The organism is Putridiphycobacter roseus, from assembly GCF_003234935.1.
Lineage (GTDB): Bacteria > Bacteroidota > Bacteroidia > Flavobacteriales_D > Crocinitomicaceae > Putridiphycobacter > Putridiphycobacter roseus.
In genome coordinates this window covers 1-57,671 of record NZ_QKSB01000005.1, presented here as the reverse complement: position 1 = coordinate 57,671, position 57,671 = coordinate 1, and the positions used below count along the sequence as shown (strand labels likewise).

General features: G+C 34.1%; 48 protein-coding genes and 5 tRNA genes (1 of these 53 running past the window's edge). 46 read left to right on the top strand and 7 right to left on the bottom strand.

The window, feature by feature from the left end:
- Both DNU06_RS09450 and DNU06_RS09445 read right to left on the bottom strand, forming a co-directional pair.
- A protein-coding gene (locus DNU06_RS09450; protein WP_146239200.1) for a hypothetical protein crosses the window boundary here: on the bottom strand, window positions 1-322 show its 5' portion. Its footprint begins 533 nt before the window's first position; only the first 322 of its 855 coding nucleotides appear in the window; it begins with the start codon at window positions 320-322; its stop codon lies beyond the left edge, outside the window.
- A gap of 476 nt (window positions 323-798) precedes the next feature.
- Window positions 799-1,857 (bottom strand): TonB family protein, encoded by a 1,059-nt coding sequence (locus tag DNU06_RS09445; protein ID WP_111063025.1) that lies wholly within the window; start codon window positions 1,855-1,857, stop codon window positions 799-801.
- A 102-nt stretch (window positions 1,858-1,959) separates the two neighbouring features.
- On the opposite strand from DNU06_RS09445, the gene DNU06_RS09440 reads away from it, so the two are divergent.
- The 3 genes from DNU06_RS09440 (at window position 1,960) to DNU06_RS09430 (ending at window position 4,391) form a co-directional block, all read left to right on the top strand.
- Window positions 1,960-2,355: a hypothetical protein gene (locus DNU06_RS09440; RefSeq protein ID WP_111063023.1), complete on the top strand. Its 396-nt coding sequence runs from the start codon at window positions 1,960-1,962 to the stop codon at window positions 2,353-2,355.
- 18 nt (window positions 2,356-2,373) lie between these two features.
- Complete coding sequence (locus tag DNU06_RS09435; protein WP_111063021.1) at window positions 2,374-2,961, top strand: penicillin-binding protein activator LpoB; 588 nt, start codon at window positions 2,374-2,376, stop codon at window positions 2,959-2,961.
- Window positions 2,962-3,029: 68 nt separating this feature from the next.
- The gene (locus DNU06_RS09430) at window positions 3,030-4,391 is read left to right on the top strand and encodes a COG3014 family protein (RefSeq protein WP_111063019.1); all 1,362 of its coding nucleotides are present in this window, start codon (window positions 3,030-3,032) and stop codon (window positions 4,389-4,391) included.
- A gap of 17 nt (window positions 4,392-4,408) precedes the next feature.
- Here the strand turns inward: DNU06_RS09430 and DNU06_RS09425 are convergent, their stop codons facing one another.
- A complete protein-coding gene (locus DNU06_RS09425) occupies window positions 4,409-4,753 on the bottom strand; it encodes a hypothetical protein (RefSeq protein ID WP_146239199.1) in 345 nt (114 codons plus the stop codon).
- A gap of 122 nt (window positions 4,754-4,875) precedes the next feature.
- On the opposite strand from DNU06_RS09425, the gene DNU06_RS09420 reads away from it, so the two are divergent.
- Window positions 4,876-5,337 (top strand): GNAT family N-acetyltransferase, encoded by a 462-nt coding sequence (locus DNU06_RS09420; RefSeq protein WP_111063015.1) that lies wholly within the window; start codon window positions 4,876-4,878, stop codon window positions 5,335-5,337.
- On the opposite strand, the gene DNU06_RS09415 is transcribed toward DNU06_RS09420, so the two are convergent.
- The 3 genes from DNU06_RS09415 to DNU06_RS09405 form a co-directional block, all read right to left on the bottom strand.
- Window positions 5,334-6,302 carry a polyprenyl synthetase family protein gene (locus DNU06_RS09415; protein WP_111063013.1) on the bottom strand — a complete coding sequence of 323 codons (969 nt, stop codon included), beginning with the start codon at window positions 6,300-6,302 and terminating at the stop codon, window positions 5,334-5,336. The genes DNU06_RS09420 and DNU06_RS09415 overlap by 4 nt on opposite strands.
- Entirely contained in the window at window positions 6,295-8,952 is a 2,658-nt protein-coding gene (locus DNU06_RS18035; RefSeq protein WP_111063011.1) for an efflux RND transporter permease subunit, read from the bottom strand. Before DNU06_RS18035 ends, DNU06_RS09415 begins: the two co-directional genes overlap by 8 nt.
- Window positions 8,953-9,045: 93 nt before the next feature.
- Complete coding sequence (locus DNU06_RS09405) at window positions 9,046-9,894, bottom strand: M23 family metallopeptidase (RefSeq protein WP_111063010.1); 849 nt, start codon at window positions 9,892-9,894, stop codon at window positions 9,046-9,048.
- Between the two features lie 173 nt (window positions 9,895-10,067).
- On the opposite strand from DNU06_RS09405, the gene DNU06_RS09400 reads away from it, so the two are divergent.
- The 41 genes from DNU06_RS09400 to DNU06_RS09200 all read left to right on the top strand — a co-directional run bounded on the left by DNU06_RS09400 (window position 10,068) and on the right by DNU06_RS09200 (window position 55,727).
- Window positions 10,068-12,467: a choice-of-anchor L domain-containing protein gene (locus DNU06_RS09400; protein ID WP_158526865.1), complete on the top strand. Its 2,400-nt coding sequence runs from the start codon at window positions 10,068-10,070 to the stop codon at window positions 12,465-12,467.
- Between the two features lie 29 nt (window positions 12,468-12,496).
- Window positions 12,497-15,016: a serine hydrolase domain-containing protein gene (locus tag DNU06_RS09395; RefSeq protein ID WP_158526864.1), complete on the top strand. Its 2,520-nt coding sequence runs from the start codon at window positions 12,497-12,499 to the stop codon at window positions 15,014-15,016.
- Window positions 15,017-15,136: 120 nt separating this feature from the next.
- The gene (locus tag DNU06_RS09390; protein ID WP_111063004.1) at window positions 15,137-18,217 is read left to right on the top strand and encodes a tetratricopeptide repeat protein; all 3,081 of its coding nucleotides are present in this window, start codon (window positions 15,137-15,139) and stop codon (window positions 18,215-18,217) included.
- The gene (locus DNU06_RS09385) at window positions 18,210-19,925 is read left to right on the top strand and encodes a TonB-dependent receptor (RefSeq protein ID WP_146239198.1); all 1,716 of its coding nucleotides are present in this window, start codon (window positions 18,210-18,212) and stop codon (window positions 19,923-19,925) included. The genes DNU06_RS09390 and DNU06_RS09385 overlap by 8 nt, the downstream gene beginning before the upstream one ends.
- 39 nt (window positions 19,926-19,964) lie before the next feature.
- Window positions 19,965-20,798: a hypothetical protein gene (locus DNU06_RS09380; RefSeq protein ID WP_146239197.1), complete on the top strand. Its 834-nt coding sequence runs from the start codon at window positions 19,965-19,967 to the stop codon at window positions 20,796-20,798.
- A 76-nt stretch (window positions 20,799-20,874) separates the two neighbouring features.
- A complete protein-coding gene (locus DNU06_RS09375; protein WP_111062998.1) occupies window positions 20,875-21,651 on the top strand; it encodes a PASTA domain-containing protein in 777 nt (258 codons plus the stop codon).
- A gap of 4 nt (window positions 21,652-21,655) precedes the next feature.
- Window positions 21,656-23,851 (top strand): T9SS type A sorting domain-containing protein, encoded by a 2,196-nt coding sequence (locus tag DNU06_RS09370; protein WP_111062996.1) that lies wholly within the window; start codon window positions 21,656-21,658, stop codon window positions 23,849-23,851.
- The gene (locus tag DNU06_RS09365) at window positions 23,852-24,886 is read left to right on the top strand and encodes an RluA family pseudouridine synthase (protein WP_111062995.1); all 1,035 of its coding nucleotides are present in this window, start codon (window positions 23,852-23,854) and stop codon (window positions 24,884-24,886) included. It abuts the gene before it with no gap.
- Window positions 24,887-24,990: 104 nt separating this feature from the next.
- Window positions 24,991-27,069 (top strand): OmpA family protein, encoded by a 2,079-nt coding sequence (locus DNU06_RS09360; RefSeq protein WP_111062994.1) that lies wholly within the window; start codon window positions 24,991-24,993, stop codon window positions 27,067-27,069.
- A gap of 72 nt (window positions 27,070-27,141) precedes the next feature.
- On the top strand, window positions 27,142-28,314 hold the full coding sequence (locus DNU06_RS09355; protein WP_111062993.1) for an AIR synthase related protein: 1,173 nt from the start codon (window positions 27,142-27,144) through the stop codon (window positions 28,312-28,314).
- 5 nt (window positions 28,315-28,319) lie between these two features.
- Window positions 28,320-29,399, top strand: coding sequence for a peptide chain release factor 1 (gene prfA, locus DNU06_RS09350; protein ID WP_111062992.1), 1,080 nt, complete (start codon window positions 28,320-28,322; stop codon window positions 29,397-29,399).
- Window positions 29,400-29,434: 35 nt separating this feature from the next.
- The gene (gene pyrF, locus DNU06_RS09345; protein WP_111062991.1) at window positions 29,435-30,256 is read left to right on the top strand and encodes an orotidine-5'-phosphate decarboxylase; all 822 of its coding nucleotides are present in this window, start codon (window positions 29,435-29,437) and stop codon (window positions 30,254-30,256) included.
- Complete coding sequence (locus DNU06_RS09340; RefSeq protein ID WP_111062990.1) at window positions 30,256-30,696, top strand: hypothetical protein; 441 nt, start codon at window positions 30,256-30,258, stop codon at window positions 30,694-30,696. The genes pyrF and DNU06_RS09340 overlap by 1 nt, the downstream gene beginning before the upstream one ends.
- A 30-nt stretch (window positions 30,697-30,726) precedes the next feature.
- Window positions 30,727-31,986 (top strand): DUF2851 family protein, encoded by a 1,260-nt coding sequence (locus DNU06_RS09335; RefSeq protein WP_111062989.1) that lies wholly within the window; start codon window positions 30,727-30,729, stop codon window positions 31,984-31,986.
- Window positions 31,987-32,098: 112 nt separating this feature from the next.
- On the top strand, window positions 32,099-32,335 hold the full coding sequence (locus tag DNU06_RS18200) for a PspC domain-containing protein (protein WP_379659572.1): 237 nt from the start codon (window positions 32,099-32,101) through the stop codon (window positions 32,333-32,335).
- 41 nt (window positions 32,336-32,376) lie between these two features.
- Window positions 32,377-33,357, top strand: coding sequence for a potassium channel family protein (locus DNU06_RS09325; RefSeq protein WP_233502999.1), 981 nt, complete (start codon window positions 32,377-32,379; stop codon window positions 33,355-33,357).
- The gene (locus tag DNU06_RS09320; RefSeq protein ID WP_111062987.1) at window positions 33,354-34,241 is read left to right on the top strand and encodes an SDR family oxidoreductase; all 888 of its coding nucleotides are present in this window, start codon (window positions 33,354-33,356) and stop codon (window positions 34,239-34,241) included. The genes DNU06_RS09325 and DNU06_RS09320 overlap by 4 nt, the downstream gene beginning before the upstream one ends.
- Window positions 34,242-34,296: 55 nt before the next feature.
- On the top strand, window positions 34,297-36,243 hold the full coding sequence (locus tag DNU06_RS09315) for an alanine/glycine:cation symporter family protein (RefSeq protein WP_233502998.1): 1,947 nt from the start codon (window positions 34,297-34,299) through the stop codon (window positions 36,241-36,243).
- 6 nt (window positions 36,244-36,249) lie between these two features.
- Complete coding sequence (locus DNU06_RS09310) at window positions 36,250-37,110, top strand: helix-hairpin-helix domain-containing protein (protein WP_146239196.1); 861 nt, start codon at window positions 36,250-36,252, stop codon at window positions 37,108-37,110.
- Window positions 37,111-37,644 carry an adenine phosphoribosyltransferase gene (locus tag DNU06_RS09305; protein WP_111062985.1) on the top strand — a complete coding sequence of 178 codons (534 nt, stop codon included), beginning with the start codon at window positions 37,111-37,113 and terminating at the stop codon, window positions 37,642-37,644.
- 9 nt (window positions 37,645-37,653) lie between these two features.
- A complete protein-coding gene (locus DNU06_RS09300; protein ID WP_111062984.1) occupies window positions 37,654-38,793 on the top strand; it encodes an acyl-CoA dehydrogenase family protein in 1,140 nt (379 codons plus the stop codon).
- A gap of 67 nt (window positions 38,794-38,860) precedes the next feature.
- Complete coding sequence (gene rpsU, locus DNU06_RS09295) at window positions 38,861-39,052, top strand: 30S ribosomal protein S21 (RefSeq protein ID WP_111062983.1); 192 nt, start codon at window positions 38,861-38,863, stop codon at window positions 39,050-39,052.
- A gap of 61 nt (window positions 39,053-39,113) precedes the next feature.
- Window positions 39,114-39,983, top strand: a complete 870-nt coding sequence (locus tag DNU06_RS09290) for a tyrosine-type recombinase/integrase (RefSeq protein WP_111062982.1) — start codon at window positions 39,114-39,116, stop codon at window positions 39,981-39,983.
- Window positions 39,984-39,995: 12 nt separating this feature from the next.
- Complete coding sequence (hpf, locus tag DNU06_RS09285) at window positions 39,996-40,292, top strand: ribosome hibernation-promoting factor, HPF/YfiA family (RefSeq protein WP_111062981.1); 297 nt, start codon at window positions 39,996-39,998, stop codon at window positions 40,290-40,292.
- A 58-nt stretch (window positions 40,293-40,350) separates the two neighbouring features.
- The gene (locus DNU06_RS09280) at window positions 40,351-40,920 is read left to right on the top strand and encodes a chalcone isomerase family protein (RefSeq protein WP_111062980.1); all 570 of its coding nucleotides are present in this window, start codon (window positions 40,351-40,353) and stop codon (window positions 40,918-40,920) included.
- A 134-nt stretch (window positions 40,921-41,054) separates the two neighbouring features.
- Window positions 41,055-41,128 (top strand) — tRNA-Thr (locus DNU06_RS09275).
- Between the two features lie 15 nt (window positions 41,129-41,143).
- A tRNA-Tyr gene (locus DNU06_RS09270) sits at window positions 41,144-41,226 on the top strand.
- A 53-nt stretch (window positions 41,227-41,279) separates the two neighbouring features.
- A tRNA-Gly gene (locus DNU06_RS09265) sits at window positions 41,280-41,352 on the top strand.
- 60 nt (window positions 41,353-41,412) lie between these two features.
- Window positions 41,413-41,484 (top strand) — tRNA-Thr (locus tag DNU06_RS09260).
- 76 nt (window positions 41,485-41,560) lie between these two features.
- Window positions 41,561-42,748 carry an elongation factor Tu gene (gene tuf / locus DNU06_RS09255; RefSeq protein WP_111062979.1) on the top strand — a complete coding sequence of 396 codons (1,188 nt, stop codon included), beginning with the start codon at window positions 41,561-41,563 and terminating at the stop codon, window positions 42,746-42,748.
- A 67-nt stretch (window positions 42,749-42,815) separates the two neighbouring features.
- Window positions 42,816-42,886, top strand: a tRNA-Trp gene (locus DNU06_RS09250).
- 82 nt (window positions 42,887-42,968) lie between these two features.
- Window positions 42,969-43,196 (top strand): preprotein translocase subunit SecE, encoded by a 228-nt coding sequence (secE, locus tag DNU06_RS09245; protein WP_111063294.1) that lies wholly within the window; start codon window positions 42,969-42,971, stop codon window positions 43,194-43,196.
- A 6-nt stretch (window positions 43,197-43,202) separates the two neighbouring features.
- Window positions 43,203-43,751 (top strand): transcription termination/antitermination protein NusG, encoded by a 549-nt coding sequence (nusG, locus tag DNU06_RS09240; protein WP_111062978.1) that lies wholly within the window; start codon window positions 43,203-43,205, stop codon window positions 43,749-43,751.
- Window positions 43,752-43,837: 86 nt separating this feature from the next.
- Window positions 43,838-44,284, top strand: a complete 447-nt coding sequence (gene rplK / locus DNU06_RS09235; RefSeq protein ID WP_111062977.1) for a 50S ribosomal protein L11 — start codon at window positions 43,838-43,840, stop codon at window positions 44,282-44,284.
- 8 nt (window positions 44,285-44,292) lie between these two features.
- Window positions 44,293-44,994: a 50S ribosomal protein L1 gene (gene rplA / locus DNU06_RS09230; protein WP_111062976.1), complete on the top strand. Its 702-nt coding sequence runs from the start codon at window positions 44,293-44,295 to the stop codon at window positions 44,992-44,994.
- 10 nt (window positions 44,995-45,004) lie between these two features.
- Window positions 45,005-45,526, top strand: coding sequence for a 50S ribosomal protein L10 (rplJ, locus tag DNU06_RS09225; RefSeq protein WP_111062975.1), 522 nt, complete (start codon window positions 45,005-45,007; stop codon window positions 45,524-45,526).
- A 37-nt stretch (window positions 45,527-45,563) separates the two neighbouring features.
- The gene (gene rplL / locus DNU06_RS09220; protein ID WP_111062974.1) at window positions 45,564-45,938 is read left to right on the top strand and encodes a 50S ribosomal protein L7/L12; all 375 of its coding nucleotides are present in this window, start codon (window positions 45,564-45,566) and stop codon (window positions 45,936-45,938) included.
- A gap of 172 nt (window positions 45,939-46,110) precedes the next feature.
- Window positions 46,111-49,923, top strand: coding sequence for a DNA-directed RNA polymerase subunit beta (gene rpoB, locus DNU06_RS09215; protein WP_111062973.1), 3,813 nt, complete (start codon window positions 46,111-46,113; stop codon window positions 49,921-49,923).
- 31 nt (window positions 49,924-49,954) lie between these two features.
- On the top strand, window positions 49,955-54,250 hold the full coding sequence (gene rpoC, locus DNU06_RS09210) for a DNA-directed RNA polymerase subunit beta' (protein ID WP_111062972.1): 4,296 nt from the start codon (window positions 49,955-49,957) through the stop codon (window positions 54,248-54,250).
- 56 nt (window positions 54,251-54,306) lie between these two features.
- A complete protein-coding gene (locus tag DNU06_RS09205) occupies window positions 54,307-54,621 on the top strand; it encodes a DUF3467 domain-containing protein (protein WP_111062971.1) in 315 nt (104 codons plus the stop codon).
- Between the two features lie 317 nt (window positions 54,622-54,938).
- Entirely contained in the window at window positions 54,939-55,727 is a 789-nt protein-coding gene (locus tag DNU06_RS09200; protein ID WP_111062970.1) for a T9SS type A sorting domain-containing protein, read from the top strand.
- A 110-nt stretch (window positions 55,728-55,837) separates the two neighbouring features.
- Here the strand turns inward: DNU06_RS09200 and DNU06_RS09195 are convergent, their stop codons facing one another.
- The gene (locus DNU06_RS09195; protein ID WP_111062969.1) at window positions 55,838-56,263 is read right to left on the bottom strand and encodes a GNAT family N-acetyltransferase; all 426 of its coding nucleotides are present in this window, start codon (window positions 56,261-56,263) and stop codon (window positions 55,838-55,840) included.
- Window positions 56,264-56,425: 162 nt separating this feature from the next.
- Here DNU06_RS09195 and DNU06_RS09190 point away from each other — a divergent pair, with 162 nt between their 5' ends.
- Window positions 56,426-57,220: a T9SS type A sorting domain-containing protein gene (locus DNU06_RS09190; RefSeq protein WP_111062968.1), complete on the top strand. Its 795-nt coding sequence runs from the start codon at window positions 56,426-56,428 to the stop codon at window positions 57,218-57,220.
- Window positions 57,221-57,671: the final 451 nt, after the last annotated feature.

Sequence of the window (57,671 nt, the reverse complement as noted above, 5' to 3'; positions counted from 1 at the left end):
GCGACCACATCATAAAAATTTCATTGTTGTCACTATAAGTAAGCAAACTAATTAATGTAGCACGGGTAAAGGTATAACCAGTAATACTGTTGCCATTATATTTAAACTGTAGAGAGTCGCCATTTTTAACATAATCATTGATTAGGATTTTTGCTTGCGGGTAAGTAATTCCCGAACCAGCTTGATAGGAGCGCTCCGCTTCTTTTTCATGAGAATGAACTTCATTTTCATAATGTGGTCGTAAATTTTCAGCTGCTTTTACAAAATTATAAGCAATAAATGCGGCAATTATAAATGCCATCCAATTAAGATTTTTCATCATTCATCATTTTAAAGCGTAAATACATTTGGTTTAAAGATGGTTAACATAAATTAGACGATAATCAAAGGCTTTTCCCGTTTACCTTATTTTTATCTTATTTACTTATCCAATATCTCTACACCTATTTTATTTGTTTAGGGTAAAATATAAACTATCAAAAACACATTTGGCTTGTTTGTGGTTAACCAAACAAGCCAAAGTGGAATTTTTGAGAATAGATTAAACTTTTCATCAGTTTTGTTGAAATGTTATCGTAGAAATGAATAAATACAAACAATTAACTACTAAATAATTAAAACAACAATATTTTATTATTCTCTTCAGCTAATGTATAAATTCTTATGGTTTATGTTGTTTGAAGAATAGATTTACAGGGTTTTTACTTTTGTAAATACAGGGTTTTTCCTGTATTTATTTTTAGCTATATATCCGTATTTATGCTATAGAGTAGATTTGTTCTTTTCTGAAGGATGTGTTTAGTGATCCAATCGAAACCTTATGGCTAGTGTATATTTTGCATGGACTGTTTTGCCTTCGTGTTTTGCAGGAATCCAATTGGGCATTTCCCTTACCACACGTATTGCTTCTTGATTTAATAGCGGTGTAATTCCTTTAATGATATGTACATCTGCTAAACTGCCGTCTTTTAAGACTATAAATTGAACATAAACAGTACCTTCTTTTTTGGTGGAGGGATAATTTAAATTATTCTCAATATATGTTTTATAAGCTGGGGGCCCACCTGTAAAAATGGGCATTTGGTCTGGATTAGAAACGGTTTGCCACTTAACTGTTGGTGCTTTTGCTCCGTAGTAATAAGTGCTAGTGACTGCTTTTACTGCTGTAATTTCAGGTTGTTTTTGTTGGGGTAGATTTAATTTTATCTTTTCAACCCATAACCCATACTGTTTTGCGGAAGGGTGTAGACCGTCTTTAGCTACTAAGTCCGGTTGTACTAATCCATTTTGCGAAATGGGTGTAATGTCTATGAATAAAATGCCTTCGGATAAGCAAATAGATTTGCAAGTAGCATTGTATGCTGCTAAGCGTTTGGAGATGTTTTCTAAATTTGATTTGCCAAATGGGGTATAGCCATAGTCGGGAATACTTACCACAAATACGCCCGCTTTGCCTTTTTCAGAATGGGAAATGGCACGGTTTAAACAAGCTTTAAATTTACTTTCAAATTGGCTTGGGTCCTCTTGCTGGTATTCATTATTTACCCCTATTAATAAAGAAACAATATCGTATTTTTTTCCTTCAATCTCATTGGTTGCTTTTAATAATTCGTCTGTTCTCCATCCTGTTTTAGCAATAATAGTCGGTGCACTGATGGTCCATCCAGTTTGGTTTAACTGTTCTGCTAATTGTATCGGCCAGCGTTCATTTTTGGCTACAGACTCTCCAATAGTATAAGAGTCACCTAGTGCTAAATAGGTCAAGGGGGTTGTAGAATTTGCGTTAAAGAAATTAAAGCTAAGTGCTAAAGTGATGATTATAAGTAATGAAGTTTGTTTTTTGAAGGAGAAACACATCTTACTAAGGTATTAAAAAAATTATGTACTTGAAATACGCCATATGAATTTAAATTATTAATTTGGCATGTAATTTGATTTATCTACAGCAAAACAAAAAAGATGAAAAATTTAGGGTTCCTTTTATTGAGTGTAATGGTTGGTACCTTCGCTCAAGCACAAACACAAGATCCGGATCAAAATCCGAATTACGCACAAGCTGCTGCAAAATATGATACTAATAAAGAAAATTTACTAGTAAACCAAGGTTTAACCATTCAGAATACTTACGAAGCTTTTGATTGGTCAACATATAAGGCAGATAAAAAACAAGCTAGAATTGATAACCGCCATGCAGTGAGACTAGCTAGAGCAAACACGCCTAATTATTATGGTCGACCATATTATAGAAATGGTAGAAATTACTACAATAATTATGGTTACCAAAGTAATTTCTATGCACCGTCCCTTGGTGGTGTTCTACTAGGAGTTGGGTTAGACCATTTATTATTCCATTAATCATATAAAACGAAAGAAATGAAAAAAATAGTATATAGTATCGCCTTTTTGGGAACGCTTGCATTTGGTTTTCAAAGTTGTGGACACAAAGTGTCACGGGTAGATGTAAATGAACAAATTGATATCAGCGGTAAATGGAATGATGTTGATTCTAGAATGACTGCGGAAGCCATGGTAGAACAAGTACTTGGAGAGGTTTGGTTGTCTAATTTTGTAAAAGAAAAAGGAGAAAAGCCAGTAGTGATTGTTGGTTTTGTGAAAAATAATAGTCACGAGCATATTGAAGCGGAGACGTTTGTAAAGGATATTGAAAAATCTTTTATAAAATCACAAAGGGTACGTTTAGTACAAGGTGGAGATAAACGAGAAGAGTTAAGAGCTGAAAAAGCAGATCAACAAACAAATGCTTCTGTTTCTACCATGAAGAAATGGGGATTAGAAGTAGGCGCTGATTTTATCTTACAAGGTTCTATTAATTCTATAGTGGATGCTTATAAAAGAGACAAGGTGGTCTATTATCAGGTAGATTTAGAATTAACTAATATCCAAACCAATGAAATAGTTTGGATTGGGGATAAGAAGATAAAGAAAACAGTTAGAAACTAAAAAATAATAAATTAAAAATTTGGAAACCGATCCGTTTATTTTCGGGTCGGTTTTTTTAGATTAATATAATGGGTAAAGTAGCTAAATATCATTTTATTATACTGACATTGCTTAGTTTTAGCATCCTTGGTTGTGGTACTTATTATACCAAATCCAAAGATACAGAAAAAGCGCTATTGGCAAATGATTATGAAAAAGCTAGAGAAGAAATTGAGTCCAGTAATTTTTTAGGTAAAAAAAGGAACGCTTTACTCTATTATTTGGAATTGGGTAGGGTCAACCATTTAGATGGAAAATACAAAGAAAGCACAGAGAATTTTAAGTATGTGGATTTTTTAATGGATCAATATAATAGTGTAGCCGACTTTGCTGTAGGTATGGCTTTAAACCCTGCCATGCAGCCTTACCGTACAGAGCCACATGAGCAAATTATTGCGCATTATTATAATGCACTCAATTACCTTTATTTAAATAATACGGAAGAGGCTGTGGTGGAGGCACGCAAAATTAACCTGCGTGAGCAAGCTATGTTTGTTGCAGCAAAGGAAAAAGAAAACAAGTACAGTCAAGACCCATTTGGATTGATGATGATGGGAATGATTTATGAATCGGATTACGATTTTAACAACGCTTTAATTGCTTACAGAAATGCGTATGAAACCTACCAGAATTCAGAAATTTCTAGTCTGGGAGTAATGCCTAATACACTTCCAGGAGATATTATTAGAACTGCAAAATTGGCAGGAATTAACCATGGCTTAAAGTTGCGCGTAGAAATGGATGAAAATGCGACTAAAGGTGAAGGTGGTGAACTGATCTTGTTTTGGGAAAATGGACTTGCACCTGTGAAAATGGAAAAGAACTTCTTTTTTACTTTGGTTAAGGACAATAAAACTGGGACTTATTTATTTACGGATGCGCAAAACATTATTCAAATTCCAATTGATTATAATTTTGACGAAAACTCTAATAATTTTAGTGCTTCAGATATAGGTATTATCCGATTGGCTTATGCCTATTATGTGGATAGAATGCCAACTGCTAAACAAGCTTTCTTAAAGGTGAATAATCAAAGTTTTGGGTTTCAATTGGCTGAGCCGATTAGTCAAATTGCTTTTCAAATTGAAAGGGATAATTACTTTAAAGAATTAGGGAAGAGGTTGTTGCGTTTGGCTATCAAGAAGCTAGCAGAAATTAAAATTTCAAAAGAAAATGAATACTTAGGTTTGGCAGTCGGTATAGCAAATGCATCAACTGAAAAAGCGGATACCAGAAATTGGCAATCTATCCCCAATGAAATTCAATTCGCTAGAATACCTTTAAATAAAGGAGAGAATAAAGTAGCTTTTAAAACCAATGATGGTCGAATTCTTGAATTTACGGTCCAAGGTAATGGTGGTATGATTTTTAAGAATGTGGTTACGCCTTAGGGATGCCTAAACGGGTATTATTGTTTCTTACAGGCATATTTTTGACTACTTCCTCCTCCATTTCCACCACTGCTGGTTTTGATAAATAAACTATCATTTTCAAATCGAATGGTGATGCCACAGGCTGTACAACCACTGAAATTTTCTAAAGTTTGACCTGCTTCAATTTCTGTTACGTTGAAGGTGGGGTAGTTGAATATTTGCAGCATTTTTTTTACCCGTTTTACTTTAATATCTCTGCTGTAAATACTATCTTTTTCGTAATAATCCATTGGGCCACCAGATTCCCAATAATGTGCTTGTACCTTGCAGCTATATTGGCCACTGAATTTTTTAGCCTTTATTTTTTGACAACTGTTCAATATGATAAGTGAAAAGGTTATTGTGAGTTTAAAGACTTGTTTATAATAGTAAAGGTGCATAGGATACCAAACGCAGTCAAATAAAAATGAGTTGGGAATTAAAAAATAATTATTTTTAGGGTATGAAAGAATCAAATGCCATTATTCGCACTGCAACACCAAATGATATGCAAAGTGTACATGCACTTATTACCGAATTAGCGGTATACGAAAACGCAGCAGATCAAATGACCAATTCGGTAGCCCAATTAATTGAAGATGGCTTTGGTGTCAAAAAACTATTTGATTGTATTGTCGCTGAATTGGGTGGTGAAGTAGTAGGGTTCGCTTTATTTTACACTAGCTATTCTACTTGGAAAGGCGCTTGTTTGTATTTGGAGGACTTTTTAGTGACTGAAAAGTGGAGAGGCAAAGGTATAGGTAAATTATTGTTTGATGAGGTTTACCAAATAGCTAAAAAAAGAAAAGTAGGTCGTTTTGAATGGCAGGTTTTAGACTGGAATGAGCCAGCGATTAATTTTTATAAAAAATACCATGCGAATTTAGATCCAGAATGGCTGAACGGAAAAATAATATTTGATTAATGCTCACGTTGCATTAAAAATTCACTCAAGGCAAATAGTGGTGCTTTTTGATTTTTAGGAACTTTAATTTCACTCAAATTTTGAAGTGCAATTTCATAATACTCGTTCATCTTTTCTGTCGTCTTTGCAGGGATGTCTAGTTGGGCATAAATGGCTTTAACTGCTGTAATTTTTTCGCTGCCCTTTAAATTTGTTAAACTGTTTTGTAATACTGTTTTTGTGGAAGCATCCGCGTCTTCAAAAGCTTTTAATAAGAGAAAAGTTTTTTTATTTGCCAGAATGTCACCGCCAACTTGCTTACCAAATTTATTCTGGTCTGCATAAACGTCTAATAAATCATCTTGTAGCTGAAATGCAATACCCAGGTTAAGACCAAATTCATACAAGGCTTTTCTATTCGTTGTATTGGTTCCAGCTATGATGGCGCCCATTTCTAGACTACAGCCTAATAAAACAGCCGTTTTATAACTGATCATTTTTATGTATTGGTCAATGGTAACCGCTGTTGCGGATTCATAATCCATATCCCATTGTTGTCCCTCGCAAACTTGCTTTGCCGTCGTATTAAATAACTGCAATAAAGATTTTAATACCTGTCCATCATATGTCGCCAAATGTTCATAAGCTTTTACCATCAATACATCTCCTGAAAGAATGGCAATGTTTTGATCCCATTTAGAATGTACCGTTGCTTTACCTCTTCTTAAAGGTGCGTCATCCATAATGTCGTCGTGAATCAAAGAGAAATTGTGGAATAATTCGACCGCCAATGCTGCATGCTTTGCCGCATTTAAATCTTTGTCAAACAATTCACAGCCCATTAAAGCTAGTATTGGACGCATTCTTTTTCCACCTAGGGCTAAAAAGTAAGTGAGTGGAGCGTATAAATTTTGCGGCGCTTTAGGAAAGTTAATTTGAGCAATTTCACTGCCGATTATATTTTGATAGCGGCTTAAATCAATCATCTTTATCTGTTTGATGTTTGATATCTTCTTCTTCGTACTTCTTTAAGCCTTCTTCAATTTCAATTCGTTCTAACTCTATATCTCCCTCTTCATCAAATAATTCAAATAAAGGTTCTCGCAAGGCTTTATTAGTCATCTTTTTTTGCATAAACAATAGTAATGAAGGTAGAATAAGTAGGTTTGCCAACATAGCGACCAGTAAGGTTAAAGAGACTAAGATACCCAATGCTTTGGTTCCTCCGAATTGTGAAAATATAAACACGCCAAATCCGAAGAATAATACAATGGATGTATAAATCATACTGATGCCAGTTTCTCTAAGAGCGACTAAAATACATCTTCTTAAATCATGCTCGTAATGTTTTAATTCTTGTCGGAATTTGGCTAAAAAGTGAATGGTGTCATCTACAGATATTCCAAATGCAATACTGAATACTAATAGTGTAGAGGGTTTAATTGGAATACCGAAATATCCCATGATACCAGCAGTAGTCAATAATGGGATGAAGTTTGGAATTAAGGAAATAACTACCATTCGCCATGACTGGAATAATATGGACATTAAAATGGCGATTAGTACAATGGCAATAGCTAAAGAAGTAAATAAGTTTTTCACTAAGTATTGTGTCCCATTTGAAGCAATGACTGCTGTTCCTGAAAATACTAAATCCCAATATTCTAAATCAAAAGCAGCTTTTAAATTTGTATTAAATTCCGCTTTGTCATGGTAGCTGTAAATTAAATTTTCATCCATGATCATTTCGTCTTTTAATGCTGCATTATCTTGGGCTGTGATTTCCACTAAATTCAAATAAACTTCTGGATAATCAAAATACAAATCAGCTAAAGCCGCATCCTTTTCTGCCCCCGATAAAGTGAGGATATTTGCGTAAGCATTATCATAAATTTCTTTTTTAGGATTGATGATAGGTATTAATTCCGGACCTAAAGTGTCGATTAACTCCTGGATTTCATAGGACCCTAAATCTTCAACCTGTAAAGTAATATGGGTGTAAATTTTTGAGGAATCAATAAATGGATTATTCCCTGCTCCTTCGGCATTTTCTAGGTAAGGAACAAATCTGTTCATTTTACTAAGGGTTGGAATACTGTAACGCGCTGGATTATTCTCGGAATATGCCATGTTAATGATCTTGACACCATCTGCGACAGACAAAGATTTAGAAAAAACGCCATGTTCTTTTAATACCGTTTGTACTTTTTCTAAAGCTTTTAAACGATAGAGATATGCGTTTTTCTTTTTTGTGTCAATTAGTATTTCAAAAGGAATGGCACCACCAAATTTATCTTGTAGGTATTGAACATCTCTTGTGATGGGATCATGTTGTGGTAAATCGCCAGTAATGTTACCTGTAGCCTTTATTTTAAGGGCTCCAATGATGGCTAAAATAACCACAACTCCGGCAACAGAAAACACCCATTTTCTTTTGTATAAGGTGACGAATTCCAATTTTTCAATCGCAATGTGTAACCATTGTTTTTCTAAATGTTCTAAATGTTTTGGTTTTGGAATAGCAGAATAACTTAATACAATCGGCAAAATGGTAATGGATAATACGAATACCATAATGATATTTAAGGCAGCGATAAAGCCAAATTCAAATAAACGTTCCGAGTTTGTGAAAATAAAGGTTGCAAAACCCATTGCTGTCGTTAAATTGGTTAATAAGGTAGCATTTCCAATTTTTTGAATGACACGCGAAAGTGCTTTTACTTTATTACCATGGTCTTTAATTTCTTGGTGAAATTTATTGATTAAAAAGATGGAGTTAGGAATACTAATTACAATCATCAATGGTGGAATTAACACCATTAATATAGATAATTTAAAATCGAAAAACCCGATACTTCCTAAAGACCATATTACCCCAACAAATACCACTATGTTACAGATTAGAACAATTTTTAACGACCTAAAAAATACGTAAAGTAATAAGGAGGTGATTAAAATGGTTAAGCCAATAAATAAACCTAATTCCCCTTTTAGTTTTTCTCCTACTGAAACCCGGATATGTGGCATGCCCGATATGTGAATTTCACCCAATAACGGTTCAAATTCTTTTGCCTTTTTTTCAATGTCTAAAAGCACAACTGCTTTCTTCATGTCGTTCATGATGTTTTCATTGATAAAAACCATCATTAATGATGCGTTAGTTTCGTTATTGTAAATGAAACCGTCGTAAAAAGGATTTAATTTGATTATTTTTTCTAAGCTATCTAATTGGGTTTGACTTTGCGGTTTATACTTGATGATTTTATCAAATTCAAATTTTTTGTCCGTTGTATTTTTATGAATTTGGTATAGATGTGCTTCTGAAAAAACAGAATCTACGGCTTCAAAACTTTTGACTACTTCTCCTAATTCATACCAAGCATTAAATTTTTCTAAATCATATAAGTCTTTATTGTCTATTGCGAAAATTAGTAAAGATTCATTTTGACCGAAAAGTGATTTTAATTTAATATAATTTTTTTTTGCGGGAGAATCTTTTGGTAACATAGTGCCATACTTGTTATCCATTTTTACGTTATTAACCATGTAATAACCAAACACTACCGTGATGCCTAGTAAGATACTTAGAATAAGAATTCTATTTCTTAATATAATTTGAGAGACTTTAATCCACATTACGTATTGATATCTTTTTAAAGTTTGAGCGTTCAAAAATAATCAAACCAAAGGAGAATCGTTTGGTTTTTGCGATAAATACTTTAATTTGAATTAAAATGAAATAAATTCTTGGGGGTTGAGTGCAATGCCGTTTTGCCATAACTCAAAGTGTAAATGTGGGCCATCCGTTAACTCACCAGAGTTTCCAACAATCGCTATAGGGTCTCCAGCTTCCACATAATCCCCTTCATTTTTTAAAACTGCGGCGCAGTGTTTATAGCTAGAAACTAAGTTGTTTTGGTGTTGAAGAATGAGCACATAACCTGTTTTACTAGTCCAGCCTGAAAATAATACTAGACCTTCTAAAACTGCTTTGATAGGTTCATCCGCTGCGGTAACAATGTCTACACCGTAATGTTTGGTTTGTGCATTCATTGACTTAGAAATTTTGCCATGTACTGGAGCAATAAAAAAATCAGTTTGAATTTCTATTTTTTCAACCGTAGTGGAAATGCTTTCATTTTCTATTTTGTCTCGCAATAAGGAGTCGGCAGCGCTGTTTTCAAAATCAATCGAAACAATGCCTTCCAAGGTATCTATTTGTTTAAAAATATTCGAATCCACCAAATTTTCCCCAGTAAATACATTTTTTAAATTGTCGGTGTATTTTATATTCGTCCTCAATTTTTTTTCTACCGCTGCCAATGCTTTGGTATTCTCTTCTAGCTTTTCATTCAATTCATAAATGGATACATCATTAAAAATGAATTTTTTTAATGGCGTATATAGGATAAGGAAATATACCGATATGCCGACTATTAACGTGTACAACATAACCAGGGATAAGATGTTGAAAAATGATAACTTGGCGCTCCATTTTACATTAAACGTATCGGCATGCGTATAAGACAGTTTGTACTTCTCTCTCCAACTAGCGAGTATATCCTTAATTTTTTTCATTCTTGAAACGCAAATTTAAGGAATATTAATTGTCTAAAGGGCTTATTGCCATCAAAATTATTGCACCGAATAATCAGTAATTCCCACCATTCAAGTTTATTTAACATTTGCCAGACAACTACCATTAAATAAATACGTATTTTTAAGGTGTGCACATGTGCACACATCATAATATGTTAAATAAATTAATCCATACTTTCATCCTTGGTGTTGCATTTTTTGCAATGCCAAGTGTATGGAGTCAACTGACTACAACTACGGGGTTAACACCAGTTCAGTTGGTGCAAAATGTGTTGGTGGGTAATGGTGTAACAGTAACTAATGTAAGTTATACTGGAGACCTTAAAGCAATCGGTTCTTTTAATGGAACGGGTTCTAATTTAGGATTAGCTTCAGGTATCGTAATGACTACTGGAACAGTACTCCCTAATACTGGTCTTCTGGGTGGACAACAAGGTCCACATGGTCCAAATACAAATGGTAGTGCGGGGGTAGATAATAATACGGCTGGTAATACCCAACTGACCAATATTGCTGGACAAACTACTTTTAACGCCTCAATTTTAGAGTTTGATTTTGTACCGAATTCGGATTCCATTAAATTTAAATATGTTTTTGGCTCAGAAGAATATCCTGAGTTTGTAAATGCTGGTTTTAATGATGTATTCGCTTTTTTTATATCTGGTCCCGGTTTTGGTGGAAATTATAATATGGCAACTATTCCTGGGACTGCTGGAACTCCTGTGACCATTGATAATGTAAATGCTAATTCAAATTCTTCCTATTTTGTCGATAATGGAGATGGTACTAGTGCACCTCAAAACAATTCTAGTTATTACATACAATATGATGGTTTTACTGTGGTGATTGAAGCGAAAGCGAAAGTACAATGCGGGGAAACATACCACTTAAAAATGGCCATTGCTGATGTCGGTGATGGTGCGTATGATTCTGGGATATTTTTAGAAGCAAATTCCTTAAAAAGTATACTCCCAGTAGAGATTAGTTCTACTTTATCTAAAAATATTTTTAACAATAACACCAGTATGGCAGAGAGTTGTGAATCAGCAACCATTAGCATCACACGAGACGCCAGTCAAGCTAGCCAAACTTTATCTATCCCGCTAAGTACTGGTGGTACCGCAATAGAAGGGGTAGATTATTCCTCGGTACCTACGAGTATAAATTTTAACCCAGGACAAACTGTGGTGACTTTTAATTTAGATGTTTTTCAAGATAACTTGTTAGAAGGTGATGAGACCTTGAAATTGATTCTCGACCAACCGGACCCTTGTGGAAATAGTAATTTAATTACGCTTAACTTATTGATAAAAGAAATTGCCCCAATAACGGTAAGTTTAAATGATGAATCAATTCTTTGTCCTGGTGATGCAATTACGCTTGCACCAACTGTTACAGGTGGGGCGCAACCTTATTTTTTTAATTGGGACAATGGCCAAGTGTCTCAAAGTATCTCGGATAATCCACTTCAGACTACAAATTATATTTTAACATTGACGGATGATTGTAATGCCGATACGGTAACCAAAAGTGTTCAAGTTTTTGTACCTACTTATGCGCCATTGCAAGTCAGCACTTTCGGTGATACTGCCGTATTATGTCCAAGAACCCCCGTAACCTTATTGTCTTTTACAGAAGGTGGAGCCGGTTCTAACAATTATGTCTGGTCTGCCAATAATCAAAATATAGGAATAGAGGAACAAAAACTTGTTGCGCCTTTTGAAACTATTAATTATCAAATAAAAGTAACCGATATTTGTAATAATACAGATAGCGCTATTTTGGAGTTAAAAGTATTGACCACTGTGCTGAAAATTGTACCAGGAGAAGACCAAGTAATTTGTAAAGGAGAAGAAGTTGAAATTGAAGTTGCTGCTTTTGGTGGGTTGGGAGATTTCACCTATTATTGGCCACATTCAGGAGAAACAACCAATAAGGTGATGGTGAATCCGCTGCAATCAAAAAAATATTACGTGCGCGTGGCAGATGGTTGCGGTACTTACGAAATTACAGGGACGATTGAAGTAGGTATTTCTAATCCAAATGCGAGTTTTAATGTCTTAAGTACTGAGCCTATGGAAGGTCTGCCAACTTATTTTAAAAACAATTCTACCGGCGCGGTGAGCTATTTTTGGGATTTAGGAAATGGGGAAACTTCATTCGAGTATGCGCCAAATGCAACTTATAGTCCTTGGGGTAATTATCAAGTTGTACTTGTTGCTGCCTCAGAAGCGGGATGTCTAGACACTTTTGCGAGACAAATTTATATTAAACCTGAATTTTATTTTTACGCCCCCAATGTATTTACTCCCGACAATGATCGCTTTAATAAAGTCTATAAAGTGAGTTTAATTGGGTCTACAGCATTCCATTTTGTACTGTATAATCGCTGGGGAGAAATAGTATTCGAAAGTTTTGATCCTGATTTTTCATGGGATGGTAGGTATGCCGGAGAATTGGTGAAGGACGATACGTATGTTTATCGTTGTTTTATTACTGATTTGGAAGGGAAAAAAACTATTCATGACGGCTTTGTTACTGTGTTGAAATAATAAGTATATTCGTTTTTGCTATGCGAGAAATGGGTAAATTTCATTGTTTTATATTTTGCTTCTGTTTATTTGTTTCTTGTCGTCAGGAAACGGGACCATTAAAAAATAATCTCTCTGTAGATTCCACAACACAAAATTTAGATACTTTATCGGATAAATATATTATCGCACAACAGTTTGTGGTGAAATGTGATACAGTAAGTTTGCGTAATTTGGACAACCTGAAAAAACAATTAATACGGTTGCAGCCCGGGGGCGTCTATTTTGAAAATTGGCCAATTGATGCCATTCAAAACTTGGCAACTTTTATGGATACCACCTTTAAAATAAAACCCTTTTTAATGGGGGATTATTTTAAACTAACCGATCTGTCAGTTTATCCCATTTGGGCAGCTAATAAATCCTTTCAAGACAAACAGTTCTGGACCGGTTTTCAGGAGTCTGGTTTAAATTGGTTGGGAATGGAGGAAGGTCTTTTTAATGATAAAATTACGACTACATATTTTAAAAAACTCTATGCGGATTCCATTGTAAATACGGTGGTTAAAATTAAAATGAAGCCATTAGGGGAGGAGGCGCTAAAGAAAAAGTTAGTCCTGATCCAACATACCCATCATACCTTGCTTTTGGATGCTTATTATTTGGATAGCTTGCCTTATCAACAGATCCGTGATGATTTTGATTTTGAAGGCCTTTTTATTGTAAATAGTGAGCGTAACCCCATACACCATATTAAAACAGGAGCCGATATGGTAGTGATTCAAGATTTGAACGCCTTTATGGTAGGTGATTTAAAGCTGCGGGCACATACTAAATCAACTGTATCAAAAATATTGGCAATTAAAAATAGGTTTAAAAGTAGTGGAAACTTCGGTGGAATGCCCGCAAGAATGAAAGCTAATCGGTACCATATTCAAATTAAATCAACGGTCTTAATTGCAAATGAAAATAGGTTATTACCTATGAAGAAATTGTATTTTGTAGATTATCAACGCTTATTGCAAACAAAAAAACCTATAGGCATTAAAAAAGGAGTTTGCTTGTTACCTTTTACATTACAAGATAGTGTGTTGGATGTACTATGTGTACATCCGTCTGCAAATGCAATGGTATTTGTATTTTCAAACCCAAAACAATGGAACAAACTAAAAGGTGCGCCAAATTTATGCTATACGCCTTGGGGGCATTCTAAACTTTTAAATGCGCAATTGTTGGGCGGATTGCCTATTGACGGTCATTTTTTTAATGGTAAAAAGTTTTATAAAGGAAAAACACTCCCTAAATCTAAATTAGCTTATGTTCCCAGTGAATATGCTTTTGTCGACCCAAAGGAGTTAAAACGAATTTCAGGAATGGTGAATGAAGCTATGAATGGCAGAGCTTTTCCTGGTTGCCAAGTTTTGGCTGTAAGAAATGGTGTGGTGGTTTACCAACGCAATTTTGGCAATTCAACTTATTCAAATGGATTAAAAGTTAGTAATTTACATGTGTACGATTTAGCTTCTCTGACCAAAGTGCTTTCCACAACCTTAGTAGGAATGAAGTTATGGGAGGATGGTTATTATAAAATGGAAGATAAAATTGGAGATTACTTACCAGATAGCTTAAGTGCATATTTACCCAATGGAAGTAGCATAAAAGAGATTACTTTTCAGGAGTTATTTATTCATCAATCGGGACTGCCGGCAGGTTTTCCAGTCTTGCCATATATGAAAAAGGCAGCGGATAAAGAAACAAGGTTTTACAATGGATTTTGTGATTATCCTTATTCAGGTTATGGTACGCAGGTGGCGAATAATTTATACATGGATGAAAGCTACCAGGATTCCATGTGGCTTAAGATGAATACGCTTTGGTTAGACCCTAAAAGAGAGTATAAATATTCGGATGTAAATATGAACTTATTGTATTTTCTATTTAAACGCATTATTGATACACATGCCGCCTTAAAACCAAAGAAATTGTATCGCAATAGAAATACATATGAGGAATATGTGCACCAAACTTTTTATGCGCCATTAGAAATGACTAAAACAGGTTTTAAGCCTTTAAATTATACTGTTTTAAGCAAGATTGTTCCTACAGAGAATGAAAGTTATTGGCGAAAACAATTGTTGCAAGGCTTTGTGCACGATCCAAACGCTGCGCTTTATGGTGGTGTCGCAGGGAATGCAGGACTGTTTTCTAACGTAAAAGATCTTGCCATTCTTTTAGAAATGTGGCAGAATGGTGGGGTGTACAACGGGAAGCGGTATTTAAAGTCGGAAACCATAAGTATGTTTAGTAAGTCGCAAACAGGAACACACCGTGGACTTGGTTTTAATAAAAGGACCTTTGATAATGCTGCTTATGGAATGGCAGATGCTGCTCATTCTTCAACTTATGGTCATACTGGCTTTACGGGGACTTGTTTTTGGGTCGACCCCTCCGAGAAATTAAGCTTTATCTTTTTGTCTAATCGCGTACATCCAAAAATTAGTAATAAAATATATCAGTATAAAGTCCGAAAAAGAATTCATGAAGTTTTTTACGAAGCACTTTTGAATTAATTTTTAGATAAGGTGTACCAAAGTAAACATCAAAGCGTTTATAACTTTAAATTTATAGTCTAATTTTGATGAGCTATGCATGTAAATTTGTATGCTTATACCTAGAGGATATTACTTTTTATGCAAAAATTATTAATCACCATATCTTTTGTCTTTTTGTTTTTGGGACAAGCTGTTTACGGACAGGTGACTGAAAAGCATCACTCTAAATACGCACAGTTTTACTTGGCAGAAGCGCTGTATGAAAAAGAAAAGTACAGTGCTGCTCAGGCAGAGTATAAAGCGTTCATGCAAACCATTGTGGATGTAAATGATCCTTTTTATGTTAAATCAAAATATTACTATGCACGCTGTGCTTTGAGTTTGTACCACCCCAATGCAGAAAAATTATTAATTGAATTTATCAGTAATTATCCAGAGACAGTTTATAAACACAATATATACTTGGAGTTGGGTAGGCATTATTACCAAAGAAAAAGATATGGAGAGACCATTGCTTGGTTTACGAAAATTGAACCGTTAGACATTTCAGAAGCATTAAGGCCAGAATATAATTTTAAATTAGGATATAGCTATTTTACCGAAAATGAATTAAAACAAGCAAGGAATTTATTTTATGAAATTATCCATATAGAATCGGCGTATCAAAGTCCAGCACTTTATTATTATGCGCATATTGCTTATCTTGAAAAAAATTATCAAGTAGCATTAGAATCATTTAATGTCTTAAAAAATAATCCTTCTTTTGAAAAGACAGTACCTTATTACATCTCTCAGATTTATTATTTGCAAGGTAAATACGAAGAGGTGATTACCTATGCGCCATATGCATCCCAAAATAATGACGAAAAGCAAAATTTAGAAATGCTAAAAGTAATTGGGAATGCCTATTATAAATTAGGGAAATTTGATGAGGCGGTGCCATTTTTAGAAAAGTATAATAATAAAAGTGCAACTACAAGAGATGAAGATTACCAATTGGGTTTTGCTTATTATAAAAGTGGTAATTATGAGTACGCTATTCCAATGTTTGATAAGGTAACGGATGCAAATGATGAACTGAGTCAAATTGCCTATTACCATATTGCAGAATGTTATTTAAAACAAGAAGCTTATGTGTCTTCAAGGGATGCTTTTGAATTAGCAGCCAGAATGAATTTTGATAAAGAAATTGAAGAAGATGCATTGTATAATTATGCTTTGCTTTCTTATAAAATAGATTATAATCCATTCAATGAAGCTGTAGAAGCAATGAATTTGTACTTAAATAAGTACCCTAATTCAAAACATAAACAAGAAATGTATCAATATTTGATCAATGTGTATTCCACTATGAAAAATTATAGTGCTGCCATTGAGTTTATGGATAAAATAGCCAATAAAAATATCCAAATAAAATCGGCATATCAAATGATGGCTTATAATTATGGTGTGGAATTGTTCCAATCTAAGGTGTATCAAAAAGCAATTGATAATTTTAAATTGGTAGCTAAATATTCAATAGACAATAAAATTACAGCCCAAAGTTTATATTGGATAGCAGAATCCTACTATAAAATGGCCCAGTATTCGGATGCCATAGCAGCTTACCGTAAATTTTTAGAAGCGCCAGGTGGCTATGCTTTACCTATGCACAATGCAGCTTATTACAATATAGGCTATGCCTATTACATGCAAGAGGATTTTGAAAATGCGATTCAAGCTTTCCGAACTTTTACATTGGATAGTAATGAAAAAGATAAAGTTAAATTAACAGATGCTAATTTAAGAATTGGAGATGCTTTCTTTAAAAAATCAAATGACGAAGAAGCCATTAAATATTATCAAAAAGCAGTGGATTTAAAAGGTGGTCAAATGGATTACGCAAGGTTTCAGATGGGTAAATCTTATGGCTTTCAGCAAGACTATGACAGTAAGGCGGCTATTATGTTAGATATCGTACAAAATAGTCCAAGCTCTACTTTTGCCGTACCTGCTTTATATGAAGTTGCAGAATCTTACCGTTTAATGGATGATAACCATAATAACCAAGCCATTCAATATTATAACCAGGTTATTAATGATTACCCGAAACATACTTTGGTGAAAGATGCCGTTTTTCAAATAGGAATATTAGATTTTAAAAATAAAAGATACCAAGCGGCAGAAAAAAGATTTTTAACCGTTTTACGAGGTTACCAAGATGAGGTAAAACAAAAAGAAGCCCTTGGTAGATTAAAAGATGTATACAGTGCTTTAAGTCAACCAGAAAAATACTTGGCTTTAGTGGATGAATTTGGAATTTCATTTGATGAGACGGAAAAAGACGAATTGTTTTTTACTTCGGCTTATGACTTATACCAAGATTCCTCCTGGACAAAATCTATTGCTGCTTTTCAAAAGTATTTAACCCAGTTTCCAAGAGCCAATCATGAATTGGAGTCTTATTATTTAATGGCTAAAGCAAGTTTAAAACTCGACCGTAAGGATGAAGCTGAATTTGCTTATAAAAAGGTGATTGAAAAAGGAAATAATCGATTTACAGAAGAAGCTGCCTTGTTTGTTTCTGAAAAAGCCTACGAAGAAAAGAAATATGAAAAAGCAGTGGAATATTATTTGGTCTTGCTTTCCGCAACTACCTTTGCGCAAAACAAACTAATGGCAGATATTGGTTTAATGCGCTCATATACTTTTTTAGAGGATTTTGAGGCTGCAAAACCACATGCGCAAAAAGTCATGTTAGACGAAAATGCACTAGATTTTGTGAAAACAGAAGCAAATTATGTGATTTCAAAAGCATATATCGCACAAAACGATTATACCAATGCGAAAGTTTATTTAGACTATGTTGTGGCCAATTCTAATGCTGAAATTGCGGCGGAATCCCAATTCTATTTGGCAACAGGTTTACATTTGGCAGAAGATTATAAAGACTCAGAATTAGCTGTTCGAAAACTCATCAAAAATAATGGTGGTTATAAATACTGGGTGGCAAGAGCGCTTGTGTTGCAAGCAAAAAATTCAATTGGACTCAACGATTTAGTGCAGGCAGAATATACTTTAAATAGTATAATAAATGGCTATACGATCAAGGATGATGGTGTGATCGCAGAGGCAAATGAGGTGATGCAAGTATTGATCGCTTTGAAAAATAAAGAAAAAGATATAGATAATAATTCTCAAAATACCATTGAAATTAACGGAGGAGGTAACCATGATTAATCGCATATTTAAATATTGTTTAATAGCGGCGTTGTGTTTGCAAATGCAGGCTGTTTTTTCACAAAATACTGGTGGGACAATTGGTACGGAAATAATTTTTGTTGCAGAAAGAAACACAACACCTTCTTATCGTGTAACTGAAAACCCTGTGATCATTGATACCGTTATTCCTTTGCCTAGTTTTACCTATCCAATGTTGCCTAAAAGTTATGAATCACAAATCGTTTTGGCGCCAATTACCCCTTCTAGAATTAAAATTGTAGATAAGCTCGAGAAATTGTATCCTGGTTATGTAAAGTTGGGACTGGGTAATTATACCATGCCATATGGAGAAGTGTACTACAATGCGCAGAGAAATAGAAAGTTTAATTATGGGGTGCATGCCAATCACTTGTCCTCTTTTGGTGCTATTAAAGATTATGCACCAAGTCAGTTCGACCAGACGAAAGCAAAACTTTTTGGAGATTTCTTTTTAAAAAATCACACGCTAAATACGCAGTTTGACTATAAAAATTTCGGGTATCACTATTATGGCTTACAAAATGATAGTATTCCAAAAGATTCCTTAAAAAATCGTGTGGCTGCCTACAATGCAAACGTACGTTTCTATAATACTCCAAGTAGGGATAGTGCCAAGCTTTTGTATAATGGGTATGCCGATTACCAATATTTCCACGAATTTAAAAAAGATACTTTCCCAACAAGTAGCAACAACGCTAGGGAGAATACCATTAATTTTGGTTCAAATTTTAAATATAAATACCAGGAAAACATCTTTGCACTGGATATAGATTTTTTATTGAATTATTATAAGTTTGGTGAGGGAGATACAAGTGTGGCCTTGCAATATCGAAAGAAAACTAGAAATAATATATTTAGCTTAAAGCCGACGGTGACTACTTTTCAGTTTAAAGATAAATTAAAGGTAGAAGCAGGGTTGGATTTGAATTTTGATTTTAATGGCACAAAAATATTTAAACCTGTGCCTATTATTAAAGCACAATTTGATTTACTAAAAGGTATTTTAATTCCTTATGTTGGTATAGACGGTGATTTGACACAAAACTCTTTTGATAAACTGAATCAAGCCAATCCATATATTGTTTCTTCTGTCGATATTTTAAATCAAAAAACCTTTTCTGTGTATGGCGGATTAAAAGGAAGTATCTCTAAATTTATTTCCTATAATGTGATGGTGCATACCAGTAAGTTTTCTGATATGGCACTATTTGTAAATGATACTGTTTTTTCTGATATGTACCGCTTTGATGTGGTATATGATAATATTTCCGTAATTGGTTTAAAAGGTAGTATTACTTTCCAGCAAGAGGAAAAATTAAAAGTAGATGCTTATACGGAGTTGAATAGATATTCTGCCGAGTTTGAGAAGTATGCTTGGCATTTACCAGATTTGGTAATTGGCTTAAGAGGTGCTTATAACATGTTCGATAAGATTTATATAAAAGCGGATGTAAGTTTACAAGGTGGTAGAAAAAGTCCAGGTGGATTGTTTGCGTTAAGCCCATCAGATGATGATTTTAAACTTGGTTTTATTAACGATATTAATTTAGAAGGAGAATATAGATATAACAAAAGATTATCCGCTTTTATTCAATTTAACAATTTAGCCAGCCAACGTTATTACCGTTGGTATAATTATCCAGTATTCCGATTCCAAGTTTTGGGAGGGGTTACCTTTAGTTTTTAAGTTGGTTTAATTTTTGGTTGTACCTTTGTGATTATAATTATGACAAAGTATCTTTTGACTAGTTGGCTTTTTTTTTCTATGCTATTTGCTTTTACAAAAGGAAATGCACAAGAAATTGCTATTTATAAGAAAGATTCAATCGTCGGAGAATTTGATTGCTTTTCTGTAGATAATTTTGGCAATATCTACTTGGTGAAAGAAGATATCTTATACAAACTAAGTCCTGCACTAGATACCTTGTTTAAAACCTCTTTTAAATCTCATTTCCCGCAATATATAGAAGCTTCCAAAAACTTTAGGGTCTTAACTTTTGATCAAGATCGCGGTTTAATTCAGTTCTATGACAATACGCTTACCCCAATGTCTACGGTTATCAATTTATTTGATCTCGATTTGGTACAGCCACTCTTAGTATGCGAATCTTTTAACGGTAATGGGTTTTGGGTATTAGATGCAGGTACATTGCGGTTGTTAAAAATTAATGACAAATTTGAGGTGATGGTGAAAATTGAAAATTTGAGTTTTATGACAAAGTCTAAATTGTACCCAACCCAAATGTTTGAGTATAACGACCAACTTTATCTTGTAACGGCACATGATCAGGTGATGGTGTTTGATGCATTTGGAACTTATATCCGAAAATGGGCATTAAAAAGTGAGTCGCTGGATGTTTTTCAAAATAATATTATTGCTTACGTTTCTCCTAACTTTGTATTGAGTAGAGCCATTTTGGATGGAGAAAAAAAATCGGTTAGGTGGCCGCTGCAAGACTTGAAGACTTTTAAAGTAAGGCAAAATAGAATTTATGCGCAAACCGCAAATGGATTTTATATCGGCTATTTTAATTTGATTTCTCCTGCGAATAATAAGTAATCCATTAGTATTTTTAATTAATTATCTTTTTTGGTTTGGATTTAATATCTTTGCCCATTAATCAATTCAAATGTGAATGAAAAACATATTTCAATTTTTATTCAGTAAAAAGTATTTATACCATCTCATTGCAATTCTAATTGTTTGGGTGGTGATTGTAGTTTTTATGCAATATTATTTAAAAAGTCACACCAATTTTGGTCAAAAGATTGAGGTGCCTACTTTGTATAAAATACATGCGGATGATTTGCCGCAATTAATGAAATCTAAAAAATTAGCTTACGAAATAGTAGATTCGGTATATGTTGATAATTGGCCAAAAGGAACCGTTTGTTGGCAGTATCCTCGACCAACTGATTCCACCATGGAATTTGTGAAGTCTGGCAGGGTGATTCAAGTGTCTATTGTGCCGAGTAAACCTAAAATGATACAAGTTCCGAGTGTGTTGGATAAATCCAAACGAATGGCAGAAAGTCAATTGGAATCTTTAGGTTTAAGAACTAAAATTTCTTATAAGCCTTCCAATGTTGGACCAGGGTTCGTCATGGAGCAATTGGTAAACGGAAAAGCATTAAAGCCAAATCAAATGTTGCCAAAGGGTAGTTTAATTGAGTTAGTTGTTGCTAAAGGTAATGGCGGAGCAGTAGTTACCTTGCCTAATTTGATTGGCCTTACAATAAGTGATGCAAAAAACCGTTTATTAAATCTAAATTTAGCATTGCATCCAGAATGCCCTTCCTGTCAAACGGCAACAGATATTGATCAAGCAATTATTAAAAACCAATCACCAATTGGTGGAGAAGGAGCAAATGTAGCATCAGGAACAATTGTAACGGTTTGGGCTGAAAAATAATACTATGATTAAAAAAGGTTTTCTACTCTGTTTTTTATTACCGATAATTTCTTTTGGACAAGAAACGCTAGGTTCATTAACTTATAATGTGGACATTATGCCAGCTTTTAAATTAAAGGCAGGTAACGATTTAGACAGTACATTCTTGTTTAATTATAATAACCTAGAGGTGCCTGTTTTTGACGATTTTTCGACTAATAAATGGGTGAAATATGCCGCGGAATTTAATGGTTCTAATGTAACTTCCAGTTTGTATTATTATTTAATTGAAGTGTCTAATTCTACACCAATTGATCCCGCTATTGTACTTTGTGATTCTGCTTACCGTGATACAGTTTATATTGTTAATGATACAGTAGTAGGTATGGTGAGAACATCTTTTACTACAGGCTTTGATGTGGTGGTGAACGATTTAAGTGTATTTCCTATTTCGGGTCCCATTAAAAAGTTGTATAACGAGTGTTATACAATTGTGGATACTGTTATTGATGGTGTTTTGGATGTAAGTCCAGACACACTGGAAATTGCTAATAAATATTACCAAGATAGTGCTCGGGTGTTTTTTGCAGATATTACTAATAATGACATTTGGATTGATGATTATGCTTGCCATAATTATAAATATGGTGTTGTACCAAAATCTCTTGGTGTTGCTACTTTTGATGGTTTAAATAACAATGGTTATCCTTATGATTTTGGTAGCCCGAATTCTTATGGCGAAGCAGACTTTTTAACTTCTAAACCAATTAATTTATTAGGTAAGTCTAATATATATCTTTCTTTTTTATACCAACCTCGTGGCTTGGGTAATTCGCCTGAAGCCATAGATTCATTGATTTTAGAAATGTATTCACCTGCTGCGGATCAATGGTACAACGTGTGGGGGGTGTCAGGAGATGCTACGGATGATGTTTGGGGCATGGCTCATTTGGAAATAACGGCAAATACTTTTAAGCAAAACGGATTTCAATTTCGATTTAAAAATAAAGCATCCTTGTCGGGTAATCTCGACCATTGGCATATAGATTATGTAAATTTAAGGGAGAATTCATCTGTAAATGATACGATAATAAGTGATTTAGCAATCACTTATCCAATTGAGACTTTATTAAAAGATTATACCGCGGTTCCTTGGGACCATTATAATAATTTAAGTGATCCAAATATTGCCATGGTACCAAGTTATGAAATGATGGTAAGTAATAGTGATGTGGTGCCTAAGTTTACAAATGCTGGTACTTTAGAAATGGATGGAAATAATTTTTCTTTACCAGTAGCAAGCTTAAATTGGAATGTGGGACAGAACCTATACCCATTCAATGTCGGTTTACAACCCTACGCTTATCCACAAAATAGCAGTGTAGATAAGGCAGAATTTGATGTAAAAATGAATATTGCAACCAGTTCAACAAATCAACATTTGGAAAATGATACTACTTATTTTACGCAATATTTTAGAAATTACTATGCGTATGACGACGCTTCTGCCGAGTCTGGTTATGGTTTGCTAGATAATAATGCCGAAATAGCAATTAAGTTCGAAGCTTATGAAGCCGACACTTTAACTGGTGTTTTAATGAAGTTTGTCCCCAATGTCTCTGATGTAACGGGTAATGTTATTTTGTTAACTGTATGGGGAGATGATGAGGGGAAGCCAGGCGATATACTTTACCAAGATGACTTTTTTAAACCTCATTTTCCAGATTATGCTGCTGCAAAAAATCAGTTTAAATATTATACCTTTAACGATAACAAAGCCATAGTGGTTCCAAAAGTATTTTATGTCGGCTTTGAACAAATTGAAGATAAGAATTTGTATTTAGGTTTTGATAAGAATAATTTAAATCAAGACAAAAATTTTTATAATACAGGAAGTGGTTGGTCAAATTCTTCTTTCCCTGGTTCCATAATGGTGCGACCAGTTTTTTCTACTGGGTTGAATTATACTTTAAATGTGGTGGGAGAAATTGAAACTACGCAAACCATTGCAATGTATCCAAACCCAGTAAGTCAGACATTGACTATTGATGGGTTTCAAAATACTTATAGTGTACAGATTCATGATGTGTCTGGAAAGTTAATCTATACTGGCAACGAAAGTCATATTGATTTTGTACAGTTTTCAAGTGGATTTTATTTGGTTTCAATTTTAGATGAAAACAAAGAGTTATTACATAGGAATAAAATAATTAAACCTTAAATGAAGGAAGAAGAATTAGGAGAAGAAAACGTTGAAAAATTTGAACACTACCATATTATAGTAGATTCAGGTCAAGACATATTAAGGGTAGATAAATTTTTATTGGCTAGGATTGCGAATACATCAAGAAGTAAAATTCAGAATTTAATTAAGGATGGTTTTATCTTGGTGAATAAAGAGGAAATAAAAACGAACCATAAAATTCATCCTGGTGACGAAATAGTGGTAAATATGCCACATCCAGTTCGCGAAATCGAATTGATCGCAGAAGATATCCCATTAGATTTGGTGTATGAAGATGATACCCTAATTATAGTGAATAAACCGTCAAATATGGTGGTTCACCCTTCTTATGGGAATTACTCAGGTACATTGATGAATGCTTTGGTATATCATTTCGATAATTTACCTAAAAGAGATGCATATGCGACACGTCCTGGGTTAGTGCATAGGATTGATAAACATACCACTGGAATATTAGTGATTGCAAAAACAGAGGAAGCATTGGTGCATTTATCAAAACAGTTCTTCGATCGCACATCTGACCGTAAGTACTATGCATTGGTGTGGGGTGATTTGGCTGAAGATGAAGGAACCATTACAGGAAATATCGGTCGTTCTCAAAGAAATAGAAAAGTATTTCAAGTGTATGACGAAGAAGAAGGGTATGGCAAACACGCGGTTACACATTATAAAGTAATTGAACGTTTTAGGTATGTTACCTTGGTGGAATGTAAATTAGAAACAGGTAGAACACACCAAATTAGAGTGCACTTTAAACACATTGGTCACCCTCTTTTTCATGATTTAGAATATGGTGGGGATCGTATTTTAAAAGGGACTACTTTTACCAAATATAAACAGTTTATAGATAACTGCTTTAAAATGCTAGACGGACAGGCTTTACATGCGAAAACGCTGGGGTTAACACATCCTAAAACTGGGGAAAGAGTGTCTTTTGATTCTGAATTGCCAGATGGATTTAAAAAATTATTAGAAAAATGGCGTGCTTATGCACAACTGGGTGAAAATTAATATTTGAACTTAGATTGGGTAATTAAATTAAATTTTTGTTAAAAATTAAAATTAATTTACTATTTTCGTCAATTGTAACCAAGGAATAAATAAACTACTTTATAATGAAATTATTTGTTAAGATTTTACTTTTTGCAGGTGTATTAGGGATAACACAGGCTTCATTTGCCCAAATGAGAAATTATGGGAAAGAGGCTAATGCCTTATATAAAGCTGGCCTTTATGCAGAAGCTGCAGATGCACTTAAAAAAGCATCAGAGAAAACAAGCGTTAAATCAGAAGATTCAAGAAAGAAAAAAGCAGAATTTGCTTATCGTTCTGCGGAATGTTACCGTATGATTCATGATTTTGCCGCTGCAGAACAACAATACGAAAAAGCAATTTTGTTAAAGTATTTTGAAACAGAACCTAAGGTTTATTATTACTTAGGAGAGATGCAGTTAGGACAATGTAACCACAAAAAAGCATTGAATAGCTATAAAAAATACCAACAATTAAATGCGGGTGATCCATTAATTAAAGTAAGAATTGAAACTTGTGAAAAATATGATGAGTTTGAAGAGAATGCTGGTCGTCATGAAATGAACCCAATGACAAAATTAAATACACCTCAGTTTGATTATGGTACTGTGATGGATAGTAGAGGAACTACTTTGTATTTTACTTCTTCAAGAAGTGCAGCAACTGGTGAAAATACAGAATTGATTACAAATCAAGATTTCTCAGATATATTTTATTCTGAAATTGATAGAAAAGGAAATTATACAGAACCTGTTCCAATGCCCGCTCCAGTAAATACTATTCACAATGAAGGTACTATTGCAATGGATAAAAGAGGAAAGAAAATGTTTTTTACAAGATGTGTGAATGATGGAAAAAACAACTTAGGTTGCGATATTTACATGACAGAAAAAAGAGGTAGCGCATATAGCGAACCAGTGAAAATTGAATTAAAAGATCACGATACTTCTAATGTTGGTCATCCAGCGGTTAGTCCTGATGGGAATACTTTAATATTTGCTTCTAACATGGCAGGTGGAGAAGGTGGAATTGATTTATGGATATCTACTTACAATAGAAGAGGAGATACTTGGTCTTTACCAAAAAACTTAGGACCTGAAGTAAATACACCAGGTAATGATGTGTTCCCAGTATGGGGTGAAGGAGATAAATTATTTTATTCAACAGATGGATTAGTTGGAATGGGTGGTTTAGATTTATTTGTGGCAGAAAAAGTGGCAGATAAAGACGAATGGAAAAACCCAGTTAATTTAGGTGCACCTTTAAATTCATGTTCTGATGATTACCAAATCATTTATACACAAAATGACGAAAATGGTGCTAGAGGATTTATTTCATCTAACAGAGCTGGTTCAAAAGGACCAAGAGAAAATCCTTCACAAGATATCTGGTCTTTCTATTTACCACCAGTATTGATTGACTTAAGTATTACAGTGGTAAACCAAGAAACTGGTAAGCCAGTACCTAATAAAAAAATTACGGTTATTGGTTCTGATGGGTCTAATTATACTTATACAACAGATGCTTACGGTATGGTGGATTTAACGGAATCTGCTGATGGAACTAGATTGATTAAGCCAGGTGGGAATTTTACCATTGATGTACCTTCTGAAAAAGGAGCATGGTTAGGAAATAAAGATAAATTCTCTACAGCAGATATTGGAAAACCTACAAGAGTTATTAGAGAAATAGCAATTTTAGATATTACTAAACCTTTAAGATTACCAGAAGTACGTTACGCTTTAGGTTCAGCTGAATTACAAGTTATACCTGGTGTGAACTCTAAAGATTCATTGAATTATTTATATGATTTAATGATGGATAATCCTAATATCGTTGTTAAATTGATGTCACATACTGATAGTAGAGGTTCTTCTGCAGCGAACAGAAGTTTGGCACAAAGAAGAGCACAATCTTGTGTAAATTATTTAGTAAACGAAAAAGGATTGCCAGCTGCAAGATTGGTACCTAAAGGATACGGTGAAGATGTTCCAGCAACTTATTACGAAGTTAATGCTGCTGGAGATACTACTGCAACACATAAATTAACGGAAGCATATATCAACCAATTCAAATCTGATAAAGCGAAATTTGAAATGTTGCACCAAAAGAATAGACGTACCGAAGGTGAAATCATTAGTTTCGATTACGTTAAACCTTAATAAAATATAATTGATAATTTTAAAGCGTCTCGATAACTATCGAGATGCTTTTTTTATTTAAAGCCCATCATAATGTCAGACGATAGATATAATAAAAGGGGCGTGTCGGCCGGAAAAGAGGATGTACACAACGCCATTAAAAATGTAGACAAAGGATTGTTTCCAAAAGCTTTCTGTAAAATTGTACCAGATTATTTAACCAATGATGAAGACTATTGCTTGGTGATGCACGCAGATGGTGCAGGTACAAAGAGTGCTTTGGCATATATGTATTGGAAAGAAACAGGGGATGTTTCAGTTTGGAAAGGAATAGCTCAAGATGCTTTAATCATGAATATAGATGATTTATTGTGCGTTGGTGCTACAGATAATATCATGTTATCTTCTACTATTGGTAGAAATAAAAACTTAATTACGGGGGAAGTGCTTTCTGCTATAATTAATGGTACAGAAGAATTATTGGCCGATTTAAAAAAGCATGATGTACACATTCATTCAACCGGAGGAGAGACAGCTGATGTAGGGGATTTAGTAAGGACTATTATTGTGGACAGTACAGTGACTGCAAGAATGAAGCGTTCTGAAGTAATTGATAATAAAAACATACAGCCAGGTGACGTAATTGTAGGATTGGCTTCTTTTGGTCAAGCGACTTACGAAACGGAATACAATGGAGGAATGGGCTCGAATGGTTTAACATCTGCAAGACATGATGTGTTTGATCATTATTTAGCGGATAAATATCCCGAAAGTTTTGATCCTGCTGTGCCAGAAGATTTGGTGTATTCAGGATCTAGAAAGTTAACGGACTTGGTTATCGGTTCTCCAATAAATGCTGGTAAATTGGTCTTGTCTCCAACAAGAACTTATGCGCCGGTTATTAAAGCTATTTTAAATCAAGTCAATCAACGTGAAATTCACGGTATGGTCCACTGTAGTGGTGGTGCACAAACCAAAGTCTTACACTTTGTGGATAATGTGCATGTTATTAAAGATAATTTATTTGAGTTGCCGCCGCTTTTTAAATTAATTCAAGAAGAATCTAAAACGGATTGGAAAGAAATGTATAAGGTCTTTAACATGGGGCATAGAATGGAATTGTATGTGCCAGAAGAAATGGCTGCAAAAATCATTGAAATTTCTGAATCATTTAATATTCCTGCAAAAATTGTAGGTAGAGTGGAAGCAAGTGAGACAAAAAAATTGACCATCAATTCAGATTTTGGTCAATTTATTTATGCATAAATACCATGAGTGATTTATTACAAAAATTAGAAGCAATAAAAATTCGATTCGACGAAGTAGGTCAGAAGATTACGGATCCTGATATTATTTCGGACATGAAACGCTATGTCAAATTAAATAAAGAATACAAAGACTTAGATAAGATAGTTCAAGTGTATTATGTATATAAAAATACACTCGATAATATTCAATCTTCTAAAGAGGTGATAGACGGGGAAGAGGATCCAGATTTCAAAGAAATGGCAAAAATGGAATTAGAAACGCTAATTCCTAAAAGAGAAACCTTAGAAGAGGAAATTAAAATGTTGTTGGTGCCAAAAGATCCAGAAGACGACAAAAATGTGATTGTGGAATTAAGAGCCGGTACAGGTGGAGATGAAGCATGTATATTTGTGGAAGACATTTTTAGAATGTACACCATGTTTTTTAAAGAACAAGGTTGGAAATTTGAAGTGGTAAACTCTAATGTAGGGACTTCTGGATATAAGGAAATTTCATTTGAAGTAGAAGGGGAAGAAGTGTACGGAACTTTAAAGTTTGAGTCTGGTGTTCACCGAGTGCAAAGGGTACCTGAAACGGAATCACAAGGTCGAGTGCACACTTCTGCAATTACAGTCGCTGTAATGCCCGAAGCCGAAGAAGTTGATTTTGAATTGGACTTGAAAGATGTGAAAAAAGATACTTTTAGAGCATCTGGTGCAGGAGGACAACATATTAATAAAACCGAGTCAGCGATTCGTTTAACGCACTTGCCCACTAATACCGTGGTAGAATGTCAAGACGGTCGTTCGCAACATAAAAATTATGCCAAAGCATTACAAGTTTTAAGGACTAGATTGTACCAGGCAGAATTAGATAAAGCACATGCCATTAGGTCGGCACATAGAAAATCGTTGGTTTCAACAGGTGACCGGTCAGCAAAAATACGAACTTATAATTATCCACAAGGTAGAATTACAGACCATAGAATCGGTAAAACCATGTATAACCTTTCTAATTTTATGAATGGTGATATCTCTGAAATGATTGAAGCCTTAAGGTTAGCGGAAAATGCTGAAAAATTGAAAGAAGGAGGAATGGCTTAAGTCTATTCTTGTTTATTTATCATTAGACATTTTATATGAAATTGGAAAACCTTATTCAAAATATTAAACAAAAACAAAGTTTCCTTTGTGTTGGCTTGGACGTGGATTTAGAAAAAATACCAGCCCATTTATTGGAGTTTGAAGACCCTATTTTTGAATTTAATAAACGAATTATTGATGCTACTAAAGATTATGCTGTAGCCTATAAACCGAATATTGCTTTTTATGAATGTCATGGGAGTAAAGGTTGGGATGCGCTAAAAAAGACTGTCGACTATATTCCAGAGGATATATTTACTATTGCGGATGCCAAAAGAGGAGATATCGGTAATACTTCACATTACTATGCGAAAACATTTTTTGAGTATTTAAATTTTGATGCAGTTACAGTTGCGCCTTATATGGGAGTAGATAGTGTAACACCTTTTCTTGAGTACAAAGATAAATGGGTTATTTTATTGGCATTAACGTCTAATAAAGGAGCATTAGATTTTCAATTTACTACGGATATTAAAGGAGAACAATTGTTCGAAAAAGTGGTAAGAAAGTCCAGTGAATGGGGAGATGCTTCCAAATTAATGTATGTTGTTGGAGCAACCCGTAAAGAATCAATAGAAAAAGTTCGTGCAGCGAGTCCAAATCATTTCTTCCTAGTCCCTGGTGTCGGAGCCCAAGGTGGTTCTTTAGAAGATGTGGCAAATTATGGGTGGAATGACAATTGTGGACTGCTAGTTAATTCATCTCGTGGTATTATTTATGCCGGACAAGGTGTAAATTTTGATAAGGAAGTGAAGTTAGCCGCTAAAAATATTCAAAGCGAAATGGCTGCTATTTTAAAAAGTAAGCACTTTATTTAATGGAAAATTTACCGCCGAATGAAGTACTTAAAAACTTAAAGAAAAAATCGGAAGTAAAAAGACAATGGCAAAAAATTGCTTACGCTAGATATACCATGTACGTCATAAGTGCTTTTTGCATCCTTTCGGCAATTGTATTTTGGTCAGAATCACTTCAAACCGGGCAAATGATCGTTTTTTATACCGCGCTTACCATAGGAGGTGTTTTTATTGGGCTGGGTATTTGGACTAAAAAACAACCTAAAATCGCAATAATACTTGCTATGGTAGTATTTATCCTACCGTTTATATTGGCCGGCATAGGAGATCAATCCACAATATTTGAGGGGGTTTGGTGGAAAATCATTATCTTAGTTTTATTACTCAGGGGTTTACTTTCAGTAAAACACATTTCCAATCAGCAGAAAAGAGAGGATTTAATTGATGATTTTGAATTGTAAGTAAACTTGGTTTGGGTTTAATCTGCTCGAATGCAAGAAGAATATTTACATTATCTATTCCACAAAAAATACTTTGGTCGCTTTTTTAAAACTGCAAAAGGAGTGTCGATTGAAGTGATAGACCATGGGGTTTTAAATACTAATGCTGGACCTGATTTTTTAGAAGCTAAAATTAAATTTGATGGAAAAATATGGGCAGGTCCCATAGAATTTCATGTCAAGTCTTCCGATTGGCTCAAACACAAACACCAATTCGATACAGCCTATAATAATGTAATTGCACATTTTGTTTATGAAAATGATATGGCTATTTATACCCAAGCATTTGAATTGCCAACAGTAGAATTAAAATCCTTTATTAATATTGATCACTTTACACATTACCAAAAATTTAAAAACAGTAAAGCGTGGGTGCAATGTGCCCAACAGCTAGGTGATTTAGATGATTTTATTCTCTATCAACAAAAAGAAAAGGCTTTTTTGGAAAGGATGTTTAGGAAATCAACTGCTGTATTAGAAGCTTATGATAGGTTTGCGGGTGATGAATCAAGCGTGATGTTGCATGTTATTGCGAAAGTTTTTGGAGGAAAAGTTAACCAAGAACCATTTATGCAACTAGTGGCTAAAATAGATTGGCAACACTTTAGGCATTTTCATGTAGACCTACAATCATTTGAAGCATACTGTTTTGGTTTGGCAGGATTCTTAAATTTTACAAAAGCTCCTGATGCTTATGCTGAAGCACTTCAAAATATTTACGGGTATCAAAAAAAAATGTGGAAATTAGAAGGGTTGAAAGAAATGGAATGGAAGTTTTCACGAATGCATCCTGCAGGGTTTCCAACGGTAAGGATTGCACAGTTTGCCAGTCTGCTTAAAGTGTTATATAAAACAGGAATTGGAAATGTAGATTGGGAAAATTTTGATGCGCAAGACATAGCAATAAGTATTTATTGGCAAACGCACTATCATTTTGCTAAAACCCAACGTAAATCAAGAAAAAGTTTGAGTAAAGATTTTAAGTATCTACTATATATCAATGCTTATATTCCTTTTTTATTTGCCAAAGGAATCAGGCTGGATCGGTCGGCATTAAAAGAACATGCACTCGAAGCAATGAATCATATTCCTGCAGAAAAAAATACCATCTTAAAAAATTGGTCTAAAGTTGGCGTCCAAGCTAAAACCGCTTTTGATAGTCAATCTTTAATTGAAATGAAAAATGAATACTGCAAGCAACAAAGATGTTTGCAATGTAAAATTGGTCAAAAGTTAATCGGTTATATCTAATTTATGTCCAAAAATCCACGCATGAAAAATAAATTGTATATTAGCTCATTGTAATAACAAAAGAACTGTCGAATAAATAAAGGTGTATGCCTTTTAAAATCAAATTTGTATTTTGAAACGAACTATTCAAAAAATTGCTTTCTTCTTTGAGCTAAGATCTTTTGGCGTAAGTACATGGTTTGCCAACAAATTAGGTGTTCGGGTAACCAAAGTGCGATTGTTTTTTATTTATGCTTCTTTCATAGGGTTGGGCTCTCCTTTAATTCTGTATTTAATAATGGCTTTTATTTTGGAAAACAAACATATCTTTAAATTTCAACGGAAGGCTAAAACTATTTGGGAGTTGTAATGAGAGAGCATTTTAGATTTTTCAAAAAACTATATTACGCCTTGGGGCTAATACTTACCATTGTTTTTATTGGTATTATTGGCTATGTTTGGGTAGAAGGTTGGAGTGTGTTTGATGCTTTTTACATGACAGTAATAACGGTAACTACTGTTGGTTTTAATGAAGTTCATGTTATGTCAGACTGGGGGAAATTGTTCACAGCATTCCTGATCATTACTAGTTTTGGTACTTTTGCTTACGCAATATCCGCTGTAACAACCTATATCGTAAGTGGCGATTATGTTAAATATTATAAAGAATTTAAAAAAATGAAAAGTCTTCAAAATTTGTCTGGTCATACCATAGTTTGTGGGTATGGTCGTGTAGGTAACCAAGCAGCACATGATCTTAAATTTTATAAAAAAAAGTTTTTGGTGATTGAACGCTCACCTGAAGTTTCCGAAAATGATTTAAATGAAACCATGTTCATTAAAGGAGATGCGACAAAAGATAAAATATTAGTTGATGCAGGTGTAAAAACAGCTACAGCGCTAATTACTGCTTTGCCAAAAGATGCCGATAACTTATTTGTGGTTCTTTCTGCCCGAGAATTGAATCCAAATTTAAAAATAATTTCTCGTGCATCTAGTTATTCTTCCATGAGGAAATTGAGAATTGCAGGAGCAAATAATGTGATTATGCCAGATACTGTTGGTGGTGCACATATGGCTTCTTTAGTTGTAAATCCAGATGTCATGGAATTTTTAGACTTGATTAAAATTTCAGGGAAAGCTGCTATGAATCTTGAAGAAATAGACTTTAAAGAATTACCAGAAAATTTACAATTTTGTACCATTAACAATTTAGTAGCTAAAGCAGAAAAAGGTTGTAATGTGATCGGTTATAAATCGGCTGAAGGAAACTATATTATTAATCCGGATGGTGAAATAAAAATTGGTCCTGGATCAAAACTTTTTGTCTTAGGTAATCCAAATCAAATTAAATCTTTTAATAACCTATTTGGAATAAAGCCTTCTTCATGAAAATTTTAATTACTGGTTCTAATGGTTTATTAGGACAAAAAATTGTATTGCATTGCTTAAAACATCACATTGACTTTGTTGCGACTTCGAAAGGCGCTAATCGTTTTTCAAAATGTCCAAATACTGCTTATCAATCTTTAGATATTACCATTGAAAAAGAGGTGGAAGATATTGTGAAAAAACACCAACCTACGCATGTAATAAATACCGCAGCGGTGACAAATGTAGATTTTTGTGAAACGAATCAAACACTTTGTGAAACCGTAAATGTGTTGGCGTTGTCTTTTTTATTGAAAGTTTGTACCCAATATCAGATTCATTTAACCCAGCTTTCAACAGATTTTGTTTTTGATGGAAAAGATGGTCCTTATGCGGAAGAAGACAAAGTAAATCCTTTGAGTGTGTATGCAAAATCGAAAGTAGCAGCTGAAAATCTTTTGTTGTCTGCCGCTTACAAAAACTGGGCAATTTTAAGAACTATTATTGTTTTTGGAGAAGGAGAAAATCTAAGTAGGTCTAATATTGTACTTTGGGCCAAGGCTGCCCTTAAAAAAGGTGACCCGTTAACCATTGTAGATGATCAGTTTCGCGCCCCAACTTGGGCAAGTGATCTTGCTTGGGCTTGTGTAAGAGTAGCGGAATTAAATGCCAAAGGAATCTATCATATTTCTGGACCAGAAACATTCTCTATTTTTGATTTGGTGAAAAGAATCGCTCTTTTTTACCACTTAAATTTTGATCAAGTACAGCCAGTAAAATCTGCTGCATTAAATCAATCTGCTAAAAGACCACCTAAAACTGGATTTAATATTGATAAGGCACGTAATGAATTGAATTACAATCCAAAAACATTTGAAGAGTCATTGTCTTGTCTATTAATTTAGGATAGCCAATTTTATTTTTTATATTTGTTTAACTACAGAAAAAATCTTTTAAATTATGATAAAAAAACTAACTGCCTTATTTCTTAGCTTATTCCCCTTTTTGTTATCTGCTCAAGAAAAAGGTTTTGATCAAAAAATTGACGAAACATTTGGAGATTTAACAGGTTGGTTTGTTGATCTAATATTTTATGAAATTCCATTCACGGATAAAATACAAGTTCCTTGGGTGTTAATTGTTTTGGTATTGGGCGCACTATATTTCACTTTTTACTTCAAGTTTATTAACGTGCGAGGATTTAAAACTTCCTTAAATATTATTAGAGGAAAGTATGATGATTTTGACCACCATGAATCTATGGAAATGGCGGGTGATTTAACGCCTGGCGGAGATGCTATTGAAACAATTGCTGTTGAAGGTCACCATGGGGAAGTTTCTCACTTCCAAGCATTGACTGCTGCATTGTCAGCAACTGTAGGTTTAGGTAATATTGCTGGTGTAGCGGTGGCGATATCTATTGGTGGACCTGGCGCAACTTTTTGGATGATTGTAGCAGGTTTAATCGGTATGGCATCTAAATTTGTAGAGTGTACTTTAGGTGTGAAATATCGAGAGATTGATGAAAATGGAAAAGTTTTTGGCGGTCCAATGTATTACCTTAAAAAAGGATTAAAAGCTAATAAAATGGCAAAATTAGGTCAGTTATTAGCGGTTGTCTTTGCCATTATGTGTATTGGTGGTTCATTTGGGGGAGGCAATATGTTTCAAAGTAACCAAGCCTTTGCAATGATTGAGTATAAAACACAATCGCATGTTTCTGAAATGAAAAACATACAGGATGTAGTCGGTGAAAAAGTTAAATATAATTATGCCTTAAAAGAAGCTAGAATGGTTACGTCGGTTTCAAAGGATTCTATTTATTATACGGTTAACAACAGTAGTGTTGCTAGAGCTAAAAAAGAATTTTTAGGAGATAAAATGATTGTTTCTGCTACCAATTCTAAAATTTCTCCGAAAGAAGATTTAATGGCCCTAGTAGGTCAAGAGATCGTAGCATCACTACCTAAAACTATCGACACTAAGGTGATGGCATTTGAAAATGATATGGTACAGCTTGGTGAAGGAAGTGCTGTCATGAATGTCTCTAAAGAAGATTTTTTGAAAACTGCAGTGTTGAATCCATTGTATGGAAATGGCTGGATTTTCGGGATTATTATGGCTGTATTTGTCGGTATTGTTATTATTGGAGGAATTAAGAAGATTGCAAAAGTTACCGATAAAATTGTGCCTTTTATGGTAGTGATTTATGTCGCTGCTTCTCTTGTGATTTTAGGAATGCATTTTGATCAAATTCCAAATGCTTTTGGGCAGATTTTGTCTGGAGCATTTTCTGGTATAGGGATAATTGGTGGTACCATAGGTGTTTTAATCCAAGGTTTTAAAAGAGCAGCATTTTCAAATGAAGCTGGTATTGGTTCAGCGTCCATTGCACACTCTGCTGTAAGAACAAAATATGCCGCAAGTGAAGGATTAGTTGCTTTATTAGAGCCTTTTATTGATACTGTGTTGGTTTGTACTATGACCGCTTTAGTGTTGATCGTGTCGAATGGAAATGGAGAAATAATGACCTATGGACAAGAAATTAAAGAAGGTGTACAGGTAACTTCTCAAGCTTTTGAATCTAATATATCCTGGTTTCCATGGGTGTTGACTATTGCAGTCGTGCTTTTTGCATTTTCTACTATGATTTCTTGGTCTTATTATGGCTATCAAGCTTGGTCTTTCCTTTTTGGTAGAAGTAAGAAAGTGGAATACGCTTACAAATTAATATTTTGTCTATTTGTAATTGTTGGTGCAGCTTCTCAATTAAAATCTGTAATCGATTTTTCAGATGCTATGATTTTTGCTATGCTTGTTCCTAATATGATTGGCTTATTCTTTTTAGCACCAAGAGTACGAGATGAATTGTCTAGATTTATGAAAAAAGTAAAAACGGTTAAGTAAAAACTATTGAAAAAGATTTTTCAATTTAATAGATCACAAAAAGTAGCGATTGTGGCTTTGTCCATGATTATATTTATCTTGATTTATTTTTTGAATCGTTCTACACATCAATTCGTACCAAATATACTAGTAGGAGATACCTTAGGTTTTTTAGAAGATGAGAATCCACCATTGTTAAAGGATAATGTAGAAAAGGAAAAGAGATTAAAGGAAAAAATTAAATTAAAACCCTTTGATCCCAATTTTACAAAGTTAAAGGAATGGCAAAATATGGGGTTTTCTGCTAAGCAAGCACAAAGCATCCTTAAATATAAACATGCCATAAATGGGTTTAAAAATAAAGAAGATTTAGCCGCGTGTTTTGTGGTTTCTACTGAAAAGTTTCATGAAATTGAATCTTATATTTTTTTTAAAAAAAACCAAGACATTTTAAATAATACCGACAGTACAGCAACTAATGAAGCGGTTCTTTTGTTGGAGCTCAATCATGCTACTAAAGATGAGTTACTACTTGTAAATGGCATAGGCGAGATTTTATCCAGTCGTATTATAGAATATAGAAATCGAATTGGTGGTTTTCACCAAATGATACAATTAAAGGAGATTTATGGGTTGGGAGAAGAAAACTATAATCGAATGCAAGTTGGTTTAACGATTAATCCCGACTTCCTCGAAAAAATAGAGGTACAGGATTTAAATTTTAATCAATTGCACAAGCATCCATATATCAATTGGAACATGGCAAAAAAAATAGTCTTATGGCGAGAGTCAAAGAGCGATCAAACATTAATAGAGTATCTGAAAAGTGATTCTACTATTTCCCCAAGTCAAATCATAAAAATTAAACCTTATTTACCTCAAGAATAAATGGAAGCATTAATTAAACAAATTGAAAGTGAAATTAGAGATGTGCCTGATTTTCCAAAAGAAGGCATCATATTTAAAGATATTACACCGCTTTTTAAAAATCCTAAGCTAATTAAGGAGATGGTGGCATATTTAAAAATGCAGTACAAAGATGCACCAATTGATGCAATAGCTGGGATTGAAAGTCGTGGCTTTTTATTAGGGGTACCTTTAGCGTTAGCACTAAATGTACCATTTATTCTTATTCGAAAGAAAGGGAAATTACCATGTAAAACTATTGCGCATTCTTATCAATTAGAATATGGTGAGGCAACTATTGAAGTACATGAAGATGCTATTGAACCTGGTCAAAATGTTTTAATTCATGATGATCTTATTGCTACAGGCGGTTCAGCCAGTGCGGCAGCGGAATTAATTAAGAAGTTAAAAGGTAATGTATACGGGTTTAATTTTTTAATTGAATTATCATTTTTGAATGGAGAAGAGAATCTGCGGGATTACTCAAAAAATATTACTAGTTTTGTAACCTATTAAACAAAAAAAATGGATTTTAATAAGAACGATAATCAAGAGATGATAGCGCAAATGATACACGATTTTGCGCAGAAAGAAATTAAGCCAAAAATGATGGAATGGGATGAGGCACAAACCTTCCCCATTGAGTTGTTTAAAAAGTTAGGCCATTTAGGTTTAATGGGGGTTATTGTTCCAACAGAATATGGTGGAAGTGGATTTGGTTATAATGAATACATTACGGTAGTATCAGAAATAGCTAAAGTTTGTGGTTCTATTGGTTTGTCTGTAGCGGCGCACAATTCTTTGTGTTCTGGTCATATTCTATACCACGCTTCCGAAGAACAAAAAAAGAAATATTTGCCAAAATTAGCAACTGGTGAATGGATTGGTGCTTGGGGTTTAACAGAAACCGGAACTGGTTCTGATGCTGGTGGTATGAATACTACAGCGACTAAGGATGGTGATCATTGGGTAATTAATGGTTCTAAAAATTTTATTACTCATGCCATTTCAGGTGATGTTGCAGTAGTGATTACAAGAACAGGTGAAAAAGGAGACTCTAGAGGTATGTCTGCTTTTATCATTGAAAAAGGTACACCCGGTTTTATGTCTGGTAAAAAAGAGAATAAATTAGGTATGCGTGCTTCCGAGACTGCTGAATTAATTTTCAATAACTGTCGTGTACACGAATCTCAAATGATAGGCAAAGAAGGTGAAGGTTTTATTCAAGCCATGCAGATTTTGGATGGCGGAAGAATTTCGATTGGAGCACTAGGTCTAGGTATTGCTAAAGGGGCTTATGAAGCTGCTTTACAATATTCAAAAGAAAGAGAGCAATTCGGTAAACCAATTTCCCAATTTCAAGCTATTGCTTTTAAATTGGCGGATATGGCGACTGAAATTGAAGCGGCAGAATTGTTATTGTACCAAGCAGCAGATTTGAAGGAAAGACATGAGAAATTGACTAAAGAGTCTGCAATGGCTAAATATTACACTTCAGAAGTAGCAGTTAGTGTTTCTACAGAAGCAGTACAGATATTTGGTGGTTATGGTTATACAAAAGATTACCCAGTAGAGAAATTTTATAGAGATTCAAAGCTCTGTACCATAGGGGAAGGAACTTCTGAAATTCAAAAATTAGTAATTTCTAGAGAAATTCTAAAATAAAGTTTGTTAAAAAGTTTTTTTGTTTTATCTTTGCCGTCCAATTTAGAATTTATAAATAAAATACGATATGTTAATTATTCCGATCAAAGAAGGAGAAAATATTGATAGAGCTCTTAAAAAGTACAAGAAAAAGTTTGAAAAAACTGGAACTATGAGACAATTAAGAGAAAGAAAGCAATTTACTAAGCCGTCTATTGAAAATAGACAAATGAGATTAAAAGCTGCTTACAAGCAAAGGTTACAACAAGAAGAAATGTAAACTTTTTCTAATAAAATACGTACAAAAAGGTGTAAACTATGTTTACACCTTTTTTTTGTTTATGCTCGAATCATTTTTACATTATCTAACTTACGAAAAACGTTTTTCGGCCCACACTGTAGTGGCTTATGAAAATGATGTCAAACAGTTTTATGAGGTTTTGAACTTAGAAGATCATATGTTGGCTGATTTAACCCATAGAGATATTCGAGGATATTTGGTAGAGTTGGTGGATATGAATCATGAAAACACCACAATTAACAGGAAATTATCTAGCTTAAAAACCTTTTTTAAATTTTTAAAAAGGGAAGAGAAAATCATGCATAACCCCATGGTGAAAATTCAAGGGTTAAAACAAAAAAAAATGTTGCCTCAGTTTGTGCCAGAAAATCAATTGTGGGACAAGTCGACTTTTGATGAATATGACGACCCTTTTTTGAATTTGAGAGATGAATTGATTTTAGAACTCTTTTATCAGACAGGTATCCGCTTGAGTGAATTAATTAATTTAAAAAGCAACCAATACCAATCTACACAGATAAAAGTTATTGGAAAACGAAATAAAGAACGTATTATTCCAGTGGCTAGTCCCCTTAAAATGTTGATAGACGAATATCTTTTGTTAAGGCTAGAAAAAGAGGTGGATATGGATTTCTTAATAAATGGTAATAAAGGAAAAAAACTAGAATCAAAGTTTGTTTACAGTAAAGTAAATTATTATCTTAGTAAAGTGACGAATTTGAAGAAACGAAGTCCGCATGTGTTACGACATACCTTCGCTACACACATGTTAAATAACGGTGCTTCCTTAGAATCGATAAAAAGCATTCTAGGACATACTGACTTAACAGCGACGCAAGTTTACACTCATAATTCTTTCAAACAAATTAAAAACATTTATAAATCGGCTCACCCTAGGGGTGGAGACTAAAACAAAAAAAATATGGACGTAAAAATTGAAGCAGTAAACTTTGAAGCGGATAAGAAATTATTGGATTTTGTAAAAGAGAAATTACAAAAATTAGAACAAATATTTGACAACATTGTAATGGGGGAAGTTTTTTTAAAACTAGATCGCTCTTCAGAAGGTGAAAATAAAGTAGCTGAGATAAAGATTATGGTTCCAGGGAAAGATTTATTCGCCAAAAAGCAATGTAAGACTTTCGAAGAGGCTACAGATGTTTGTGTAGATGCTTTAAGGAAACAAATTGTAAAGCATAAAGAGAAATTAATTGCCTAATGGATAGGGCGTAGTTTTGACGGCATGAATATTGCCAAGTAAAGTATAAAATATACCTATGAAAAAATCATTATTATTAATTGCCTTGTTTGTTTCTACAACACTTATGGCGCAGACAGGAGGAACGAAGGTAAATGGCATCATTTTACCAAACGTGGTCAAAGTAAATGATCAGTACTTAAAAATTAATGGTGCTGGAGTAAGGGAGAAAATGTTTCTCGATCTTTATATCTGTGCATTATACATGGAAAAGAAGAGTAATGTTGCTCAAACCATTATTGATGCCAATTCAAATATGGCCATTAAAATTCGAATTATTTCTAGTTTGGTAACCAGAGAAAATATGGAGGAAGCAATTCGAGAAGGTTTTGCAAAGGCGACCAATGATAACACGAAAGCTTTAGATGCGAAAATAAACGACCTTATTAATAAAGGTTTTGCAGGAGACATTGAAAAAGGAGATGTTTTTGATTTAGAGTATGCGCCTGGTAAAGGTACAAGTTTGAAAAAAAACGGAAAAGTTTTGGTAGTTTTAACTGGATTAGATTTTAAGAAAGCATTGTTCGGAATCTGGCTATGTGAGAGTCCTGCAGACGCAAACTTAAAGAAGAAAATGCTGGGCAATTAAAAAAAAACAAAAAAAAATAAAAAAAAGTATCAAAAAAAGTTTTTTATAAAAAAATAAGATATATATTTGCACTCCCGTTGAGAAAGCGGGAGTTTTTTTATTCGTTCTTTTAATAAACAATAAACAAAGTTTTTGCCTCTGTAGCTCAGTTGGCTAGAGCAGCTGATTTGTAATCAGCAGGTCGTGGGTTCGAGTCCCTCCAGAGGCTCTGTTTATATTTTTTGGGGAGATACCAAAGCGGCCAACTGGGGCAGACTGTAACTCTGCTGACTTATGTCTTCGTAGGTTCGAATCCTGCTCTCCCCACTAAAAAAACTTTATCACCTTGGAAAGTGATATGAAAACTTTGTAAATAATAAGCGGGAGTAGCTCAGTTGGTAGAGCGTCAGCCTTCCAAGCTGAGGGTCGCGAGTTCGAGTCTCGTCTCCCGCTCTAAAATGTAAAGGTTGCTTTTTCCGGAAAGCAACCATTGCGTTTTTTTAAGAACGTAGTGCCGGTGTAGCTCAGGGGTAGAGCGTTTCCTTGGTAAGGAAGAGGTCATGGGTTCAATTCCCATCATTGGCTCAATGGGAAAGGTGTACACTAGAATAGTGTATTTTTGTATTTTGTAAAAATTGATAAATAAATAATAAACTAGATTATGGCTAAGGAAAAATTTGACCGTTCGAAACCACACGTAAATATTGGTACAATTGGTCACGTAGATCACGGTAAAACCACTTTAACTGCTGCAATTACAACAGTTTTAGCTAATGCCGGATTATCAGAAAAGAGAGATTTCGATACTATCGATAACGCTCCTGAAGAAAAAGAAAGAGGGATTACGATTAATACTTCTCACGTTGAGTATTCGACTGCAAACAGACACTATGCTCACGTAGATTGTCCTGGTCACGCCGATTATGTTAAGAACATGGTTACTGGTGCTGCACAAATGGATGGTGCTATTTTAGTGGTTGCTGCTACTGATGGTCCAATGCCTCAAACAAGAGAGCATATCTTATTAGGAAGACAAGTAGGAGTTCCTAGAATGGTTGTATTCATGAATAAAGTGGATATGGTTGATGATGAGGAATTGTTAGAGTTAGTTGATATGGAGATTAGAGATTTATTATCGTTCTATGAATATGACGGTGATAATACTCCAGTAATCCAAGGGTCTGCATTAGGTGGATTAAATGGAGATGAGAAATGGGTAGGTGCTATTATGGAATTAATGGATGCTGTTGATACATGGATCGAATTACCTCCTAGAGATATTGATAAAGATTTCTTAATGCCGGTAGAGGATGTATTCTCAATTACTGGTCGTGGTACTGTTGCTACTGGTAGAATCGAAACTGGTGTGATTAACACAGGTGACGAGGTGGATATCATTGGAATGGGAGATGAGAAATTAAAATCTACTATTACTGGTGTTGAAATGTTCAGAAAAATCTTAGATAGAGGTGAAGCTGGAGATAACGTTGGTTTACTTTTAAGAGGGGTTGAAAAATCTGCAATTAGAAGAGGGATGGTAATCGCTAAACCAGGTTCTATTACACCACATACTAAAGTGAAAGCGGAAGTTTATGTGTTGAAAAAAGAAGAAGGTGGACGTCACACGCCATTTCACAATAAATACAGACCTCAGTTTTACTTAAGAACAACTGATGTAACTGGAGAAATCATTCTTGAAGAAGGAAGAGAAATGGTAATGCCTGGTGATAACGTATCTATCGTTGTAAACTTAATCGTTCCTGTAGCCGTTAATAAAGGTTTAAGATTCGCGATTAGAGAAGGTGGTAGAACAGTAGGAGCTGGTCAGATTACTGAAATTATTGAGTAATATAATAATATATAGCTAAATATTAGGAAGAGAGGAGTATTATACTTCTCTCTCTTTTTAGCTTTAAACGGGCGTAGTTCAATGGTAGAATGTCGGTCTCCAACACCGCTGATGAGGGTTCGAATCCTTCCGCCCGTGCAAAATAGAATAGTAGATAAAGTTTATATACTATTCTAATAGGCTTGTGAATTCAAGCAGTAATGAACTAAAACTAATTAAAGTGGCAAATATTATCACGTATATCGAAGAGTCATACCAAGAGTTAATTCACAAGGTAACATGGCCAACTTGGAATGAATTACAAAGTACATCAATTGTTGTATTAGTAGCATCCTTAATGTTTGCGCTTTCCATTTTTGTGATGGATTATATTTTCGGGATTAATGTTGGAAATATGTGGGCAGGATTAATGGGGTTCTTTTATAAAATGGTTGGACTAATAAATTAATCGATAATGGCAGAAATTAAAAAACGTTGGTACGTTGTTCGTGCTGTTGGTGGTAAGGAAAAAAAGGTACGTGAAAGTATGTTGATGGAAATAAAACGTCAAAATATTGAACACCTTATAGGTGATGTTTTAGTTCCTACTGAAAAAGTTTACCAAATCAGAAACGGAAAAAAAGTAAGTAAAGAGAAAAACTTTTTTCCTGGGTATATTTTGATTGAAGCTTCTTTGCAAGGAGAAGTGATTCACATCATTAAAAGTGTGCCAGATGTAATGGGCTTTATGAGCGGAACTAAAGGTGGTGATCCAATGCCTTTAAGAGTAAACGAAGTAAATAGAATTCTTGGGAAAGTAGACGAAATGTCGGAACAAGAAGAAGAAATGAATGTACCGTATGTAGTGGGTGAAACCATTAAAGTAATTGACGGGCCATTTAATGGTTTTACTGGTGTAATTGAAGACATCAATGAAGAGAAAAAGAAACTTGAAGTAATGGTTAAAATATTTGGTCGTAAAACACCATTGGAGTTAAATTACATGCAAGTAGAAAAAGAATAAAAATTTTAATAACCGTAGGAGTACTGTAATGTAATAAATGCTTCCCATTAATTATAAGGTACGTTTTACTACACAAAACAAGCAAAATGGCAAAACAAGTAGATGGATTAATTAAGCTACAAATCAAAGGTGGTGCCGCTAACCCTTCTCCTCCAGTTGGACCTGCATTAGGTGCAAAAGGGGTGAATATCATGGAGTTCTGTAAGCAATTTAACGCTAGAACACAAGATAAAGCAGGGAAAGTATTACCAGTTGTTATTACCGTATATGGTGATAAATCTTTTGACTTTGTAATTAAAACTCCACCTGCAGCAGTTCAATTATTGGATGCTGCAAAATTGAAAAAAGGTTCTCCTGAATCTAACAAAGCAAAGGTAGGAACTGTAACCTGGGATCAAGTAAGAGCAATCGCTGAAGATAAAATTCAAGATATGAATTGCTTCAAAATTGACTCTGCTATGAAAATGGTGGCAGGAACTGCAAGAAGTATGGGTCTTAACGTAAAAGGGGGTACTGCTCCTGAATCTAATTAATTAAGAAAATGGCTAGAGTAAGTAAAAAAAGAAAAGAAATCTTGGCGAAAATTGACCAAGAAAAATCTTATTCTTTAACTGAAGCAGCAAGCTTAGTTAAAGAGATTACCACTGCAAAATTCGACGCTTCTGTTGATTTGTGTATCAGATTAGGGGTTGACCCACGTAAAGCGAACCAAATGGTGAGAGGTACTGTGAGTTTACCACATGGAACTGGTAAAGATGTGAAAGTTTTGGTATTGTGTACACCTGATAAAGAAGCTGAAGCCAAAGAAGCTGGTGCTGATTATGTTGGATTAGATGACTATATCGCTAAAATTAAAGGCGGTTGGACAGATGTTGATGTAATTGTTACTATGCCTTCTGTAATGGGTAAGGTTGGTGCTTTAGGACGTGTTTTAGGACCAAGAGGTTTAATGCCGAATCCTAAGACTGGTACTGTAACTATGGATATCGGTAAAGCGGTAACTGAAGTAAAAGCAGGTAAAATTGACTTTAGAGTGGATAAATTTGGTAACGTGCATACTGCCGTTGCAAAAGTTTCTTTTGATCCGACAAAGATTGAAGAAAATGCAAACGAATTGTTACAGTCTATTATCAAATTGAAACCAGCAGCGTCAAAAGGTATCTACATGAAGAGTATACACATGAGTTCTACAATGAGCCCAAGTATCAAAATTGACACGAAATCAATTGCTAATAACGCTTAAAAATTAGAAGATGACTAAAGACGAAAAATCAAAGTACATTGAAGATTTATCAGCGAAATTATCTGATTCTGGTATCTTTTATTTAGCAGATACTGCGGAACTAACTGTTGAGAAAGTTAACGATTTAAGAAGAAAATGTTTCAATAACAATATTGAATTAAAAGTTGTAAAAAACACATTACTTCAAAAAGCGTTAGAGCGTATTGAAGATAAAGATTTCAGTGAACTTTACGGAGTTTTAGCTGGTCCTACTTCAATCATGTTCGCAGAAGTTGGTAATGCGCCTGCAAAAATGATTAAGGATTTCAGAAAAAAGAACGACAAGCCTATTCTTAAAGCTGCATATATTGATGAGTCTATTTACGTTGGAGACGACAATTTAGATTTATTAGCATCAATAAAGAGCAAAGAAGAACTTATCGGAGATATCGTTGGATTACTTCAATCGCCTGCTAAGAACGTTATTTCTGGACTTAAGTCTGGTGGTAGCAAATTAGCTGGTATTTTAAAGACCCTAGAAGCAAGAGGGTAAATTAATTATTTATTAACATAAAAAAAAACAAATAAAAATGGCTGATTTAAAAGAATTTGCTGAACAATTAGTAAGCTTAACAGTAAAAGAAGTTAACGAACTAGCTAACATTTTAAAAGACGAGTATGGTATCGAGCCTGCTGCTGCTGCTGTAGCAGTTGCTGCTGGTGGTGCTGCGGGTGGCGAAGCTGCTGAAGCTCAAACTGAATTTGATGTAATATTGAAAGCAGCGGGTGGATCTAAGTTAGCAGTTGTAAAATTAGTTAAGGAATTAACTGGTTTAGGACTAAAAGAAGCAAAAGAAATGGTAGATAGTGCACCAGCAACTTTAAAAGCAGGTGTTTCTAAAGACGAAGCAGAAGGACTTAAATCTTCATTGGAAGAGGCAGGAGCTGAAGTTGAGGTTAAATAATCCAATTCATTAAAATTACAGGTTAGGCACTGCTCTCGGGCAAGTGCCTAATCCTGTTTTATAATTTGTATACTTTTTGTTAAGTGCACAGAAGCGTCTATTTAAGTGATTGCTAACACTTTAAAACAGCAAAGCTTATTTTAAATAAGTCTTAACTTTAAAATATTAAGCCGTGGTAACAAACAATAATATTACCGAAAGAATTGATTTTTCAAGTTTATCTGCAAGATTTCAATATCCTGATTTCCTTGATATTCAGTTAGAATCATTCCGTAAGTTCTTTCAGTTGGAAACAACTCCTGAAAATAAAAACGAAGAAGGCCTGCACAGGGTATTCTCAGAAAACTTCCCAATTACTGATACTAGAAATCAGTTTGTATTGGAGTTTTTAGATTATTTTATCGATCCACCTAGATATACAATTGAAGAGTGTATCGATCGTGGATTAACATACAGTGTGCCACTTAAGGCTAAACTTAAATTGTATTGTACAGATCCAGAACATGAGGATTTTGAAACAATTGTACAGGATGTTTATTTAGGAACTATTCCTTATATGACACCTAAAGGTTCTTTCGTTGTAAATGGAGCGGAACGTGTAATCGTTTCTCAACTGCACCGTTCACCTGGTGTGTTTTTCGGTCAAAGCCGACACGCAAATGGAACAAAGTTATATTCTGCAAGAATTATTCCTTTTAAAGGTTCTTGGATAGAATTTGCTACAGATATTAATAGTGTAATGTACGCTTACATTGACCGTAAGAAAAAATTACCTGTTACAACACTTTTCCGTGCTATTGGGTACGAAAGTGATAAAGATATATTAGAAATTTTTGACCTTGCTGATGAAGTTAAGGTTTCTAAATCTGGTTTGAAAAAAGTACTTGGTCGTAAATTAGCGGCTAGAGTATTAAAAACTTGGATTGAAGATTTTGTTGATGAAGATACAGGTGAAGTTGTTTCTATTGAAAGAAACGAAGTTGTATTGGATCGTGAAACTATTCTGGAAGAAGAGCATATCGAATTAATCGTGGATGCTAACACAAAGAATATTATTTTGCATAAAGAGGATGTGAATTCCGCTGATTATGCAATTATCTATAACACCCTACAAAAAGATACTTCTAACTCTCAAAAAGAAGCGGTAGAACATATTTATAGACAACTTAGAAACGCTGAGCCGCCAGATTTTGAAACGGCAAGAAACGTATTTGATAAATTATTTTTCTCTGATACGCGTTATGACTTAGGTGAAGTAGGTCGTTATAGAATAAATAAGAAATTAGGATTAGATACAGATATCGAACAAAAGGTTTTAACCAAAGAAGATATCATTTTAATCATTAAATATTTAATTGAATTAATTAATTCAAAAGCGGAGATTGATGATATCGATCACTTGTCTAACAGACGTGTAAGAACGGTTGGTGAGCAATTGAATAATCAATTTGGTGTTGGTTTAGCGAGAATGGCTAGAACCATTAGAGAAAGAATGAACGTGAGAGACAATGAGGTGTTTACACCTATTGATTTGATTAACGCGAAAACTTTATCTTCTGTTATTAATTCATTCTTTGGTACTAACCAATTATCTCAATTCATGGATCAAACGAATCCATTATCTGAGGTTACACACAAAAGAAGACTGTCTGCCCTTGGACCTGGAGGATTATCTAGAGAAAGAGCAGGATTTGAGGTACGTGATGTCCACTATACGCATTATGGACGTTTATGTACTATTGAAACACCAGAGGGACCAAACATTGGTTTGATTTCTTCATTGTGTGTTTACGCAAAAATTAATAATTTAGGTTTCATTGAAACACCATACTGGCAAGTAGAAGATGGTAAAGTGGATGTAAGTAAAGCTCCAATTTACCTAAGTGCTGAAGAAGAAGAAGGTAAACTTATCGCGCAAGCAGATAAAGATTTAGATGCTAAAGGTGGTTTTAAAGGTGAAAAAATTAAAGCAAGGTTAGAGGGAGATTTTCCTGTAATTGAGCCGAAACAATTAGACCTGATGGATGTTGGTTCAAACCAAATTGCATCTATTGCCGCTTCATCCATTCCATTCTTGGAGCATGATGATGCCAACAGAGCTTTGATGGGATCTAACATGCAGCGTCAAGCCGTACCTTTATTAAAACCAAATTCTCCAATTGTGGGAACTGGTATTGAAAAATTAGTGGCACGTGATTCTAGAGTTTTGATTAACTCTGAAGGAGAAGGTGTTGTGGAATATGTGGATGCAAACGAAATCAAAATTAGATACGATTTATCGGAAGAAGATAGATTAGTGAGTTTTGAAGGAGATGTGAAAACATACAAATTGGTGAAGTTCCAAAAAACTAACCAAAGTACTTCTATGAACTTGAGACCAATTGTTGAAAAAGGCCAAAGAGTTTATAAAGATCAAGTATTATGTGAAGGTTTTGCAACGCAAGCTGGTGAGTTGGCTTTAGGTCAAAACTTAAAAGTGGCCTTTATGCCTTGGAAAGGGTATAACTTTGAGGATGCGATTGTAATTTCTGAAAAAGTTGTAAGAGATGATATCTTTACTTCTGTTCACATTGATGAGTATTCTGTTGATGTAAGAGATACCAAAAGAGGTGTGGAAGAATTGACAGCTGATATTCCTAACGTAAGTGAAGAAGCAACTAAAGATTTGGATGAAAACGGTATCATTAGAATTGGTGCTGAAATTAGAGAAGGGGATATCTTAATTGGTAAGATTACACCAAAAGGGGAAACAGATCCTTCTCCAGAAGAAAAATTATTACGTGCTATCTTTGGTGACAAAGCTGGTGATGTAAAAGATGCTTCTTTAAAAGCTTCTCCATCTTTAAGAGGTGTTGTAATTGATAAGAAATTATTTTCAAGAGCAATTAAAGATAGAACGCAGAAAGCAAAAGATAAGCCAATTTTAGCTGAGTTAGATGCGGAATATGACAAAGCAGCAGCTGAATTGAAATTGAATTTAATTGAAAAACTATTGATGATCTTAGATGGTCACAAATCAAACGGTGTATTCAATAACTTTAAAGAAGAGATCCTTAAAAAAGGAATTAAATTCTCTGAAAAGAATTTAATGACTGTTGATTTTTCAATTGTTAGCCCATATGAGTGGACAAAAGATGATCATATTAATAAATTAATTCAAAGAGTTTTACATAACTTCAATATCAAAGCCAATGATTTATTAGGGATTTTTAAACGTAAAAAATTCCAAATTGCTGTTGGTGATGAATTACCAAATGGTATTGTGAAAATGGCTAAAGTTTATGTCGCTAAAAAACGTAAGTTAAAAGTTGGTGATAAGATGGCGGGTCGTCACGGTAACAAAGGTATTGTTGCAAATATCGTTCGTCAAGAAGATATGCCATTCTTAGATGATGGAACGCCTGTAGATATCGTATTGAATCCATTAGGTGTACCTTCTCGTATGAACCTTGGTCAAATTTATGAGACTGTTTTAGGTTGGGCTGGAGAGAAATTAGGTGTTAAATTTGCTACCCCTATTTTTGATGGAGCTACCATTCCTGAAATTAATTCTTATACGGATAAAGCGGGATTACCAAGATTTGGGAAAACGCACTTGATTGATGGTGGAACAGGTAAGCGTTTCGATCAACCGGCTACTGTAGGTGTAATTTATATGCTTAAATTAGGTCACATGGTGGATGATAAAATGCACGCACGTTCTATCGGACCGTACTCATTAATTACACAACAACCATTAGGTGGTAAAGCACAATTTGGTGGTCAACGTTTTGGTGAGATGGAAGTATGGGCATTGGAAGCATATGGTGCTTCAAATATCTTAAGAGAGATTCTTACAATTAAGTCGGATGATGTAATTGGTAGAGCGAAAGCTTACGAATCAATTGTAAAAGGTGAACCATTCCAAGAACCAGGAATACCAGAATCGTTTAACGTATTATTGAACGAATTGGCAGGTTTAGGTTTGAATATCACTTTAGACTAATTTAAGAATTTATTAATTAAAAAAAATAAAAATGGCTTACAAAAAAGAAACACAAACAAGAAGTAGTTTTGATAAAATTACGATTAGTTTAGCGTCACCTGAACAGATTTTAGAAAAATCTTTCGGTGAGGTTTTAAAGCCTGAAACAATAAATTATAGAACATATAAACCAGAAAGAGATGGTTTATTTTGTGAAAGAATTTTTGGACCAGTAAAAGATTACGAATGTCACTGTGGTAAATACAAAAGAATCCGTTATAAAGGAATTGTATGTGACCGTTGTGGTGTTGAAGTAACGGAAAAGAAAGTACGAAGAGAGAGAATGGGGCACATTTCATTGGTGGTTCCTGTTGCCCATATCTGGTACTTCCGTTCTTTACCAAATAAGATTGGATATTTATTAGGATTACCTACTAAAAAATTAGATCAAATTATATACTACGAAAGATATGTAGTAATACAAAAAGGTATCGCAGAAAGACAGGATGGCGAATCCTTAGAATACATGGATTTCATTACGGAAGAAGAGTATTTGGATATAATGGATGAGTTGCCTAAAGAAAATCAGTATTTAGAAGATACAGATCCTAATAAATTTATTGCAAAAATGGGGGCCGAGGCTTTACATGATTTATTGCAAAGATTGGATTTAGATACTTTATCTGCTGATTTAAGACACAGTGCAAATACTGAAACTTCTCAACAACGTAAAAAAGAAGCTTTAAAAAGACTACAAGTAGTAGAGTCTTTAAGAGAATCTCATACACGTGTTGCCAACCGTCCGGAATGGATGATTGTAAAAGTAGTTCCAGTAATTCCACCTGAATTAAGACCTTTGGTACCTTTAGATGGTGGTCGTTTTGCGACTTCAGATTTAAATGATTTATACCGTAGGGTAATTATCAGAAATAATCGTTTAAAAAGATTATTAGAGATTAAAGCACCTGAGGTTATTTTGAGAAATGAGAAAAGGATGTTACAGGAGTCTGTAGATTCTTTATTTGATAACTCTAGAAAATCTTCAGCGGTAAAAACTGAATCTAATAGACCTTTAAAATCATTATCTGATTCTTTAAAAGGTAAACAAGGTAGATTCCGTCAAAACTTATTGGGGAAACGTGTGGATTATTCAGCACGTTCGGTAATTGTTGTTGGACCTAACTTAAAATTACATGAATGTGGTTTGCCAAAAGATATGGCCGCAGAATTATACAAACCTTTTGTAATTAGAAAACTGATTGAAAGAGGAATTGTTAAAACTGTAAAATCTGCTAAGAAAATAGTAGACAAAAAAGAAGCAGTAGTTTGGGATATTTTAGAAAATGTATTGAAAGGACATCCAGTTCTTTTGAACAGAGCCCCAACGCTTCACAGATTAGGTATTCAAGCTTTCCAACCAAAATTAATTGAAGGAAAAGCAATTAGATTACACCCGTTGGTATGTACGGCCTTTAATGCCGATTTTGATGGGGATCAAATGGCAGTTCATTTACCTTTAGGAAATGCTGCAATTTTGGAAGCACAGTTATTGATGTTGTCTTCGCACAATATTAGAAACTCTGCAAATGGTGCACCTATTACTGTACCTTCTCAGGATATGGTACTTGGATTGTACTACATGACTAAGTTGAGAAAAAGTACCAAAGAATTGATCGTAAAAGGAGAAGGTGGTACTTTCTATTCTGCTGAGGAAGTAAATATTGCAATCAACGAAGGACAATTAGATATTCACGCTTCTATTAAGGTACGTTTAAGTATCATGAATGAAGAAGGAGATATGGTTCCTCAAATTATTGATACAACTGCTGGTAGAGTAATGTTCAATGAATTTGTACCGCATGAAGTAGGTTTTGTAGATGATATTTTAACTAAAAAAGCTTTAAGAGATATTATCTCTAAAGTATTAGAAAAATGTGGTTCTGCTAGAACAGCTAAATTCTTGGATGATATTAAAACTTTGGGTTATAACATGGCCTTTAGTGGTGGTTTATCTTTTGTATTGGATGATGTAATTATTCCTAAAGAGAAAGAGGAGTTAGTTAATTTAGCACATAAAGAAGTTGAAGATGTAATGTCCAATTATAATATGGGACTTATTACAAACAATGAACGTTATAACCAAATTATTGATATTTGGACACATACAAATACAAGATTGACATCAAAATTGATGGATAAAATTAAATCGGATCAACAAGGATTTAACTCTATCTTTATGATGATGGATTCTGGCGCAAGGGGTTCTAAAGAACAAATTCGTCAGCTATCTGGAATGAGGGGCTTGATGGCGAAACCGCAAAAATCAGGTGCTTCTTCTCAAGATATTATTGAAAATCCAATTTTATCTAACTTTAAAGAAGGTTTAACCATCTTTGATTACTTTATCTCTACTCACGGTGCCCGTAAAGGTTTGGCCGATACAGCACTTAAAACTGCGGATGCGGGTTATTTAACGCGTCGTTTGGTAGATGTAGCACAAGATGTAGTAATTAATGAAGAAGACTGTGGTACTTTAAGAGGTATTGTAGTTACGCCGTTAAAGAAAAATGATGATATCGTTGAATCTTTATATGATCGTATTTTAGGTCGTGTTGCAGTAATGGACATTAAACATCCTGATACTAGAGAATTAATTATTGAAGGTGGTAAAGAAATTACGGAAAAGTATGCACGTTTAATTCAAGATTCTGATATTGATGAAGTAGAAGTACGTTCAGTATTGACTTGCGAATTGAAAAGAGGCGCTTGTGTGAAATGTTACGGACGAAACTTGTCAACTAGTCAAATTGCTGTTAAAGGTGATGCAGTTGGTGTAATTGCAGCACAATCTATTGGTGAACCAGGTACACAGTTAACATTAAGAACATTCCACGTTGGGGGTACAGCCTCTAATATTGCGGATGATTCTTCTATCAAGGCTAAGTTTACTGGTAAATTAGAAATGGAAGATATTAAAACCATTACTAAAACCGATAGTGAAGGAAGTACAGTGGAAATTGTAATTGGTCGTTCTGGAGAAGTAAAAGTTATAGATGAAGAAAGTAACTCTGTTCTTTCTACACACATTATTCCTTATGGTTCTACTTTCGAAATGAAAGGAAAACGTAAAGTGAAAAAAGGAGATGTAATTTGTACATGGGATCCATATAATGCGGTAATCGTATCTGATGTACAAGGTTTAGTGGAGTTCGAAAATGTGAACGAAGGCGAAACTTATAGAGAAGAGATTGATGAGCAAACAGGATTTACGGAAAAAGTAATCATTGAAACTAGAAATAAGAAAATTATTCCTACGATTAAGATTGTTGATCCGAAAACGAAAGAAACGATTAAAGCATTCAGTTTACCTGTAAATGCACACATTATCACTAGTGATAATGCAAAAGCTGAACCAGGTGAGATTTTAGTGAAAATTCCTAGAGTTTCTGGTAAATCGGGTGATATTACAGGGGGTCTACCAAGAGTAACGGAGTTATTCGAGGCAAGAAACCCTTCTAATCCAGCAACAGTTACTGAAATTGATGGTATCGTATCTTACGGTAAAATCAAGAGAGGTAACCGAGAGATTATTGTGGAATCTAGAACAGGGGATAAACGTAAATATTTAGCGCCATTGTCTAAACACATTTTGGTACAAGAGAATGATTATGTGAAAGCTGGTCAAACTTTATCAGATGGTGCAATTACACCTAAAGATATTTTAAATATCAATGGACCAACCGCTGTACAAGAATACTTGGTGAACGAAGTTCAAGAAGTATACCGATTACAAGGGGTGAAAATTAACGATAAACACTTTGAGGTAATCGTACGTCAAATGATGTTGAAAGTTGAAATTGGTGATCCAGGAGATACTAAATTCTTACAAGGTCAATCTATTCATAAAGCTGATTTCTTTGAAGAAAACAACATGCTTTATGGTAAAATGGTTGTAACAGATAAAGGGGATTCTGATAATGTAAAAGCAGGTGAAATTATTACTGCGCGTCGTTTAAGAGATGAAAACTCAATGTTAAAACGTAAAGATAAAACGTTGGTAGAAGCTTATGAAGCAGTACCAGCAACTGCGAAGCCAATGCTTCAAGGTATTACAAAAGCATCTTTACAAACTAGATCATTTATTTCTGCAGCATCTTTCCAGGAAACTACGAAAGTGTTAAACGAAGCGGCATTGAACGGAAAACAAGATTACTTGTTAGGCTTAAAAGAAAATGTAATTGTTGGTCATAAAATACCAGCAGGAACAGGCTTTAGAGAGTTTCAAAACATGACCGTTGGTAGTAACGAGTCCATTCAAGTAATTGAGGAGATTGAAGAAATAGATTAATATTTATTTAAAGCGTCTCGGTTTAACTGAGACGCTTTTTTTTTATTTTAAAAATTATGAGTGATCAAAAAGAAAATCAATTGAACATTGAATTACCAGAAGAAATTGCAGATGGTCAGTATTCAAATTTATCAATTATCACACATTCGCATAGCGAATTTATCATTGATTTTATTCAATTAATGCCCGGGATTCCTAAAGGTAAAGTTAAGTCAAGAATTATTTTGACACCGGATAATGCTAAAAAATTAGTGAAAGCTTTGGCTGAAAACGTAGGAAAATTTGAAGCAATTCACGGAACAATCAAAGAAAATACCCCTCAAAATGGTGGCATACCAATGAATTTTGGTGGACCAACTACAGAGGCTTAATTTACTTTTATTTTATTAAATATAAGACGCTTTAACTTTGGTTAAAGCGTTTTTTTTTGGATAGGTTTTTTAAAGGGGGAATTCTCAAAATTTTGACAATGACTGGCATAAGCCATTTTCGATTCCACTTGATCTGATCGATCATATCGACTTTGAACCAATGCATAACAATGCTTACTTTCCTATTCGTAAGATGAAGTTGTCCGTTCTAGTGTTTTGGTGGAATACATTTTTAAACTATAACGAAAGGTTTAATAAATAGTAATTTAGCGTATAAGATTTCATAAATTTTTCTTATTTTCGGATAAAATTTATTTATGAAGACTAGTTTACTTTTTACTTTATTATTTTTCAAGTTCATTTTGTACGCTCAATGTAGTTTTACCTACACTACTGTAACTCCTTCTTGCGGTTCGCAATGTGATGGAAAAATTACCATTACAGTAAATGGAGTAGGTCCCTTTACTGCAACAGTTGACGGTGTTTTAATGAATCAGGTAGGAACCAGTAATAGTTTTGAAGTTGATAATTTATGTGGAGGAGATTATATTGTTGAAATTGTGGATGCTACTAATTGTACCTCTGTGGATACCATTACTGTTGAACCATGGCTTCCAATACAAATTAATTTATCAGTTACGCAAACAACTTCTTCACCTACTGCTTGTGATGGAAAAATATATTGTCTAATTATCGATCAATTTAGTATAAATAGTACGCTTGCTAATTGGTATAATTGTGATGACTCAACTGAGGTATCAGTATCTATTATCGGTAATTCAAGTACTGGTTTTTGTGCCGGAAATTATTACGCAAGAATATTAAATGATTTTGGTTGTACAAGGGCGTATTCCGATTGTATTTCAATAGGTACGTTATCCATTGAGGAGTCAAAGGATAAAGAAATACAAGTATTTGTTAAAAATGGAGGATTACATGTTTCTATTGATTATGCTAATTTGACGGTGTATGATCTAAACGGAAAACAAGTTTTTTATACTAACAGTGAAAATAATTCAATTGCAGATTTACCTCTAGGTTTATATATTTTGAAGATAAATTCTACGGATGACAAATACTATACTATTAAATTTGTTAAGGATTAAATTATTATTTAATAAACCATAAAAAAGGTTGGCCGTTCAAGTATATTTTTTGAAAACGAAAGTTTTAAATAAAAAATTATCGAGAATATTTTCAGAGAAATGATCTCCGACTAAAATTGTTTGACAAAGTGAAAGCCCATAATTTTAAAGCCTTCATTGTAGTAAAACTTGTGTGATGCAGTATTGCCAACATAGCTATTAAGCTCCACAGCGGTACAGTTTTTACTTTTGGCGTAATTGTCTATCCATTCAAATAAACGCTTACCAAGCCCTTTATTTCGATACTCATCCAAAATAATAACATGGTCGGGCTCGATACTCCTGCCACTGTAATGTCTGGTTTGAAACCATAAGCCCGCAATACCAATTAATTTTGCACCATCATATATGCCGACACATTCGTAATTTTGGGTTGTCATTTCAAGTAATCGCTCGCTTAAAGTTTCCTTTGTTTCCTTTTGGTTGAGCTGCATTAAAAGGGGAAGGACAGAAAGTATTTCTGAAGTTGGAATTAGCTTAAATATGATGTTTTGCATTGAGAATTATTAGAATTAGCGCTGTTCAAAGTTAAAGATTTTCTAATATTATTGAGAATAATTTTTTTTTGCATTTAAATCAACGGTTTATACCAATCACATTGTATTTTTTCGATATACACAGATTATCAGCATATTGTTGAAGATAATAAATATGCAACTATGAAAAATTATATACTCTTTTTAGCAATGTGCGCTTTTCAATTTATTTCTTTTGGACAATTTGGTATTACCCTTAAGGAACATAATAATACCTGTGGTATCAATTCTTGTGAAGGGAGCATATTCTTTTTATTTTCAACCGCGAGTTTAAATCCTATTACCTATACACATTTTTACGGAACTACTACTTTTTCTTCTGGTTCAGGTAGTGGAGGACAAGGTATAACAGGATTATGTGCAGGCTCTTATAATTTTCATTTTGAAGATACCACAGGGCAAACCTATGACACTACTATTGTAATAACAGAATATGAAGCGTTTGAAGCTGAATTAATGGTGACGAAGCCAAATACGAATAATCTTAATTGTGATGGAGAAGTAATACCTATTGCAATAACCGGTGGTATTGCGCCTTTTAGCATTGTAGATAACTATGTTTTTAACTGTTATAATTATTTTGACGTTTTTGAACCAAACAGTCTATGTTCAGGTAGCTATTACACATTTGTTAAAGATTCAGTAGGCTGTGAGTCTGTAACACCATGCATTTCAACACAATTTCTTTCAACGGTTGAAACCATAATAGACCATTTTGAAATCACTTTTCAAGCTGATATTTTAAAAGTTAGTGAACCGTTCGATCAACTATGTATTTATAACCTTTCGGGTCAAATAGTGTTAGAATCTTCGGGTGCAGAACAATCAATTTATACAAATGAATTGGTTACAGGGATTTATATAGTTTCCATAGTTTCAAAAGGTAAAGTTTACAACCAGAAAGTTGTTAAAAGCTGATTTTACGTCTGTAAGTGATTGCATTTTACACTAGCATTACCATAAAATTCAACCAACTCCAAACAAAAAACCGCCTTCACAACGTGAAAGCGGTTTTAAAGTTTATTAAGTGTAAAAACTGATTTTAGGTTTGTAGCGTAAGGCATGCGTACATTGTAAAATTCATGCGCTTACGTCTGTAAGTGATTGTATTTTACAATAGCATTACCACAAAATTCAACCAACCCCAAACAAAAAACCGCCTTCACAACGTGATAGCGGTTTTAGAGTTTATTAAGTGTAAAAACTGCTTTTAGGTTTGTAGCGTAAGGTATGCGTACATTGTAAAATTCATGAGCTTACGTCTGTAAGTGATTGTATTTTCAAATAGCATAACCACAAAATTCAACCAACCCCAAACAAAAACCCCACCTGTCAAAGACAGATGGGGTTTAAAGTTTATAATTACGTG

Coding starts and splice junctions, on each gene's coding strand:
- DNU06_RS09195 (WP_111062969.1), bottom strand. CDS start 56,263: ATGCAAAACATCATATTTAAGCTAATTCCAACTTCAGAAATACTTTCT.
- DNU06_RS09405 (WP_111063010.1), bottom strand. CDS start 9,894: ATGAAAAAAATTAAGGATATACTCGCTAGTTGGAGAGAGAAGTACAAA.
- tuf (WP_111062979.1), top strand. CDS start 41,561: ATGGCTAAGGAAAAATTTGACCGTTCGAAACCACACGTAAATATTGGT.
- rplA (WP_111062976.1), top strand. CDS start 44,293: ATGGCTAGAGTAAGTAAAAAAAGAAAAGAAATCTTGGCGAAAATTGAC.
- DNU06_RS09335 (WP_111062989.1), top strand. CDS start 30,727: ATGCAAGAAGAATATTTACATTATCTATTCCACAAAAAATACTTTGGT.
- DNU06_RS09280 (WP_111062980.1), top strand. CDS start 40,351: ATGAAAAAATCATTATTATTAATTGCCTTGTTTGTTTCTACAACACTT.
- rpsU (WP_111062983.1), top strand. CDS start 38,861: ATGTTAATTATTCCGATCAAAGAAGGAGAAAATATTGATAGAGCTCTT.
- DNU06_RS09430 (WP_111063019.1), top strand. CDS start 3,030: ATGGGTAAAGTAGCTAAATATCATTTTATTATACTGACATTGCTTAGT.
- DNU06_RS18035 (WP_111063011.1), bottom strand. CDS start 8,952: ATGTGGATTAAAGTCTCTCAAATTATATTAAGAAATAGAATTCTTATT.
- DNU06_RS09375 (WP_111062998.1), top strand. CDS start 20,875: ATGAAAAACATATTTCAATTTTTATTCAGTAAAAAGTATTTATACCAT.
- DNU06_RS09390 (WP_111063004.1), top strand. CDS start 15,137: ATGCAAAAATTATTAATCACCATATCTTTTGTCTTTTTGTTTTTGGGA.
- DNU06_RS09400 (WP_158526865.1), top strand. CDS start 10,068: ATGTTAAATAAATTAATCCATACTTTCATCCTTGGTGTTGCATTTTTT.
- DNU06_RS09365 (WP_111062995.1), top strand. CDS start 23,852: ATGAAGGAAGAAGAATTAGGAGAAGAAAACGTTGAAAAATTTGAACAC.
- DNU06_RS09315 (WP_233502998.1), top strand. CDS start 34,297: ATGATAAAAAAACTAACTGCCTTATTTCTTAGCTTATTCCCCTTTTTG.
- DNU06_RS09190 (WP_111062968.1), top strand. CDS start 56,426: ATGAAAAATTATATACTCTTTTTAGCAATGTGCGCTTTTCAATTTATT.
- DNU06_RS09300 (WP_111062984.1), top strand. CDS start 37,654: ATGGATTTTAATAAGAACGATAATCAAGAGATGATAGCGCAAATGATA.
- DNU06_RS09435 (WP_111063021.1), top strand. CDS start 2,374: ATGAAAAAAATAGTATATAGTATCGCCTTTTTGGGAACGCTTGCATTT.
- rpoC (WP_111062972.1), top strand. CDS start 49,955: ATGGCTTACAAAAAAGAAACACAAACAAGAAGTAGTTTTGATAAAATT.
- DNU06_RS09380 (WP_146239197.1), top strand. CDS start 19,965: ATGACAAAGTATCTTTTGACTAGTTGGCTTTTTTTTTCTATGCTATTT.
- DNU06_RS09290 (WP_111062982.1), top strand. CDS start 39,114: ATGCTCGAATCATTTTTACATTATCTAACTTACGAAAAACGTTTTTCG.
- DNU06_RS09415 (WP_111063013.1), bottom strand. CDS start 6,302: ATGATTGATTTAAGCCGCTATCAAAATATAATCGGCAGTGAAATTGCT.
- rplL (WP_111062974.1), top strand. CDS start 45,564: ATGGCTGATTTAAAAGAATTTGCTGAACAATTAGTAAGCTTAACAGTA.
- rplK (WP_111062977.1), top strand. CDS start 43,838: ATGGCAAAACAAGTAGATGGATTAATTAAGCTACAAATCAAAGGTGGT.
- DNU06_RS09320 (WP_111062987.1), top strand. CDS start 33,354: ATGAAAATTTTAATTACTGGTTCTAATGGTTTATTAGGACAAAAAATT.
- DNU06_RS09340 (WP_111062990.1), top strand. CDS start 30,256: ATGGAAAATTTACCGCCGAATGAAGTACTTAAAAACTTAAAGAAAAAA.
- rplJ (WP_111062975.1), top strand. CDS start 45,005: ATGACTAAAGACGAAAAATCAAAGTACATTGAAGATTTATCAGCGAAA.
- hpf (WP_111062981.1), top strand. CDS start 39,996: ATGGACGTAAAAATTGAAGCAGTAAACTTTGAAGCGGATAAGAAATTA.
- DNU06_RS09370 (WP_111062996.1), top strand. CDS start 21,656: ATGATTAAAAAAGGTTTTCTACTCTGTTTTTTATTACCGATAATTTCT.
- DNU06_RS09200 (WP_111062970.1), top strand. CDS start 54,939: ATGAAGACTAGTTTACTTTTTACTTTATTATTTTTCAAGTTCATTTTG.
- DNU06_RS09445 (WP_111063025.1), bottom strand. CDS start 1,857: ATGTGTTTCTCCTTCAAAAAACAAACTTCATTACTTATAATCATCACT.
- DNU06_RS09385 (WP_146239198.1), top strand. CDS start 18,210: ATGATTAATCGCATATTTAAATATTGTTTAATAGCGGCGTTGTGTTTG.
- DNU06_RS09395 (WP_158526864.1), top strand. CDS start 12,497: ATGGGTAAATTTCATTGTTTTATATTTTGCTTCTGTTTATTTGTTTCT.
- prfA (WP_111062992.1), top strand. CDS start 28,320: ATGAGTGATTTATTACAAAAATTAGAAGCAATAAAAATTCGATTCGAC.
- DNU06_RS09420 (WP_111063015.1), top strand. CDS start 4,876: ATGAAAGAATCAAATGCCATTATTCGCACTGCAACACCAAATGATATG.
- nusG (WP_111062978.1), top strand. CDS start 43,203: ATGGCAGAAATTAAAAAACGTTGGTACGTTGTTCGTGCTGTTGGTGGT.
- DNU06_RS09360 (WP_111062994.1), top strand. CDS start 24,991: ATGAAATTATTTGTTAAGATTTTACTTTTTGCAGGTGTATTAGGGATA.
- DNU06_RS09440 (WP_111063023.1), top strand. CDS start 1,960: ATGAAAAATTTAGGGTTCCTTTTATTGAGTGTAATGGTTGGTACCTTC.
- DNU06_RS09305 (WP_111062985.1), top strand. CDS start 37,111: ATGGAAGCATTAATTAAACAAATTGAAAGTGAAATTAGAGATGTGCCT.
- DNU06_RS09355 (WP_111062993.1), top strand. CDS start 27,142: ATGTCAGACGATAGATATAATAAAAGGGGCGTGTCGGCCGGAAAAGAG.
- DNU06_RS09205 (WP_111062971.1), top strand. CDS start 54,307: ATGAGTGATCAAAAAGAAAATCAATTGAACATTGAATTACCAGAAGAA.
- pyrF (WP_111062991.1), top strand. CDS start 29,435: ATGAAATTGGAAAACCTTATTCAAAATATTAAACAAAAACAAAGTTTC.